A 55870-nucleotide genomic window follows, 5' to 3' on the forward strand; every position below is an offset into this window, starting at 1 on the left:
GACGCGGCTGGGGCGGCGCCGGCCGCCGACCTCGGCGCTGCCTTCGATCTGCACCAGCATCGAGACGTCGCCGGCGCGGCGCACGACGCGGTGCGGCGAGCCGCCGATCTCCAGCAGCCGCAGCGTGCCGCGTTCGAGTTCCAGTTCGGCGTGGCGTTCGGGCCCGTCCGGTGCCGGTGCTGGGCGCTCATCACAAGTCGGCGACAAACGTTCAGCGTGCATCTGGCGGCCCTGATCTCGGTATGGTTTTGCCGCAATCTATGAACGCACGCTTAACGAATACATACGGACGGGCCCTATCGGGCCCAACCCGGATGGCGCCGCCGCCGCGGCTGGGTCAGTCCGCCGGCTTCAGCAGGATCAGCAGCTCCTTGGCCTGCACACGCTCGCCCGGTTTGACGTGCACCGCCTCGACGACGGCGTCGCGGTCGGCGGCGACGTGGGTCTCCATCTTCATCGCCTCCAGCGCCAGCAGCGTGTCGCCGGCGGCCACGCGCTGGCCCGGCGCGACGGCGACGCTGACGATGGCGCCGGGCATCGGTGCCGCCACCTGCCAGGGGTTGCCCGGCTCGGCCATCGGCCGCGCGGCGGCAGCCTGAACGCCGGCGCGCGGCACACGCACCGTGCGCGCCTGGCCGTTGAGTTCGAACTGAACCTTGTGCGCGGTGTCGCCGTCGGCGGCGACGCTCTGCAGCATCACCAGCAGCGACTTGCCCGGGTCGATCTCGACGGCGATCTCCTGCTGCGGCTGAGGGCCGTAGAAGAACACCGGCGTCGGCAGCATCGAGACGTCGCCGTAGCGCCGCAGATGCTCGTGGTACTCGCGCGCCACCTTCGGGTACATCAGCCAGGAGGCCAGGCCGCGATCGTCGAGCTTGACGCCGCAGTCGCGCTCGGCCTTCTCGCGCGCCGCGTCCAGGTCCACCGGCGGAATGCGGTCGCCGGGGCGGTAGGGCGCCGGCGGCGCGGCCTCGGGCGCCAGCTTCAGCACCTTGCGCGACAGCGCCTCGGGGAAACCGTCGGGCGGGAAGCCGAGCTCGCCGCGGAACAACGAGACCACCGACTCGGGGAAGGCGATGTCGCGCGCCGGGTCGGCGACGTCGGCCGGCGTCAGGTCCTGGGCGACCATCATCAGCGCCATGTCGCCGACGACCTTGGAGGTCGGCGTCACCTTGACGATGTCGCCAAAGAGCCGGTTGACGTCGGCATAGGCGCGCGAGACCTCGGTCCAGCGGTGCGCCAGGCCCAGCGCACGCGCCTGCTCGCGCAGGTTGGTGTACTGGCCGCCGGGCATCTCGTGGCGATAGACGTCGGCGGTGCCGGAGCGGATCTCCGACTCGAAGGGCGAATAGAAGCGGCGCACGCCCTCCCAGTACATCGACGCCGCGTGCAGCGCGTCCTGCGGCAGGCCGGGGTCGCGGTCGGTGCCGGCCAGCGCCGCGGCGATCGAGGACAGGTTGGGCTGCGAGGTCAGCCCGCTCATCGCGTCGAGCGCGCCGTCCACCGCGTCGCAGCCGGCCTCGATCGCCGCCAGCACCGAGGCCGCGGCGGCGCCGCTGGTGTCGTGGGTGTGGAAGTGCACCGGCAGCCCGGTTTCTTCCTTGATCGCCTTGACCAGCGCCGCGGCGGCACGCGGCCGGCAGATGCCGGCCATGTCCTTGATGCCCAGCACGTGCACGCCGGCCTGCTGCAGCGCACGCGCGGTCTTCACGTAGTAGCCGAGGTCGTACTTGGCGCGCGCCGGGTCGAAGGGATCGCCGGTGACGCAGATCGCGCCTTCGCAGAGCGCGCCGCTGTCGAGCACGGCGTCGATCGCGACGCGCATGTTCTCGACCCAGTTCAGCGAGTCGAAGACGCGGAACAGGTCGATGCCTTCCCTGGCCGCGGTGCGCACGAACTGCTGCACGACGTTGTCGGCGTAGTTCGTGTAGCCGACGGCGTTGGAGCCGCGCAGCAGCATCTGGAACAACACGTTGGGCACGCGCGTGCGCAGCGCCGCCAGGCGCTCCCACGGGTCTTCCTTCAGGAAGCGCATCGCGACGTCGAAGGTCGCGCCGCCCCAGCACTCCAGCGAGAACAGGCCCGACAGTTCGCGGGCGTAGTACGGCGCGATCGGCAGCATGTCGGCGGTGCGCATGCGCGTGGCCAGCAGCGACTGGTGCGCGTCGCGCATCGTCGTGTCGGTCATCAGCACACGTTTCTGCGCCAGCATCCAGTCGGCGAAGCCCTTGGCGCCCAGTTGCTGCAGCAACTGGCGCGTGCCGGGCGGCGGCGGCGTTTCGTCGTCGACCCGCGGCAGCACCGGCTTGGGCAGAGGCAGTTCGGGCAGCGCGCGGCCGCGCACCTCGGGGTTGCCGTCGACCGTGACCTCGCCGAGGAAACGCAGCAGCTTGGTCGCGCGGTCGCGGCGCGCGGCGAAAGCCAGCAGCTCGGGCGTCTGCTCGATGAAGCGCGTCGTCACGTCCCCGGCGGCGAACTTCGGGTGGTTGATGACGTTCTCGAGGAACTGCAGATTGGTCGCCAGCCCGCGCACGCGGAACTCGCGCAGCGCGCGGTCCATGCGCTGGATCGTTTCGCCGGCGGTCGGCGCCCAGGCGGTCACCTTGACCAGCAGCGAGTCGTAATAGGGCGTGATGACGGCGCCGCCGTAGGCCGTGCCGGCGTCCAGCCGGATGCCGAAACCGGCGGCGCTGCGGTAGGCGGCGATGGCGCCGTAGTCGGGCAGGAAGCCGTTCTCGGGGTCCTCGGTCGTCACGCGGCACTGCAGCGCGTGGCCGTTGAGCGGGATCTGCGCCTGCGGCGGCACGCCGGCCGACGGGCGCGCCGGGTCGTCGTCGCCGACGCCGATCCAGGCGCCTTCGGTGACCCGGATCTGGGCCTTGACGATGTCGACGCCAGTGATCATCTCGGTCACCGTGTGCTCGACCTGGATGCGCGGGTTGACCTCGATGAACCAGCAGCGGCCGGTGTCGGCGTCCATCAGGAACTCGACCGTGCCGGCGTGCGTGTAGCCGACCGAACGCATCAGCCGCAGCGCGCTGTCGCAGAGCTCGGCGCGAGCCGCGCCGTCGAGATAGGGCGCCGGGGCGCGCTCGACGACCTTCTGGTTGCGGCGCTGCACGGTGCAGTCGCGCTCGTGCAGGTGCACCAGGTTGCCGTGCCGGTCGCCGAGGATCTGGACCTCGACGTGGCGCGCGCGGCGGATCAGCTTCTCGAAATAGACCTCGTCGTTGCCGAAGGCGGCCAGCGCCTCGCGCCGCGCCGACTCCAGCGCCGCCGGCAGCTCGGCCGCGCTTTCGACGACGCGCATGCCGCGGCCACCGCCGCCCCAGCTGGCCTTCAGCATCACCGGGAAGCCGATCTGCTCGGCCAGGCGGCGGCATTCGTCGACCTCGCGCGGCAGCGGCGGCGTCGCCGGCATCACCGGCACGCCGGCGGCCACCGCGGCGTGGCGCGCGGCGACCTTGTTGCCCAGCACGCGCATCACCTCGGGCGAAGGCCCGATCCAGCGCAGGCCGGCGGCGATCACGCGTTCGGCGAACTCGGGGTTCTCCGACAGGAAGCCGTAGCCGGGGTGGATGGCGTCGACGCCGGCGCGGCGCGCGATGCGCAGGATGTCGTCGCCGTCGAGGTAGGCCTCCAGCGGCTTCTTGCCTTCGCCGACGAGATAGCTCTCGTCGGCCTTGAAGCGGTGCAGCGCCTGGCGGTCCTGCTGCGAATAGATCGCCACCGTGCGCATGCGCATCTCGCTGGCCGCGCGCATCACGCGGATCGCGATCTCGGACCGGTTGGCGATCAGGATGGACCGGATCGGACGAAACTCCATCGAGGCTCCCGCGCGGGCGGTCGACGAAGTCCTGGCGCGCCGCCGCCCGTCCGCCGGCGCGCCTGAAGGCAGGTCAGAAGCCGATCGCGAACAGCAGCGCCGCGCAGACCAGGCTGCCCACGGTGGCGAAGCCGTAGAAGAACACCGCCGCGCCGTGCCCGGCGTGCACGCCGAGATCGTGCAGGCTGTGCAGCATGCGGTGGCAGCCGTGGAACAGGAACAGCGCGATCACCGCCAGCACCGCCAGCTTGCCCAGCGGGTGCAGCACGAAGGCGTGCACGTGGGCGTAGCTCAGCGCGTCGGGCGACAGCACGATGGCCAGCGGCGCCAGCACGCCGGTGATCAGGATCAGCGCCGGGCCGATCAGCGCCGACAGCATGCCGCCGGCGCCGAAGAGCGACCAGAAGATCGGTTCGTGCGAACGTTTCATCGCGTCACCCCCGCGACGACGGCGACGAGGCCGATCGAGACGACGAGCGCGGCGATCCAGCCGCCGACCGTCACCAGCCGCGGCGGGAAGGGCAGCTTGGGCGCGGTCTTCGGCATGACGCCGAACCAGGTGAAGCTGTGATAAGCCACCAGCGCCGCGGCGACGAGATGGAAGACGATCGCCAGCGGCGAGGCCAGCGCCGCGCGCCAGGCCTCGTACTCGGCCTCGCCCTGCGCCAGCCGCGCCAGGCCGACGAGCAGCACCAGCGCGTAGGCCGCGAGCAGCACCGCGCTGCCTTCGCGGATCATGTAGAGCACGTAGAACGGGTTCTTCGTCCACCAGCCGGCCATCGGGCGCTGGTAGGTCTTCAGCGTCGGCTTGTAGCGGCTCATCGCGCGCCTCCCTTGGGCGCGAGCAGCTTGCGCACGCCGAAGTAGTCCATCGTGCTGTTCACCTTGTTCTGGTTGATCGCGTGCGCCGGGTCCACGCCCTTGGGGCAGACCTCGGAGCAGTAGCCCACCAGCGTGCAGCCCCAGACACCTTCCTCGGCGTTGGCGACGTCGGCACGCGCCTCCCAGCCGCGGTCGCGCGAGTCGGCGTTGTAGCGGTGCATCAGCGCCAGCGCGGCCGGGCCGATGAACTCGGGCTTGAGCCCCACCTGCGGGCAGGCGGCGTAACACAGCAGGCAGTTGATGCACTGCGAGAACTGGTAGTACTGGTCCAGCTGCGCCGGCGTCTGCCGGCTCGGGCCGTCGGCGACGCTGCGGTTCTCGCAGGGCTGGATCCAGGGCTTGACCGACTCCAGCTTGTCGAGAAACTCGTTCTGGTCGACGACCAGATCGCGCACGATGGCGAAGTTGGCCAGCGGCTCGACACGCACCTTGTTCGGCCAGTAGTCGCGCAGGAAGGCGTGGCAGGACAGCTGCGGCACGCCGTTGATCATCTTGCCGCAGCTGCCGCAGATCGCCATGCGGCAGGACCAGCGGAAGGTCAGGCTGCCGTCGAAGTGGTCCTTGATGTACTGCAGGCCCTGCAGCACCGAGGTGTCGTCGTCGAACGGCACCTGCCAGCTCTGGAAGCGCGGTGCGCTGTCCGTTTCGGGATTGAAGCGCAGGCATTCGATCTCGATCGTGCGCCCGGTCGCGGGCGTCGGGGTCGTGTCCGTCATGGGGCTCAGGTCAGGATGGCCTTGGTGCCGGCGCCGCCGTAGCTGCGTGCGCGCGGCGCCGAGGTGGTGATGACGACGGGGCGGTGCGAGATCGCCGGAGCCTCGTCGCCGCGGCGTTCGGCCAGCGTGTGCACGAGGAAACGTTCGTCGTCGCGTTCGGTGTAGCCGTCCAGGCGCTGGTGGGCGCCGCGCGACTCCTTGCGCTCGCGCGCCGAGTGCGCCATCGCCTCGGCCACTTCGAGCATCGAGCCGAGCTCGATCGCCGACAGCCACTCGGTGTTGAAGGCGCGGCTGCGGTCGTCGAGCTTGACGCCGGCACGCCAGCGCGCGCGCAGCTCGGCCAGCGTCGAGCAGGCTTCGGCCAGGCCGGACTCCTCGCGGTAGATGCCGACGTTCTTCTCCATGCACTCGCCCAGCGCCTCGCGCAGCACGGCGACACGTTCGCCGCGCTCGTGCTGGTGCAGCGCCTCCAGGCGCGTGACCGCGGCCTGGGCCTGGCGCTCCAGCGACGCCGCAGACGTCGCGCCGGCCGAGCGCACGTACTGCGCCGCCGCTTCGCCGGCGACGCGGCCGAAGACGACGATCTCCGACAGCGAGTTCGAGCCCAGCCGGTTGGCGCCGTGGATGCCGACGCTGGAGCACTCGCCGGCGGCGTAGAGGCCGGGCAGCGAGGTCTCGGTGCGGCCGTTGGTGGCGATGCCGCCCATCGTGTAGTGCACCGCCGGGCGCACCGGGATCGGGTCGTGCACCGGGTCGATGCCGGCGAAGGTCTTGGCGACCTCGGTGATCAGCGGCAGGCGCTCGTGGATCTTCTTCGCGCCGAGGTGGCGCAGGTCGAGGTTGACGGCGCTGCCGTGGCGAGTCGTCAGCGTGTTGCCCTTGCGTTCCTCGTGCCAGAAGGCCTGCGACAGGCGGTCGCGCGGCCCCAGCTCCATCGCCTTCGGGCGCGGCCACGGGTCCAGCGGCCCGAGTCCGTAGTCCTGCAGGTAGCGGTGGCCGTCCTTGTTGGTCAGGATCGCGCCTTCGCCGCGGCAGCCTTCGGTGATCAGGATGCCGCTGCCGGGCAGGGCGGTCGGGTGGTACTGCACGAACTCCATGTCGCGCAGCGCGACGCCGTGGCGGTAGGCCAGGCCCATGCCGTCGCCGGTGACGATGCCGGCGTTGGTGTTCTGGCTGTAGACGCGCCCGGCGCCGCCGGTGGCCAGGATCACGGCCTTGGCGCGCAGCAGGAAGAACTTGCCGGTGGCGATCTCGATCGCCAGCACGCCTTGCACGCGGCCGTCCTCGACCAGCAGCTCGGCGACGAAGAACTCGTCGAAACGCTGGATTCCCGGGTACTTCAGCGAGGTCTGGAACAGCGTGTGCAACATGTGGAAGCCGGTCTTGTCGGCGGCGAACCACGTGCGCTGCACCTTCATGCCGCCGAAGAAGCGCACGTTGATGCTGCCGTCGTCCTTGCGGCTCCAGGGGCATCCCCAGTGCTCCAGGCGGACCATCTCCTCGGTGCAGCGCTCGACGAAGAAGCGCACGACGTCCTGGTCGCAGAGCCAGTCGCCGCCGGAGACGGTGTCGTCGAAATGGTTGTCCAGCGAGTCGTCGTCACGGATGACGCCGGCCGAGCCGCCTTCGGCGGCCACCGTGTGGCTGCGCATCGGCACCACCTTGGACACCAGGGCGACCTTGAGTTTCGGATCCGCCTCCTGGGCGGCGATCGCCGCGCGCAGGCCGGCTCCGCCGCCGCCGACGATCACGATGTCGCTGTCGATTGTTTCCATCCAAACTCCGATATCCTCCGCCCGCGCCGCAGAACGCGGCCCGCGCGCCGGTCGCCCTTATACCGGGATTGGCTTTCGCGTACCCCCGGTTTCCGCACATGGTCGGTGCATAGCCGACCACGTCACCCCGCCTCGGGCGTTGCAGGGTCGGCTACAAGCACTATGCTTGCCCGCTGCGCGTCGGAGCGGTTTCCCGTCGCGTTTTTTCGCATGCCCTCGATCCCACCTGCCGCCCCCCCGCTGGAAGAGCTCCAGGGAACCGTTCTCTACATCGAGGACGTGGAGATGAACTACGCCGTCGTCGAGGGCATCCTCGCACGCCATCCGGGCATCCGGCTGATGCGTGCGGCGACCGGCCTCGACGGCGTGCGCATGGTGCAGGAATGCCGGCCCGACTTCGTGCTGCTGGACATGCACCTGCCCGACATCTCCGGGCTGGAGGTCGTGCGCCGGCTCAGCGAGGAGATCGCCGAGCGGCGGCTGCGCATCACCATCCTCACCGCCGACACGCTGACGATGGACGTGCTGAAGGCGATGAGCCTGGGCGCCTTCGAGTACCTGGTGAAGCCGGTCGAGGTGCGCACCATCGAGGACTGCGTGCGCCGCGCGCTGCTGGCCAAGCGCCAGCAGGCCGGAAACCGCTGATCCCGGGGCGCGAACAGCGCCCGCTTCGCCCGCCTGTTGCCCGTTTCGGCCGTCCGGCCGCTGCCTAGCATCGTGGGCGTCGGCTCCACTCCCGCGGGCCGGGACGGAGCACCCGATGAAGGCAGTGGCGGCATGGGCCTGCGCGCTGGTGATGGGCGCGGCGGCTGCCGCCGAGACGCCGCGATCGGCAGCCGAGGCGCTGGTGGGGCACGTGCGTGCGACGCAGGACGCCGGCGGCCGGCCCTGGGCCGTGGTCGACAAGGGCGCGGCCAAGCTCAGCGTCTTCGATGCCGAGGGCCGGCTCGTCGCCGAGGCGCCGGTGCTGCTCGGGCTGGCGCGTGGCGACGATTCCGTGCCCGGTGTCGGCGAACGTGCCGCGCATCTGCCGCCGGGCGAACGCACGACGCCGGCCGGGCGTTTCGAGGCCGAACCCGGCCGCAACCTGCGCGGCGAGACGGTGGTGTGGGTCGATTACGACACGGCCTTCGCCATCCACCGCCTGCGCCCGGCACCGGCGTCCGAACGGCGGCCGCAGCGCCTGGCGTCGCCGACGCCCGCGGACAACCGCATCTCGGCCGGCTGCGTCGTCGTCGAGCCGGGCTTCTTCGAGAAGGTGGTGCTGGCGCAGCTCGGCCGCGGCCACTCGGTGGTCTACGTGCTGCCCGAGACGCGCGACTGGCGCACGCTGTTCGCCGATCCGGGCTGACTCACAGCAGCCCGGGCACGAAACGCTTCGTGCGTGCACGGTAGGCGGCGTAACCGGGGTGCCGCTCGGACATCCAGCGCTCTTCCAGCGAGGACTTGGCCCACAGCACCGCGGCCAGCGCCGCGGCCGAGACCAGCGTCGGCAGCGTCGGCGCGACGGCGATCGCCGCCAGCGCGAGCAGCAGCAGCGCGCTGTACATCGGATGCCGGATCCAGGCGTAGATGCCGTGTTCGACGAGGCGGCCGCCGGCGCGCGGTTCAGGGTGGATGTTGAAGTTGCCGGGCCGGTTGGCCTTCACCGCGGCCAGGCCGACGGCGAGGGCCAGCGTCGCCAGTGCGATCGCCAGCGCCGGGACGGCGGCACGGTTCCAGTGCGGGAGCGCCGAGCCGGCCAGTGCGGCCAGCAGCAGGAACTGCAGCGCGACCAGCCACGCGCCGGCGCGGCGCCCGGAGGCGTCGCTCACGCCGCCTCGCGGCGCAGCAGCCGGACCAGCAGCGGGCGTTCGAAGGCCGCGCCGTCCGCGCCGCAGTGCGGCATGAAGGCCGCACGCACACGCTCGACGAGCGCGTCGTTCAGCGTGTAGGTGGCGAAGCTCGACTGCATCATGCGCCGCTGGAACTCGGCGAAGTCGGCGAAGCGCACCGGCTGCGCGAAGCGGTGGCGCACGATCTCGGTCCAGGGGCCGTTCGCCAGCGCCGCGTCCAGCGCCGCCTGCGCCGCCGCGCGCACCGTGCCCTCGTCGTTGTACAGGCGCACGATGTCGTTCAGGCCCCCGTCGTAGACCGGCTCGGAGACATAGAGCAGGCCGCCGGGCACGAGCACGCGTGCGGCTTCGGCCAGCGCCTGGCCCATCGCCGCGATCGGCACGTGGTGCAGCGACTTCAGCATCAGCGCCAGGTCGAAGCTGGCGTCGGGCGCCGGCACGGCCTCGGCGCCCCCGGCGACGAACGTCAGCCCGGGTGTCGGCGGCGCCGCCAGGTTCTTGGCGTGCTGCACCGCGTCGACCTCGAGCGCGGTGACCCGGCAGTCGGGATGGCGGGCGAGCACGGCGCGCACCAGGCGGGCATCGCCGCAGCCGAGTTCGACGATGCGCCGGCCGGCCAGCGGCACCACGGCCGACAACACCTCGTATTCGTCGTGGCAGAGCGTCGGCGCGTTCATGGCGTGTCGGGGTGAGCTTGAATACCGGCAATGGTATCGGGCGCGTCGCCGCAGGCGCTGCGCAGGAACTCGACGATGTGCCCGGCGTGCGGCGCCAGCGCCTCGCGCAGGTCGTGGTCGCCGTCGACCGCGAGCAGCCGGGTGCCGGGCGCCGCGGCGGCCTGCAGCCGCAGTGCGTCGTCGAAGGGCGCCGTCGTGTCGTGGCGGCCGTGCACCAGCAGCACCGGGCAGCGCGCGCGGCGCACGGTGGCCAGCGGCGCGATGTCGTCGAAACGTGCGCCGATGACCTGCTGCACGTGGCGGATCACGTACCAGCCCAGCGGCCGGTAGGGCACACGCTTTTCGGCCAGGAAACGCCGCATCACCTCGTCCGGGTGGGCGAAGGCCGAGAGGCTGACGACGCCGCGCACACCGCCCGTGCGTGCCGCGTGCAGCAGCGAGGCGGCGGCGCCGACCGAGTGGCCGACCAGCGCCAGGCGGTCGGCCTGCACCTCGGGGCGTGTGCCCAGCCAGGCCAGGCCGGCGGCGATGTCCTCGGCGAAACGCGGCATCGAGGTGAAGGCCTCGTCGTCGCTGCCGCCGTGGCAGCGTGCGTCCAGCAGCAGCACGGCGAAGCCGGCGGCCACCAGCGGCGGCGCCACCGGCCACATCGTCGTCGCGTTGGCACCCCAGCCGTGCATCGCCAGCACCGCGGGCGCCGGTGTTTGTTCAGGCAGCACCAGCCAGCCGAAGAGCTTTCGGCCGCGCGGGCCGGGGATGCGCACCTCGTGCACACGCGAGGCGTCGAGCGCATGGCGCACGTGCGTGCCGTCGTGTGCCATGCGCGGCGCACGCAGCCCGCGCAGGATGGCGTGGTGCGCCAGCGTGCGCAGCGCGACGGCGCCGGCGGCGACGCCTGCGGTCTCGGCCAGCATCGGTTCAGTCCCAGGGCCGGCCGGCGGCGCGCCAGGCGTCGATGCGCGGCTTCAAGGCGCGGCGGCGCTCCAGGCTCTCGGGGCGCCAGACCTCGGCGGCGTCGTAGTACTCGGCCACGGCGCGCGTGCCCTCGGGCAACGCCAGCCAGGGCTGTTTCGTCGACGTGAAGATGTGGATGTCCGGCGGCAGGCGGTCGGGGTCGTCGAGCGTGCCGACACGCACGAAGGCGACCAGCGGCCCGCTGCCGGCGTAATGGCTCCAGACGGCGATGCGGCAGTGCGGGCAGCGTGCGATGCGCTGGCCCTGGCCGCTGGCCGAGGGCGTGAGCACGATCTCCGGCGATTCGCCGGTGCTTTCCAGCCGGTCGCGCTCGATCATCGCGTTCAGCGCGAAGGCCGTTCCGGTCTCGCGCTGGCACCAGCGGCAGTGGCAGGCGTGCACCACGAGCGGCGCGCCGTGCAGGCGGTAACGCACGCGGCCGCAGTCGCAGCCGCCTTCGAGAATCGTCGGGTCGCTCATGGCCGCGCCGGCGCCCGATGAGTGGGCGCCCGGCGTGCCGATGCTAGCCCTTCAGGCGTTGAGGGCCGGCGCCGGGCGGCGGGTGCGTACGCGCACGATGACGTCGACTTCGCTCAGCTCCAGGCCGTCGCCGAGTTCGGGCAGGCCCAGCACCTGGATCGCCGGGCCGGTCAGATCGGCGACCTCGCCGGTGTCGACGTTGTAGACGTGGTGGTGCGGCGTCACGGTCGAGTCGTAGACCGTCGCCGAGCCTTCGATCGGCAGCGCTTTGAGCAGGCGCTGGCGCACGAAGAGCTGCAGCACCGCGTAGACCGTGGCACGCGACAGCCCGGGCAGGTGTTCGCGCGCGGCGCGCAGCACCTGCTCGGCCGTCATGTGCACCGGTGCCGAGAACAGCACCGTGCCGACGGCCACGCGTTGCAGCGTCGGCAGGATGCCGGCGTCGCGCAGCTTCTGCTGGATGGAGGCGGAGCGGGTGAGGTCCATGGGTGTTCGGCGTGTCCGAGAGCTGGACGCAGTCCAGATGTTGGAGCGATTTCAATCCCGTCCGTGGGTCGCCGTCCTGCGCTGGGTCAAGCCGGGGCCGGGAAAGCGTCACGCTGCGGCGCTTGTTCTGCCGGGGCGCGCCGACTATGATTGCTGCATTAAAAATACAGCTTTAAGCCGGCGATGAAACTGACCAGCTTCACCGACTACAGCCTGCGGGTGCTGATCTACCTGGCCACGCGCCCGGGCCGGCGCGCGACGATCGGCGAGATCGCGGCCAAGTTCTCGGCCTCCGAGAACCACCTGACCAAGGTCGTGCACTTCCTGGCCACCGAAGGCGTGCTGGCGACGGTGCGCGGCAAGGGCGGCGGTCTGGGGCTGGCGCGGCCGCCGCAGGACATCGTCGTCGGCGACATCGTGCGTCGCACCGAGGGCCAGGCGATGCCGGCCGAGTGTTTCGGCAGCGGCGGCGCCTGCGCGATCGCGCCGTGCTGCCGGCTGCGCGGCGTGCTCGGCGAGGCCGTCGACGCCTTCTACGCGGTGCTCGACCGCTACACGCTGGAAGACCTGGTCGCCAACCGCGACCAGCTCGACGGCATCCTGCGCATCGGCGAGATGCCGGTGGCCGCCCCGATGGAGCTGCGGGCATGACGACGATCCCGCTGCATTTCACGCCGCGCGAACCGGTGCGCGGCTTCGGCTTCTGGCGCCTGGGTTTCCGTCCGTTCTACCTGCTGGCCGCCGGTTTCGCCGCGCTGTCGATCGCCTTGTGGGCGCTGCAGTTCGGCGGCCTGCTGGGCGCCGCCTATCTCGCCGGGCCGCTGTGGCACGCGCACGAGATGCTGTTCGGCTTCACGCTGGCGGTCGTCGTCGGCTTTCTGTTCACCGCCGGGCGCAACTGGTCGGGCCAGCCGACGCCGACCGGCGGCGCGCTGGCGGCGCTGGCCGGGCTCTGGCTCGCCGGCCGGCTGCTGCTGCTGACGCCCTGGGGCCTGGCGGCCGCGGTGGTCAACATCGCCTTCCCGCTGCTGGCCGCCGTCGGCCTGGGGCGTGCGCTGTACGCCGGGCGCAACCAGCGCAACTACTTCTTCGTCGCGCTGCTGGTGGCGATGGCCGGCGCGCAGGCGCTGTTCCACCTGACGCTGCTCGGCGTGCTCGACCTGCCGCTGCGCGCGGGCATCCAGATCGGGCTGGACGTCGTGCTCTTCGTGATGGCCGTCGTCGCCGGCCGCGTGGTGCCGATGTTCACCAACAACGGTGTGCCGGGCACCGGCGCCGAACGCCGGCCGCGTGTCGAACAGGTGGCGCTGGGCAGCGTGCTGGCGCTGCTGGCCGCCGACGTGCTGGGCCTGCCGGGCGTGGCCGTCGCCGCGCTTGCCGCTGTCGCCGCGCTGGCGCACGGCCTGCGGCTGGCGCTGTGGCGGCCGCAGCGCACGCGGCCCAACCCGCTGGTCTGGATCCTGCACGCCGCCTACGCCTGGATCCCGCTGCACCTCGCGCTGCGCGCCGCGGCCGAGCTCGGCTGGGCCCAGGCCTCGCTGGCGACGCACGCGCTGACCGCCGGCGCGATCGGCGCGCTGACGCTGGGCATGATGACGCGCACCGCGCGCGGCCACACCGGCCGGCCGCTGCGCGCCGACCGCTGGGACATCGCCGCCTACGTGCTGGTGCTGGCCGGCGGAGTGGTGCGCGTGCTGGGGCCGCTGCTGCTGCCGGGCTTGATGCAGGCCGAGATCGTCGTCTCGGGCGCCTGCTGGGCCGCGGCCTTCGCGGTCTACGCCTGGCGCTACGCGCCTTCGCTGTGGCGCGTGCGCGCCGACGGCCAGCCCGGCTGACACCCGCGTGACGGCCGGGGCCGGCCGCCAGCGGGCAAGATCGGCCGCATGAGCGCTCTGCATCCTTCGGCGTCGGTCGACGCCTTCAACGCCCGCGGCGTCGGCCACCTGCCGGGCCATCTGGGCATCGTCGTCACCGCCGTCGCGGCGCGCGAGCTGCGCGCCGAACTCGCGGTGCAGCCCTGGCTGATGGCGCCCAACGGCTACCTGCACGCCGGCAGCGTCGTCACGCTGGCCGACACCGCCTGCGGCTACGGCTGCGTCGCCCACCTGCCCGAAGGCGCCAGCGGCTTCACGACCGTCGAGCTGAAGTCCAACCACCTCGGCACCGCACGCGACGGCGTGCTCGACGTCGTCGCGACGCTGGCCCACGGCGGCCGCACGACGCAGGTCTGGGACGCCGTCGTCACGCACCGCGACAGCGGCCGCACGCTGGCGCTGTTCCGCTGCACGCAGATGCTGCTGTACCCGCGCTAGGGGCGCTGGACGACGACCGGCTGCTCCGCCGCAGCGCGGGCGCGCAGCTGGCCGCAGCCGCCAGCGACGTCCTGGCCGGCCGAGCGCCGCAGCCGCGTCAGCACGCCGCGCCGGCCGAGCGCGCGCGCCATCTCGGCGGCGCGTTCCCAGGGCGGGCGGCGGAAGGCGTCGCCCTCGGTCTCGTTGTACGGGATCAGGTTCATCATCGCGTAGCGCCCGGCCAGCAGGCGCGCGATCGCGTCGACCTCGTCGTCGCCGTCGTTGATGCCGTCGAGCAGCGTCCACTGGTACTGGATCGGGTAGCCGGTGGCGCGGGCGTAGCGTTCGCCGGCCTCGACGATCTCCTCGGGCGCGATCTTCGGTGCACGCGGCAGCAGGCGTTCGCGCAGCTCGGCCTTGGTGGTGTGCAGCGACAGCGCCAGCGCCGGCTTCACGCGGCCCAAGGGCAGGCGCTCGAAGGCGCGCGGGTCGCCGACGGTCGAGAACACCAGGTTCTTGTGGCCGATGCCGCCGGCGGTGCCGAGCAGGTCGATCGCTTCGAGCACCGCGTCGAGGTTGTGCGAAGGCTCGCCCATGCCCATGAACACGACCTTGGAGACGCTGCGCCGCTGCCGCGCCAGCACGACCTGGGCGACGATCTCGGCGCTGCCGAGCTGGCGCAGCAGGCCGTCGCGCCCGGTCATGCAGAAGACGCAGCCGACGGCGCAGCCGACCTGGGTCGAGACGCAGAGCCCGTCGCGCGGCAGCAGCACGCTCTCGACGGTCTGGCCGTCGCCCAGGCCGACGAGCAGGCGCTCGGCGCCGTCTTCGGCCGGGTGCGCCGACTGCAGCGTCGCCAGCGCGCCCAGCGAGTCGAACAGCGCCGGCAGCGCCTCGAACAGCGGGCGCGGGTAGAAGTGCTCGGCCTGGCCGCGGCCGGCGGTCGGCGCGCGGCACTGCACCCAGTTGCGCAGCAGGCGTTCCTCGTGGCCGGGGCCGGCACCCAGCGCGCGCAGGCGCTGGCGCAGTTCGGCGATGCCGCGCGGCGCGCCGGCGGCGTGGGCGGGGCTCATCGGCTCTCTCCTTCGGCGGCGTCGAGTTCACGCAGCCGCCGGTACAGCGTGCGTTCGCTGATGCCCAGTTCACGCGCCAGGTCGGCGCGGCGGCCGCCGTGCGCGGCCAGGCGTTCTCGCAGCGCCTGGCGCGAGATCTCGCGCAGCGACGGGGCCGGCACCTCGGCCGCGGGCGCCGGGCGCGCCAGCGGCAGCCCGGCGGCCAGCGCACGTTCGACGTGCACGGGCTCGATGACCGGGCCGTCGCAGAACAGCGCCGCACGTTCGAGCACGTTGCGCAGCTCGCGCACGTTGCCCGGGAAGCGGTGGCGCGCCAGCCGTGTCAGCGCCGCCGGTGCCAGCGCCAGGCGGCGGCGCGGCGCGACACGCTCGAGCAGCGCCTCGGCCAGCAGCGCCAGGTCGCCTTCGCGCTCGCGCAACGGCGGTAGCCGGATCGGGAAGGTCGCCAGGCGGTAGTACAGGTCTTCGCGGAAACGCCCGTCGGCGACCATCGCGCCCAGGTCGCGGTGCGTGGCCGCGACGACACGCACGTCGGTACGCCGCAGCTCGCTGCTGCCGACGCGGCGGAAGGTGCCGCTTTCCAGCAGCCGCAGCAGCTTGACCTGCATCGCCAGCGGGATGTCGCCGACCTCGTCGAGGAACAGCGTGCCGCCGTTGGCGGTCTCGGCGAGGCCGGTGCGCATGCTGGTGGCGCCGGTGAAGGCGCCGCGTTCGTGGCCGAAGACCTCGGCCTCGAACAGCGTCTCGGGCAGGCTGGCGCAGTCGACGACGACCAGCGCCTGCGCCGCACGCGCGCTGGCTTCGTGCACCGCGCGCGCGACCAGCTCCTTGCCGGTGCCCGACTCGCCGAGCAGCAGCACGCTGGCTTCGGACGGCGCGACACGGGCCACCTGCTCGAGCATCTCGCGGAACGCAGGCGAGCGCCCGATCAGCCCTTGCTGCGCCGGCTGGCCCTGCGCGCTGCGCAGTGGCGCCATGCGCTCGACGAAGAGCACGGCCTCGCCGGCGGCGTCGGCCAGCGGCGTCAGCTCGATGTCGATGTAGGCCTCGCCCTGCGGCGTGTGGTGCAGGTGCAGCACGCGTTCGCGCTGGCCCGACTCGCGCGACCGGGCGTAGGGGCAGGACTCGCCGGCCAGGTCGCAGGGCACGTCGAAGCGGTGCGAGACCTCGTAGCAGGTGCGCCCGAGCACCGACGCCTCCGGGCTGTACTGGCGGCGGTAGGCAGCGTTGGCGGCGACGATGCGGTAGCGCCGGTCGAAGACGATGTGCGGCTCGGCCAGGCCTTCGAGATAACTCGCGAGCTCGGGCGGCGCCTGGGGCCGCTCGGCGGCCCGGGTCTTGGGGGACATGCGGGCAGTGTAGCGTGCCGGCCTGCCGTCGGTGTCAGTTCTGGCTGTCACGGATGGCAGTCATGCGACCTTGCGGGCTTCAGGGTCTTGCAGATAAGTCCCTGTCGGGAAACGAGTTTCCGGCTTTCTGGCGGTTGGCACGCGGCTTGATTGGAAATGCCTGACACGCAACCCGCGAAGAAGGACTGACTCGATGGACATGACGCTGCCCGCACCGGGATCGCCCGCCAATGCCGAACGCCGCACCTGGATCATGGTGACCAGCGCGGCCGGGGGCGCAGCCGCGGTCGCCACGGCGATCCCGTTCGTCTCGACGCTCGCCCCGAGCGAGCGTGCCAAGGCCGCCGGCGCGCCGGTGGAGGTCGACATCTCCTCGCTCGCTCCGGGCGAGCTGAGAACCGTGGAATGGCGCGGCAAGCCGGTGTGGATCGTTCGCCGCACCCCGGAGATGCTGGCGTCGCTGAACGGCCACGACGACCAGCTCGTCGACCCGAAGTCCGAGCGCAAGCAGCAGCCCGACTACGCGCAGAACGCCACGCGTTCGATCAACCCCGAGGTCTTCGTCGCGGTCGGCATCTGCACCCACCTCGGCTGCTCGCCGAGCAAGGTCAACAAGGGCAGCGGCAACCCCAGCGTGCCGGCCGACTGGCCGGGCGGCTTCTTCTGCCCCTGCCACGGCTCGACCTTCGACGGCGCCGGCCGCGTCTTCAAGAACAAACCCGCGCCGACGAACCTGGAGATCCCGCCGCACGTCTACGTCGCCGAGAACCGGCTGCTGATCGGCGAGGACAAGAGCGCCGCGGCCTGAGTTCGGCCTGACGGCCGCCGGCGCCTGCCGCGGGTCACCCCGCCTCGGATGCCGGACGCCTGCAGGCCACCTTGTCACGCCCGGCCGCCGCCGGGCGTTTTTTCGTCACTGGTCGGCGAACGCGCGCTCGATGACGAAGTCGCCCGGCGTCGTCGTGTTGCCTTCCTTGAAGCGCATGCCTTCGAGCATGTGCTTCAGGTCGCGCAGCATCGCCGGGCTGCCGCAGATCATCACCCGGTCGTGGATCGGGTCGAGCATCGGCAGGTCCAGGTCGTCGAACATCTTGCCCGACTGGATCAGCTCGGTGATGCGGCCGCGGTTGCGGTAGTTCTCGCGCGTCACCGTCGGGTAGTACAGCAGCTGGCTCTGGATCATCTCGCCCAGGAACTCGTGCTCGGGCAGGTTCTTCGTGAGCAGGTCGTGATAGGCCAGCTCGTCGACCTGGCGCACGCCGTGCACGAGGATGACCTTCTCGAACTTCTCGTAGGTCTCCGGGTCGCGGATGATCGACATGAACGGGGCCAGCCCGGTGCCGGTCGAGAACAGGTACAGGCGCTTGCCGGGCAGCAGGTAGTCGATCAGCAGCGTGCCGGTGGGCTTGCGGCCGACGATGATGCTGTCGCCCACCTGGATGTGCTGCAGCCGCGAGGTCAGCGGGCCATTGGGCACCTTGATGCTGAGGAACTCGAGGTGCTCCTCGTAGTTGGGGCTGACGATGCTGTAGGCGCGCAGCAGCGGCTTGCCCTCCACACGCAGCCCGATCATCGTGAAGTGACCGTTGGAGAAACGCAGCGACTGGTCGCGCGTCGTCGTGAACGTGAACAGGCGGTCAGTCCAGTGATGGACGCTCAGGACACGCTCTTCGTTGAATGCACTCATAACCGGGCGAGGTTGAACCAGATCAAATGCTACACATTCGCGAATACCCTGATGCGCTCCCCCTTGCCGGCGACGTGGCGAATTCCCGCCATCCGGGTGTGGCCGGCGGCGGCTACAGTCTCGGCCGATGGATGAATTGAAGGGCGCCGCGGGCGCCGACGAAGTCTGTGTCGCGGTGCTCTGCGCCGCCTGGTGCCGCACCTGCGACGCCTATGCACCGGTGCTGGATGCGGTGGCCGCCGAGTTTCCCGGCCTGGCGCGGCGCTGGATCGACATCGAGGACGAGGCCGACCTGGTCGGCGACCTGGACGTCGAGACCTTCCCGACGGTGCTCGTCTTCGACCGCGCCGCGGTGCGTTTCTGCGGCCCGCTGACGCCGCAGCCCGAGACCTTGCGCCGCGTGCTGCGCGCTGCGCTGGACGACCCACGGCCGGCGCGGGCGCTGGCGCCCGAGGTCGCCGAACTGGCCGGGCGGCTGCGCGACGAGGTCTTCGCGTGAGTTCGTACCGCGTGCCGCCGGACGCACGCGCCGCAGCCTCGCTGCTGCTCGTTCGCGACGGCGCCGCGGGGCCCGAACTGCTGCTGATGCGCCGTGCCGAACGCGCCGGCGACTACCGCAGTGGCCTGTGCGTCTTCCCGGGTGGCGTGCTCGACGCCCGCGACCGCGACGCGCAGGCCTGGGTCGTCGGCGACGACGACGCCGTCTGGTCGGCGCGCTTGGGCCTGGCCCAAGGCGGGCAGGACTACGCCGTCGCCGCGCTGCGCGAGTGTTTCGAGGAGGTCGGCCTGCTGCTCGCCGACCGGCCCTTCGACGCCGTCGCCGCGGCCGTGTGGCGGCGCCGGCTGCACGCCGGCGAGGTCGGCATCGCCGAGGTCTGCGCCGCGCTGGGCGTGAAGCTGGACCTGCGCGCTCTGAGCTACCACAGCCACTGGCTGACGCCGCCCGGCGTGCCCAAGCGTTTCGACACGCGTTTCTTCGCCGTGGCGGCGCCTGTCGGCCAGCATGCCGAGGTCGACGGCGCCGAGGCGGTCGAGCTGATGTGGCTGACGCCGCAGGCCGCGCTGGACCCGGCGCGCGGCCTGAAGCTGCTGCCGGTGACCGAGCGCACGCTGGAGGAGCTGCTGCGTTTCGCCGATGCCGCCTCGGCGCTGGCCGACTCGGCGGCGCGGCGCGACATCCGCCTGACGATGCCGCGCGCCGCGCGCCAGGCCGACGGCCGGCGCACGGTGCTGATGCCCGAACACCACGCCTGGGCCGAGGTCGGCCGGCTCGACCCCGAGGGCCGCGGCGACGCGCTCGGCGAGCTGGTCGCCGGCCGCGCCGTGCGGTTGTCGCCGCGCATCGTGCGTGTCACCGCGCCCAACCCCGGGCTGATGACCGGCCCGGGCACCAACAGCTACTTCGTCGGCAGCGGCGACGCCTGGACCGTCATCGACCCCGGCCCGGCCGATGAGCGCCATCTGCAGGCGCTGCTGGCCGCGGCACCCGGGCGCATCGAACGCATCCTCGTCACCCACACCCACCGCGACCATTCGCCCGGCGCGGCGGCGCTGGCCGCGGCCACCGGCGCGCCGGTGATGGGGCGCCGGCCGGAGTTCCACGACGGCCAGGACACGAGCTTCCGGCCCGAGCACGAACCCGCCGACGGGGAGCGCCTGGACTGCGGCGGCTCCGTGCTGCGTGTGATCGCGACGCCGGGCCACGCCTCCAACCACCTGTGTTTCCTGCTCGAGGACGAGGACCTGCTGTTCACCGGCGACCACGTGATGCAGGGCTCGACCGTCGTCATCAACCCGCCCGACGGCGACATGGTGGCCTACCTGGCGTCGCTGGAGCGGCTGCGCGCGGCGCCGCCGGTCTGGCTGGCGCCGGGGCACGGCTTCCTCGTCGCCGAGCCGCGCGCGGTGTTCGACGCGCTGATCCGCCACCGGCTGCGGCGCGAGGAGCGGGTCGTGCGCGCCTTGGCGCGGCTCGGCGAAGGCGACCTGGACATGCTGCTGCCCGAGGTCTATGCCGACGTGCCGGCGCTGCTGCACGCGCCGGCGCGGCGTTCGCTGCTGGCGCATCTGCTGAAACTCGCCGCCGACGGCGTGGCCGCCAGCGACGACGGCGTGGCCTGGCGCTACGTCGGCCCGGGTTCGCGCCAGTCGCCGTCGACCAGCAGCTCGTAGGGCCGGAACAGGCTCTTGTAGGCCATCTTCGTGCTCTCGGCGATCCAGTAGCCCAGGTACAGGTGCGGCAGCCCGAGCTGGCGCGTCTGCTCGACCTGCCAGAGCACGCTGTAGGTGCCGTAGCTGGCGCGTTCGTCGGGCTCGTAGAAGGTGTAGACGGCCGAGATGCCGTCGTTGAGCACGTCGACGATGGACACCATCTTCAACTCGCCCTCGGGGCTGCGGAACTCGACGAGGCGCGAGTTGACGCGGCTTTGCAGCAGGAACTGCGTGTACTGGTCGACGCTGTCGTGGTCCATGCCGCCGCCGGCGTGGCGCCCCGACTGGTAGCGCAGGTAGAGCTGGTAGTGCTCGGGCACGAAACATAGGCGCAGCACGCGCGCCTTCAGCGCCTCGTGCTGCTTCCAGGCCCGGCGCTGGCTGCGCGAGGGCACGAAGCGGTCCACCGGCACGCGCAGCGGCACGCAGGCGCGGCAGCCGTCGCAATAGGGCCGGTAGGTGAACATGCCGCTGCGGCGAAAGCCGGCGGCGACCAGCGCCGAGTAGGCGTCGGCGTGGATCAGGTGGCTGGGCGTGGCGACCTGAGACCGCGCCTGCACGCCCGGCAGGTAGCTGCACGGGTAGGGCGCGGTCGCGTAGAACTGCAGCGACGAGAGGGGAAGCTCCTTCGGATGCGTCACGGGGGTGTCGTTCCGGCGCCGGGGGCGACTACGGCGCGAGCCGCTCCCACAGCGAAGCATCATAGGACCAACGGCCAATGTCCTCCGCGGCGCAGGCGATCGCAAGGTGGCGCTCGAAGGCCTCGCGCCCGATCTCGTGCGCGCCCAGCGAGGCCAGGTGGCGCGTGTTCTGCTGGCAGTCGATGAGGTCTATGCCGTTCTCGCGTGCGAACGTGACCAGCGCCGCCAGCGCGATCTTCGAGGCGTCGGTGCGCTGCGCGAACATCGACTCGCCGAAGAACATGCGGCCGATGCCGACGCCGTACAGGCCGCCGACCAGCTCGCCGTCCATCCAGGTCTCGAAGCTGTGCACGCGCCCAAGGCGATGCCACTCGCGGTAGGCGTTCATCACCTGCGGCACGATCCAGGTGCCGTCCTGGCCTTCGCGCGGCGTGCCGGCGCAGGCCGCGATGACGCGGTCGAAGGCCTGGTCGACGCGGATCTCGCAGCCCGGCGTGCGCACGAAGCGTCGCAGCGTCTTGCGCAGCGAGTGCGAGACGCGGAACTCCGCCGTCGGCAGCACCATGCGCGGGTCCGGGCTCCACCAGAGCACCGGCTGGCCCGGGCCGTACCAGGGGAAGATGCCTTTGCGATAGGCCTCCTCCAGCCGCCCCGGCGTCACCCGGCCGCCGGCGGCGACGAGGCCCGGCGCGTCGGACTCGGGCCCCAGCGCGTGCCGCGCCGGCGGCAGCGGCGTGTCCTCGTCGATCCAGGCGATCGGCAGCATCGTGACCGGCGTCAGCGGCCCAGCTGCAGCTGCAGGAAGGCGTATTCGAGCGCCGTCATCTGCGCGCGCTGGCCGTTGTCGGCCGCGCCGCCGTGGCCGCCCTCGATGTTCTCCCAGTACAGCACGTCGTGGCCCTGGCGGCGCATGCGCTCTGCCATGCGGCGCGCGTGGCCCGGGTGCACGCGGTCGTCGCGGGTCGAGGTGACGAACAGCACGCGCGGCATCTTCACGCCGGCACGCACGTTCTGGAACGGGCTGTAGCGCGAGATGAAGCTCCACTGCGCCGGGTCGTCCGGGTCGCCGTACTCGGCCATCCACGAGGCCCCGGCCAGCAGCTTGGTGTAGCGCTTCATGTCCAGCAGCGGCACCTGGCAGACGACGGCGTTGAACAGCTCGGGGCGCTGCACCATCACCGCGCCGACCAGCAGGCCGCCGTTGCTGCCGCCTTCGATGCCGAGGTGGCGCGGGCTCGTGACGCGCGTGGCGATCAGGTCTTCGGCGACGGCGGCGAAGTCGTCGTAGGCCTTCTGGCGGTTGGCGCCGACGGCGGCCTGGTGCCAGGCCGGGCCGAACTCGCCGCCGCCTCGGATGTTGGCGAGCACGAAGACGCCGCCGCGCTGCAGCCAGCTCGAGCCGACGATGCCCGAGTAGTAGGGCTGCATCGAGACCTCGAAGCCGCCGTAGCCGTAGAGCAGCGTCGGGTTGGCGCCGTCGGCCTTCGCATCGCGCGGCCAGATGACGAAGTAGGGCACGCGCGTGCCGTCGCGGCTGGTGGCGAAACGCTGCTCGACGCGCATGCCGGCGGCGTCGTAGAACGAGGGCCGCGACTTCAGCACCTCGCGCTCGTCGCGGCCGACGTGGCCCAGCGACAGCGTGTCCGGCGTCAGGAAGTCGGTGTACTGCAGCAGGTAGGCGTCGGCCAGCGGGTCGTCGGCGAGTTCCGGGTCGTGCAAGGCCACCGCCGACAAGGTGCCGGGGAAGGGCGCGGCGACCTCGCGGCGCTGCCAGCGGCCGTCGACCGGACGCCACTCCTCCAGGCGGCCGGCGACCTTGTCCAGGATCTCGACGATCAGCGTGTCGCGCGTCGCCGTCATGCCGGCCAGCGAGCGTGTCGCCGTCGGTTCGAACAGCGCGTCGAAGGCGCGTTCGCCGCGCAGGTAGGCCTCGGCGTCGGCGACCAGCAGCGAGCCGCTCTTCCAGGTACGCCCGGCCACCGTCCAGTCGCTGCGCAGCGTGATCAGCACGCGGCTCTTCCAGAAGCCGAAGCCGGCGTCGTCGGGCTTGTCGATGCGCAGCAGGCGCTCGCCCTGCTGCAGGAACATCTCGCTGCGGTAGAAGTCCACCGAGCGCTGGAACACCGTGCGTTCGTAGCCCGGCGTGTGGTCGATCGACACGCCCGCAGCGACGTCGGTCTTCTGACCCTCGAACAGCGTCGTCGCCGCGGCCAGCGGCGTGCCGCGGCGCCAGCGCTTGACGACGCGCGGGTAGCCCGAGTCGGTCAGCGAGCCGGGGCCGAAGTCGGTGCCGACGGCGATCTCGTCGGCGCTGATCCAGTCGACTTCGCTCTTGGCCTCGGGCAGCACGAAGCCGCCGTCGACGAAACGCTTGGCCACCGTGTCGAACTCGCGCACGACGTGGGCGTCGGCACCGCCGCGCGAGAGCTTGACGAGCACGCGGCGGTACTCGGGGCCGAGCGCCACCGCGCCGCCCCAGGTCCAGTTCTCGCCTTCGGCGCGGCCCAGCGCGTCGACGTCGAGCACCGTCTCCCAGGCCGGTTCGCGCTTGCGGTATTCGGCGAGCGTCGTGCGCCGCCACAGACCGCGCGGGTTGTGCTCGTCCTGCCAGAGGTTGTAGAGCCAGGGGCCGCGGCGCACGACGGCGGGGATGCGGTCGCGCGAGTCGAGGATGGCGCGGATGCGCGCACGGGTGGCCTCGAAGCCCGGCTGCTTCTGCAGCAGGGCCTCGCTCTCGGCGTTGCGCGCGCGTACCCAGGCGAGCGCACGCTCGCCCTGCACGTCCTCGAGCCACAGCAGCTCGTCGTCGGGAAGGTTGTCGGCAAGAGTCATCGTCGGCAGGGCGGCTGCCAGCGGCAGCGCGAAACTGAAGTCACGGCGGGAGATCATCGGGGAACAGGTCCTTCAATCGGCAGGCCAGAGGCGCACGGGAGCGATCTCGACACTCGACTCGGCATTGCCGACCCAGACGTGTCCGTCCTGCACCGTGACCTGAAGTTGCATCGAGCGCTGGGCGAGCCGGGCCAGTTCCTGCGTCTGTGGCGCCGGCAACTGCCAGACCCGGAGATTGCGCAGCCGCGTGATCTTGCCCTGCAGACCGCTCCACCAGACCGGCACCGACTGGCCGTAGGCGTAGAGCGTCACCAGGTCGGCACGGCCGCAGGCCTTGGTGAGCCGGCGTTCGTCGGTCTGGCCGATCTCGATCCAGTGGCGCAGGCGGCCGTCGAGGTCGCGCTGCCAGAGCGCGGGTTCGTCGGCGTCGGACAGGCCGCGCGTGAACTGCAGGTTGTCGGCCGCGTCGCCGGTGTCGGCCTGCAGCGCGAAGGCCAGCACGCGCACCATCAGGCGTTCCTCCGTCTCCGAAGGATGCAGGGCGAGGGTCAGGGAATGGTCCGCGTACAGCGGCCGGTCCATGTCGGCCACCGCGACGGCAGCCTTGTAGATCGTCGATTTGAGCGCCATGAAGGCCCGGGGGAGGCGGCAACGGCGCCGCGCCGCGCACTGTGCCACAGCGGCGACGAACGGCCCGCCGCCCGGGCCCGTCCCGACGACGGGGGGCGTCGCGGATGGCATCATCCCGGGTTCGGCCGGCGGTCGCCGGCCACCCCATATCGCAAGGATCGTTCATGAACCGCAACGTTGCACCGCGCCTGGCCGCGGCCCTGCTGATCGTCTGCGGCGGCACGCTGGCCGTCGCCCCGGGCGCCATTGCCCAGAACAAGACCGAAGGTCGCACGCTGACGCTGGGCGGCAGCGGCGGTGCCGGCGGCCCGATCCTGACGCGCAAGGAACTGCGCGACTGCCTCGAACGCCAGGAGGCGGTGACCAAGGCCCGCGCCGAGATCGACGCCGAGCGCACGGCGCTGGACAAGGACCGCACGACGATCGCCCAGGAACAGGAGGCGCTCAAGACCGCCCGTGCCGGCATCGATTCTTCGCGCGAGGCCGTCGCCAGCCTGAACCAGCGTTATCGCGAGCTCGGCGAGCGCGTCGAAGCCTGGAACGATCGCTCAAAGGCGGCGCAGGAGCGTTCCGGCGCGACGGCCGAGCGCGAGCGCCGCCAGCTCGAGCGCGAGCGCCAGGAGATCCAGAAGACCCAGACCGCGCTGGACGCCGAGCGCGAGAAGCTGGCCAGCGGCAACGAGCAGTCCGTCAACGACTACAACGATCGTGCCGCCAAGGTCGACGGGCGCGTCAAGGACTGGAACGCGCGCAACAACGCGCTGTTCGAGCGCGCCGAGAAGGTCAACGCCGACCGCGACCTCTGGGCCGGCGAATGCGCCAACCGCCGCTACCGCGAGGACGACGAGATCCTGCTGAAGAAGGGCGCCAAGTGAGCGCCGCGGTGTCGACCCCCGGCGGGGCGAACCCGCTGCTGCAGGACTGGACCGCGCCGTTCGGCCTGCCGCCTTTCGATGCCCTGGACCCGGCGCACTTCCGCCCCGCGTTCGAGGCCGCGATGCAGGCCCACCGCGACGAGCTCGCGGCGATCGGCGCCAGCGCCGAGGCGCCGAGCTTCGAGAACACCGTCGCGGCCTTCGACCGCAGCGGCCGGCTGCTGGCGCGCATCGACGCCGTCTTCTACAACCTGACGGCCTCGCACACCTCGGCCGCGCTGCAGGCGGTGCAGCGCGAGATGGCCGGCCCGCTGGCCGCGCACGACAACGCGGTCTACATGGACGCGGCGCTGTTCGCGCGCCTGGACACCCTGCACGCGCGCCGCGCCGAGCTGGGCCTGGAGCCCGAGCAGCTGCGCCTGCTCGAACGCATCCACCTGGACTTCGTGCGCGCCGGCGCGCGCCTGCAGGGCGCGGCGCAGAAGCGTTACGCCGAGGTGATGGAGGAGCTCGCCGCGCTGACGACGCGTTTCGCGCAGAACGTGCTGCACGACGAGGCCTCGTTCCGCCTGGAGCTGAAGACCGAGGACGACCTCGCCGGCCTGCCCGGCTTCGTGCGCGCCGCCGCGCGCCAGGCCGCGGCCGACCGCGGGCTCGACGGTCACGTCGTGACGCTGTCGCGCTCGCTGGTCGTGCCCTTCCTGACCTACTCCGAACGCCGCGACCTGCGCGAAGCCGCCTGGCGCGCCTGGGTCTCGCGCGGCGAGCACGCCGGCGAGCACGACAACCGCGAGGTCGCGCGCGACATCCTGCGCCTGCGCCGCGAGCAGGCCTCGCTGCACGGCCAGGCCTGCTACGCCGACTACGCGCTGGCCGACACGATGGCCGGCCGCCAGGCGGCGGTGCAGCAGCTGCTGGGCGAGGTCTGGCCGCGGGCGCTGGACGCCGTGGCGCGCGAGCGCGCCGCGCTGGAAGAGGTCAAGGCCGCCGCCGGCGTGCCGGGCACGATCGAGGCCTGGGACTGGCGCTACTGGGCCGAGAAGGTGCGCCAGCAGCGCTACGCCGTCGACGACGCCGAGGTCAAGCCGTACTTCGCGCTGGAGAACGTGGTCGCCGCGGCCTTCGACTGCGCCGGCCGGCTCTTCGGCCTGCAGTTCGTGCGCCGCGCCGACCTGCCGGTCTACCACCCCGACGTGCACGCCTACGAGGTGCGCGACGCCGCGGGCACGGCGATCGGCGTGTTCCTGCAAGACAACTTCGCGCGCCCGAGCAAACGCAGCGGCGCCTGGATGAGCCCGCTGCGCTGGCAGAGCCGCAACGCGCCCGACGGCGGCGCCGAGCTGGCGGTCATCCTGAACAACAACAACTTCGCCAAGGGCGAGCCCGGCCGGCCGACGCTGCTGTCGATGGACGACGTGCGCACGCTGTTCCACGAGTTCGGCCACGGTCTGCATGGCCTGCTGTCCAGCGTGCGCTACGCGCGCCTGTCGGGCACTCAGGTGCTGCGCGACTTCGTCGAGCTGCCCTCGCAGCTCTTCGAGCACTGGGCCACCGTGCCCGAGGTGCTGGCGCGCCATGCCCGCCACGTCGACACCGGCGCGCCGATCCCCGAGGACCTGGTGCGCCGGCTCGAAGCCGCACGCCGCTTCAACCAGGGCTACGAGACCGTGCGCTACTGCGCCAGCGCGATCGTCGACATGGCGGTGCACGCGCTGCCCGACGCCGAGCCGCCGGCCGACCTGTGCGCCTTCGAGGCCGAGCTGATGGCCGCGCAGGGGCTGCCGGCCGCGGTGGGCATGAACCACCGTCTGGTGCACTTCCAGCACCTGTTCTCGAGCTCGGGCTACGCCGCCGGCTACTACGTCTACCTCTGGGCCGAGGTGCTGGACGCCGACGGCTACGACGCCTTCGTCGAGGCCGGCAGCCCGTTCGACACCCAGGTCGCCGCGGCGCTCAAGCGCCACATCTACTCGGCCGGCAACAGCCAGGAGCCGGGTGCGGCCTACGCCGCGTTCCGCGGCCGTGCGCCGACGGTGCGGCCGCTGCTGGAGAAACGCGGCCTGCTCGCCGCCGAGCCGGCCTGAAGCCGGCGGCCGCTTCCGGCGTTCAGCCCGGGGGCGGCCCGAACATCGCGGCGATCGAGGCCATGAAGGCGCGGAAGTCCAGCGGCTTGGTCCAGTAGTCGATCATGCCGGCGGACAGCGCGCGCTGGATCTCCTCGGGCATAGCGTTGGCCGACAGTGCGACCACCGGCGTCGTCGCCGTCGCCGGCTGCGCGCGCAGCCGGCGCATCACCTCGTGGCCGTCGATGTCGGGCAGCTGCATGTCCAGCAGGATCAGGTCGGGCTGCAGCTCGGCGGCGCGGCGCACGCCGGTGACACCGTCCTCGGCGACGATCAGCGTCAGGTCGGGCCGGCGCGCGATCAGCTCCGAGATGATCAGCGCGTTGACCGGGTTGTCCTCGACGTAGAGCACGGTGGCCTGCGGCTGCCGTGGCCCGGCCGGCGACAGCGGCCACAGCGCGCGCGTGTCGTTCGGCTCCGGTGCCGGCAGCGGTGCGTCGGTGCCGTCGGCCAGCGTCAGCTCGACGACCGTGCCGACGCCGGGCGTGCTGCGTACCGCGATCGAGCCGCCCATGCGCTCGATCAGCGACTTCACGATGACCAGCCCGATGCCGGTGCCGGGAATGCCTTCGCGTTCCAGCCCCAGCCGGTTGAAGGGCTCGAAGAGGTGGCGCAGCTGCTGCTCGTTCATGCCGCGGCCGGTGTCGGCCACGCTGAGCAGCACCTTGCCTTCGCGGCGGCGGCTCTGCAGCTCGACGCTGCCACCGTCGCGGTTGTACTTGATGGCGTTGGTCAGCAGGTTCTGCAGCACCTGGCGCAGGCGCACGCCGTCGGCGAGCACCGTGCCGTCCAGCGCCCCGGTCGACAGGGTGATGCCGCGGCCGGCCCGCAGCGGCTCGACGATCTCCAGCGTCTGCTCGACCAGCGCGCGTAGCGGCACGCGTTCGGCGGCGACGCGCATCTCGCCGCCTTCCAGGCTGGCGAGGTCGAGCACGTCGTCGACCAGCGCCAGCAGCTGCTGCCCGGCACCGCGCACCGCCTGCAGGTGGCGGCGGCGCTGCGCGTCCTCGGGGCCGGGGGCGCAGTTGGCCAGCAGCAGCTCGGTGAAGCCCAGCACCGCGTTCAGCGGCGTGCGCAGCTCGTGGCTCATGCGCGAGAGGAAACGCGACTTGGCCTGGCTCTCGCGCAGCGCGATCGCGCGCTCCTGGCGCGCGGCCTCGGCCGCGCGGCGGTCGGTGATGTCCCACTCGACGCCGATGCGCCGGCGCGGCCGGCCCTCGGCGTCGGGCAGCACCGTCGAGCGCTCGGCGATCCAGCGCACCGTGCCGTCGGGCCAGACGACGCGGAACTCCAGGTCGGGCTCGGAGTCGGGGTGCAGCGGCTCCAGCAGGTGCAGCCGCATCGTGTCGCGGTCGGCCTCGTGCACGAAGGCCAGGCGCTCGTCGATCGTCGGCGGCGCCGCACGCGGCGGCAGGCCGCGCAGGCGCCACATCTGCTCGTCCCAGATCGCGCTGCCGTCGCGCACGTCGAGCTCCCAGGTGCCGACGCCGGCGCCGCGTGCGGCGAGCATCGCGCGTTCGCTGGCCTGGTGCAGCGCGGTCTCGGCGCGGCGGCGGTCGGTGAGGTCGAGCACGATGCCGAACATCGTGTCGCCGGCCGGGCCGTCGAAGCCGGCGCGCACGCTCAGCTCGCGCACCTCGCCATCGGTGCGCACGATGCGCACCAGCACGTCGCTCTGGCGGTGTCCGCTGCGGCGCCACTGCTCGAAGCGGCGGTCGATGCGTTCGCGGTCGCCGGGGTGCACGAAACGCTGCAGCCACTCGGCCCAGCTCGGCGCCGGATCCTGCGGCCCCAGGCCGTGGATGGCCCGCAGCTGCTCGTTCCAGGTGACCAGCGGCGGCTCGACGCTCCAGTAGCCGATGCCGGCGGTGCGCGTGACGAGCTCGAAGCGCCGGCCCAGTTCGGCGACGCGGCGCGACTCGTCGACGCGTTCGGTGACGTCCATCGCCACGCCGATGAAGGCCACCGGCCGGCCCTGGCCGTCGCGCTCGACGGCGCGGCGCACGAGCATGCTGCGCCAGGCCTCGCCGTCGGGACGGCGGTAGCGCAGCTCGGTGTCCACCGGTTCGTCGCTGGCCAGCACGGCCTGGCGCTGCGCGTCCAGGCGCGGCAGGTCCTGCGGGTGCACGAGCTCGCGCAGCTGGGCGGCGGGCAGGCCGCGGGGCTCCAGCGGCAGGCCCAGCACCTGGGCGGCGCGCGGGTTGTAGTGCACGCGGTCGTCGCCCAGGTCGTGGCGCCACAGCGCGATGCCGGTCATGTCGGCGGCCATCGCGATCTGCGACATCGTCGAGTCGTGCGAATGGGCCAGCGACCAGGCCAGCGTGTCGTCGACGAGAAAGCCGACGGCGCGCGAGGCGCGGCCCTGCTCGTCGGGCAGCACGACGCACTCGCACAGCAGCGAGCGCAGCTGGCCCGCCGGCGTGCGCGCGTGGTAGCGGTAGCGGTGGTGCCCGAGGCGCTGCAGCGTCTGGCGGATCGAGCCGACGAAGCCTTCGTGGTCGGCGGCGACGATGGCGCGTTCGGCCTCCTCCATCGGCGGCGCCTCGCCTTCGCCGTCCAGGCCGCGCATCGCGAACACGCGCCGGTCCCAGAAGCCGCGGCCGGTCCGCAGGTCGCGCTCCCAGCGGCCCAGACGGCCGACCGAGACGGCCACGTCCTGCAGCGCGCGCAGCTCGTCGCGCTCGGCTTCGACGGCACGTTCGGCGTCGCGCGAGACCAGCGACAGCAGCAGGCTGCCGTCGGCCAGGCGGGCCGGCGTGACGGCGATCCAGCGCGCGCCGGCCGGCGCGTGGCGGCGCAGCTCGAAGCTCCGGCGCTCGTCCCAGCCCTGTGCCAGGCGGGCCGCGGCCTCGGCGTCCAGGCCGAGCAGCTCGGCGGCCGGCGTGCCGGGGGCGGCGCCCTCGCGGCCCAGCAGCGTGCGGGCCGCGGCGTTCAGCCGCTGCAGGCGGCCGTCGGCGTCCAGCGCCAGCGTCGCCGCGGGAAGGGCTTCGAACCAGTCGACGGGGGCGAGATCCGCTGCCGTGGGCGCGGGCGGGGGCGTCGATTCACGGCGCGGCATTCGGGACGGCTGGCGAGTTCTGATCGATCGGGCCGCCAGTATGACGCCGTCACATCGGTTTGGAGTGCCGCGGCGGCGACGCTGCGGCGCCCGCGCGACTGCCGTTCACATCGGCTTGAAGCGCCAGGCGTAGGCCTGGCTGACCGCCAGGCGCTCGGCGTGATCACGCAGATGCAGCGTGATGCGGCCCAGCTCGTCGCGGTGCGCGCGTGCGATGGCGCTGGCACGCACGATGCAGCCGCGGTGGACCTGCCAGAAGAGCTCGCCGTCCAGCCCTTCGGCGATCTCCTTGAGCGGTTTGCGCACGTGCGCTTCGTCGTTCGACGTGACGACGCGCGTGTACTTTTCGTCGCTTTGGAAGAACAGCACCTCGTCGATGCCGAACATCTTGATCGTGTCGCCGACGCTGGCGCTGATCCAGCGCAGCCGCGTCGCCGCGTCGCGCTGCGCGAACTGGCTGCCCAGGCGCTGCAGCAGCGCGTCCAGCTCGGGCGCCTGGGCGCGCGCGGCCAGGCGCTCGCGCAGCCGGGCCACGGTCTGCGCCAGGCGGTCGGCGGCGATGGGCTTGAGCAGGTAGTCCACCGCGCCGGCGTCGAAAGCCTCGATCGCGTAGCTGTCGTAGGCGGTCGTGAACACCGCGTGGCAGCGGCCGCTGGCCGCGCGCGCGACGTCCAGGCCGCTGAGCCCCGGCATGCGGATGTCGAGGAAGGCGACGTCGGGCTGGCAGCGCTCGATGGCCTCGACGGCCGCCGGCCCGTGTTCGCACTCGGCGACGATGCGCAGCTCGGGCCAGGCGGCGGCGAGCATGCGGCGCAGCTCGGCGCGCGGCAGGTCCTCGTCGTCGGCCAGCAGGGCGGTGGGTTCGTTCATCGTCGGGTCCTTCAGGCTTCGGCTTCTTCCAGCGGCACGGTGATCGTCGCCGAGACGCCGCCGCCGGGGCGCGCCTTCAGCGTCAGCGCGGCACGATCGCCGTAGAGCTGCGCCAGGCGCTCGCGGATGTTGGCCAGCCCCAGCCCGGTGCCGGCGGCCGAGGCGCCGAAGCCGGCGCCGTCGTCCTCGACGACCAGGGCGAGGCGGCCGTCCTCGCTGCGTTCGGCGCGTACATCGACACGCGCCGGGCCGATCTTCGGCTCGACGCCGTGCTTGACGGCGTTCTCGGCCAGCGAGATCAGCATCAGCGGCGGGAAACGGTGGCGCAGCAGCGGCTCCTCGGCCTGCACCGACCAGCCGAGCCGCGGCATGCGCGCGGCCATCAGCCCGAGGTAGGCGCGCACGATCTCGAACTGGCCGCCGACGGTGGCCTGGGCCGAGCCGTCGCTGCGCAGGCGCGGGATCGCGGCGCGCAGGTATTCGACGAGGCGGTCGATCATCTCGGCGGCGCGTGCCGGGTCGGTGGCGATCGCGCTGCGTACGCCGGCCAGCGTGTTGAACAGGAAATGCGGCTCGACCTGCGCGGCCAGCACCGACAGCCGCAGCTCGGCTTCGCGCCGCTGTGCCTGGGCCTCGGCGAGCGCGCGTTCGCGCGCCAGCGCCGCCAGGCCTTCGCGCTCGCGGCGCAGGCCGCGCAGCCCCAAGCCGCCGGCGAGCAGGAAGGCGACGCCGGCGCGCGTGACGAAGTTGGAGATCTGGCTGGCCGGGTCGTCCGGGTCGCTGCCGCGGGTTCCCGAGTGCGGTTCGGCCTCGTCGTCGGGCGAGCGGATCGTCATGCCGATCAGCATCACGATCCGGCGGCGCTTGCCGTGTTCGTCGACGTTGCCGGTGCGTTCGGCGATGAACTGCTTCAGCGGCTCGGCACCCCAGGCGTGGAAGGCCTGCGTCGCGGCGACGACGGCCAGGATGGCCAGCACCAGTGCCCACCATTCGCGGCGATCGTCCCAGCGCTGCCGGCGCACCCAGACGCCCAGCGCCGGGCCGAGCAGCGCCGGGCCCGTCAGCGTCAGCACCAGCTCGGCGATGCCCGGCCACGGCCGGTCGGCCGGGTTGTCGTTGGTCAGCACCGTCAGCACCAGCACGACGAAGACGCTGCCCAGGATCAGCGCCATGCGCCACAGCCGGCCACGCGCCCAGGCCGGGCTGAACACCGGCCAGCGGCGGTAGCGTGTGAACCAGCCGTGGTCGCGGCCGGTGAGTTCGGCCGGCAGCGGCTGGTCCAGCGCGGTCACGGGAATCGTCATGGGGCGAGAGCGTAGCGCCTGGCCGGGCGCGCCACGGCGCACGCGACGAACGCCGCGCCGGAGCCGACGAAGGCCGTCAATCGGCGATCGTGTCGGCGCCCACCGCCGAGGCCGGCTTCGGCGCCGCGCCCTTCAAGTTGAGCCAGGCGCTGGCCGCGCCGCAGGCGGCGATGACCGCCATGCCGACCCAGGCCCAGCCGTCGGGCAGGTGGCGGAAGACGATCCAGCCGACCAGCGCCGCGGCGCCGATCTGGGCGTAGACGAAGGGCATCAGCGTCGAGGTCGGCGCCATGCCCATTGCCAGGATCAGCATCAGGTGGCCGCCGGTGCCCAGCAGGCCGATCAGCATCATCCAGCCCCATTGCGCCGGCGTCGCCGCGGCCAGCGCGCCGAGCGCGTCCACGGGGCCGGCGAACAGCAGCGGCAGCAGGATCGCGGTGCCGGTGAAGCCGGTCCAGAAGTGCGTCGTGTACGGGTTCTCCAGCGCCGCCATGCGGCTGGTCAGCACCTGGAACGAGGCGTAGGTGAAGGCGCCGCCCAGCGGGAACAGCACCGCCCAGCCGAAGACGCCGCTGCCCGGGCGGATGACGATCAGCGCGCCGACGAAGGCGCCGATGACCAGCAGCCAGCGCAGCCGCGAGACGCGTTCGCCGAGGAACCAGCCGGCCAGCAGCGTCACCAGCACCGGCGTCAGCATGTTGATCGCGGTGAACTCGGGCACCGGCATGGCCTGCACGCCGAAGAAGCTGAAGCCGCTGGTGGCCAGCAGCAGCGCGCCGCGCAGCGCCTGGAATCGCGGGTGCGCGCTGCGGAAACCGTGTTTCGGGTCGAGAGCCAGCCAGACCGTCATCGCCAGTGCCTGGAAGGCGTAGCGCACGGTCAGCAGCACCAGCACCGGCAGCGCCGCGCCCAGCCAGCGCACGCTGTTGTCCATCGTGCCGAAGCACGCGGCCATCGCCAGCACCAGTGCGATGCCGAGCCCGGGGCGGCGCCCGGTCATGGCGTGGCCATCGGCCTGGCGGCCGGTCCCGCCGGGCGGGAACGAGCCCCGGGGCTCATGCGCGCTGGATGCGCCCGGCCAGCGCCTGCCAGACCGGCGTCAGCCGTCCGGGCAGGTCGGGCAGGGCACCGAGGTCGACGCGGCTCTCGTCGGGCGAATGGAAGTCGCTGCCGCGCGAGGCGAGCAGCTCGAACTCGAGCGCGGTGTCGGCGTACTGCAGCTGCTCGGCCACGGTGTGGCTGCCGGTGACGACCTCGACGGCCTGCCCGCCGTGGGCGACGAACTCGCTGAACAGCGCGTACTCGGCGGTCGGCGAGAAGCGGTAGCGCGCCGGGTGCGCGATGACGGCCACGCCGCCGGCGCCGGTGATCCAGCGCACCGCGTCGCCCAGCCCCGCCCAGTGGTGCGGCACGTGGCCGGGCTTGCCGGCGGCCAGGTAGTGGCGGAAGACCTCGTGCGTCTCGGCGAAGTAACCGGCTTCGACCAGCCAGCGCGCGAAGTGGGTGCGCGAGATCAGCTCGGGGTTGCCGACGTAGCGCAGCGCGCCCTCGAAGGCGCCGCGGATGCCGACCGCGGCCAGCGCCTGGCTCATGCGTTCGGCACGTTCGCGCCGTCCCGAGCGGATGGCCTGCAGCCCGGCGACGAGCGCCTCGTCCTCGGGGTCGACGCCCAGGCCGACGATGTGCACCGACTCGCCGGCGAAGGTCACCGAGATCTCGCAGCCGGCGAGAAAGCCCATGCCGAGATCCAGCGCCGCTTCGCGGGCGCGGGCGACGCCGCCCAGTTCGTCGTGGTCGGTCAGCGCCCAGAGTTCGACGCCTTGCGCGTGGGCGCGCGTGGCGAGGGCTTCGGGACTCAGCGTGCCGTCGGAGACGTCGGAATGCGAGTGGAGGTCGGCGTTGATCAGCTGCACCGCCCGGGATTCTAGGAAGCGGGGCGCGGGTTCACCGCGCCAGGGTCATCGTGCGCCCGCAGCGTGCCGCCAGCGACTCGTCGTGGGTGACGACGACGAAGGCCGTGCCCTGCTCGCGCGACAGGCCCAGCATCAGATCGAAGACGGCGCCGGCGGTGCCGCGGTCGAGGTTGCCGGTGGGCTCGTCGGCGAGCACGCAGGCCGGGCGCGTGACCAGCGCCCGCGCGATCGCGACGCGCTGGCGCTCGCCGCCGGACAGCTGCGCCGGGTGGTGCGCCACGCGTGCGGCCAGGCCGACGGCGGCCAGCATGCGCTCGGCGGCCTCGCGCGCGGCCTCGGGGCTCTCGCGGCGGATGCGCAGCGGCATCGCCACGTTGTCCAGCGCGCTGAACTCGGGCAGCAGGTGGTGGAACTGGTAGACGAAGCCCAGGTGCCGGTTGCGCCAGCGGCCCTGTTCGGCGGCGTCCATCGTCGCGAAGTCGCGGCCCATCAGCGTCACGCGGCCGGACGTCGGCCGGTCCAGTCCGCCCAGCAGGTGCAGCAGCGTGCTCTTGCCCGAGCCCGAGGCGCCGACGACGGCCAGCGTCTCGCCGCGGCGCACGTGCAGGCTGACGCCGCGCAGCACCGTGACGTCGAGATCGCCTTCCTGGAAACGCTTGTGCAGCTCGACCGCGTCGAGCACGCGGTCCGGATCGTGTTCACTCATAACGCAGCGCCTCGGCCGGGTTCACGCGGCTGGCACGCCAGCTCGGGTACAGCGTGGCGACGAAGGACAGCAGCAGCGAGACGACGGCGATCGGCACGATGTCGGCCATCATCGGTTCGCTGGGCATGCGGCTGATCAGGTAGATGCTGCCGGGCAGGAAGGCCACGCCCAGCAGGCGTTCGAGCGCCGGCACGATGACGTCGATGTTGAAGGCCACCAGCAGGCCCAGCGCGACGCCGCTCAAGGTGCCGATGATCCCGGCCGTCGCGCCCTGGACGATGAAGATGCCCATGATCGAGCGCGGGCTGGCGCCCAGCGTGCGCAGGATGGCGATGTCGGCGCGTTTGTCGGTCACCGTCATCACCAGCGTCGACACGAGGTTGAACGCGGCGACGGCGACGATCAGCGTCAGGATGATGGCCATCATGCGCTTCTCGACCTGCACCGCATCGAACCAGTTGCGGTTGGTCTGCGTCCAGTCGCGCACGATCACCGACGGGCCCAGCGCCTGAGCCAGTTCGTCGCCGACGCGGCGCGCCTGGTGCACGTCGGCCAGCTTCAGCTGCACGCCGGTCGGGCCGCCGGTCTGGAACAGGCGCGCGGCGTCGTCCATCGCGATCAGCACCAGGCCGCTGTCGTACTCGTAGTGCCCGGCCTGGAAGGTGCCGGTGACGGTGAACTGCTTGAGCCGCGGCACGACGCCGGCCGGCGTGAACTGGCCACCCGGCGCGGCGATCGTGATCGTGTCGCCGACTCGCACGCCCAGCAGCCGCGCGAGCTCGGCGCCGATCACCGCGTGCCACTGGCCGGGCTGCAGCGCCGCCAGTTCGCGGTCGCGCAGCTGGTGCGCCAGGTCGGTGACCTCGGCTTCGGCCGCCGGATCGATGCCGCGCACGACCGCGCCTCGCAGCACGTCGCCGCGGCCGACCAGGGTCTGCGCGGCGACGAAGGGCGCGGCGCCGACGACCTGCGGGTTGGTGCGTGCCGCCGCCACCGTGGCCTGCCAGTCGGGCAGGGCGCCGCCGCCGGCGTCGTGGATCTCGACGGCCGAGATCACGCTCAGCATGCGGTCGCGCACTTCCTTCTGGAAACCGTTCATCACGCTGAGCACGATGATCAGCGCGGCCACGCCGAGCGTGATGCCGAGCACCGAGATCGCGGAGATGAACGAGATGAAGCCGTTGCGTCGGCCGGCCCGTCCGGCGCGCGTGTAGCGCCAGCCGACGTGCCACTCGTAAGGCAGGTTCATGGGGCCGGGATGCTAACCCGCCGGCCGCGGCCGACCCCGCGCGGCGCCGGATAATGCGCGCCGTGCACCTGATCGTTCCTTTCGCGGCGCCGCTGTCGGACGCCGGTCGCGCCGCGTTGCGCAGCCTGGAGCTGCCGCGGCTGCGCGAACTGCTCGCCCGCCTGCCGGCGCGCGTGCACGACGACGGCGTGGAGACCAGTTTCAGCCCGCCGCACGAACGTGCGCTGGCGCTCGCGCTCGGCTTCGCCGGCGGCGACGGCCAGTTGCCCTGGGCCGCCTGGCATGCCGCGCAGGACGGCGCCACCGACCTCGGCGACCTCGCCTGGGGCGAGCTGACGCCGGCCCACTGGCGCCTGGGCACCGAGCAGGTCAGCTTCCTCGACCCCGAGTCGCTGGCGCTCGACGAGGCCGGCTCGCGCGCCTTCTTCGAGCTCGTCGCGCCGCTGTTCACCAGCGAAGGCTGTCTGCTGCGCTGGGCGGCACCGCTGCGCTGGTACCTGGCCCACGAGAGCCTGGCCGAGCTGCGCACGGCGTCGCCGGACCGCGTCATCGGCCGCCACGTCGACCCCTGGCTCACCGACCAGCCGGCGGTGCGCCTGGTGCGGCGGCTGCAGAACGAGGTCCAGATGCTGCTGTACACGCACCCGCTGAACGACAAACGCGAGGCGCGCGGCCTGCCGACCGTCAACTCCTTCTGGCTCAGCGGCTGCGGCCCGGCGCAGCCGGTGCGCGGCCGTGTGCCGACGGTCGACTACCGGCTGCGCAGCCCGGCGCTGAACGAAGACTGGGCCGGCTGGTGCCAGGCCTGGCGAACGCTGGACGCCGGCCCGATCACCGAGCTGCTGGCGGCCCGCGTGCGCGGCCAGGCGGTCAAGCTGACGCTGTGCGGCGAACGGTCCTCGGTGGCCTGCGAAGCCGGCGGCGCCTGGCAGTCGCTGCGCGCGCGCCTGGCGCGCCCGGCGCCGAACGAACTGCTGGAGACGCTGTGATCCTCCAGTCCCGCGACGTGCCGCCGCGTGCGGCCTTCGCGCTCGAACAGGCCGGCGTGCACCCGCTGCTGGCGCGGCTGCTGGCCGCACGCGGCGTGCGCGCCGCCGACGAGCTCGACACCCACCCGGCGCGCCTGCTGCGCCCCGACGCGCTGCGTGGCGCCGCCGAGGCCGGCCGGCTGCTGGCCGACACCATCGCCGGCGGCGGCCGCATCTGCGTCGTCGCCGATTACGACTGCGACGGCGCCACCGCCTGCGCCGTCGCGCTGCGCGGCCTGGCGATGCTGGGCGCGCGCCGCGAACACCTGCACTACGTCGTGCCCGACCGTGCGGTGCACGGCTATGGCCTGACGCCGGCCATCGTCGAGCTGGCGCGCGAAAAGCGCCCGGATCTGCTGGTCACCGTCGACAACGGCATCGCCAGCCTCGAAGGCGTGGCGCACGCGCGGGCGCTGGGCCTGGCAGTGCTGGTCACCGACCACCACCTGCCGGCGATGGACGCCTCGGGCGTCGTGCTGCCGGCGGCCGACGTCATCGTCAACCCGAACCAGCCCGGCTGCGGCTTCGACAGCAAGGCGCTGGCCGGCGTCGGCGTCGTCTTCTACGTGCTGCTGGCCGCGCGTGCCGAGCTGCGCGCGCGCGGGCGCTTCGACGCCGCGACGCAGCCGCGGCTGGAGTCGCTGCTCGACCTGGTGGCGCTGGGCACGGTGGCCGACGTCGTGCGCCTGGACGCCAACAACCGCCGCCTCGTCGGCCTGGGCCTGGCGCGCGTGCGTGCCGGGCGCATGCAGCCGGGCGTCGCGGCGCTGTTCGCCGTCGCCCGCCGGGCGCCCGAGCGGGCCGCGTCCTTCGACTTCGGCTTCGCGCTCGGGCCGCGCATCAACGCCGCCGGCCGCCTGGCCGACATGACGCTGGGCATCGAGTGCCTGCTGACCGACGACACGATGCGCGCCGCCGAACTGGCGGCGCAGCTCGACGCGATCAACCGCGAGCGCCGCGAGGTCGAGGCCGGCATGCGCGAGGCCGCCGAAGCGACGGTGCAGCGCTACGGCGACACCGACACGCCGCCGGCCGTCGCGCTCTTCGACCCCGGCTTCCACGAAGGCGTGGTCGGCATCGTCGCCGGCCGGCTCAAGGACCGGCTGCACCGGCCGACCTTCGCTTTCGCCTGCGGTGCCGACGGCGCGCTGAAGGGCTCCGGGCGATCCATTCCCGGCTTCCACCTGCGCGACGCGCTGGACCTGGTCGCCAAGCGCCACCCCGGGCTGCTGCTGCGTTTCGGCGGCCACGCGATGGCCGCCGGCTGCACGCTGGCCGCGGGTGGCTTCGAAACCTTCGAGCAGGCGCTGCGTGCCGTCGCCGGCGAATGGCTGGACGCGGCGACGCTGGAGCGCCGGCTGGCCGTCGACGGCCCGCTGGAGCCGCAGTGGTTCGACGCGCCGACGGTGGCGCTGCTCGACGCCCAGGTCTGGGGCCAGGGTTTCGAGGCGCCGGTGTTCTGCGACGAGGTGCAGGTCGTGCAGCAGCGCCTGGTCGGCGAGAAGCACACCAAGCTGCGCCTGCGCCACGGCAGCGCCGTGCGCGAGGCGATCTGGTTCGGCCACGCCGACCCGGTGCCCGAACGCCTGCGCCTGGCCTACCGCTTGTCGCTGGACGAGTGGAACGGCCAGCAGCGTGTGCAGATGGTGGTCGAAGCGGGGCTCGAAGCCACGGCCTGAGCGCCGCCGACGCAGCAGGGGATTGCGCCGGCCGCTGCGCGGCGAACAATGCCTTCCTTCCCCGGAAGGAGGCGACCATGCCCGCTGCGCTGCGCGACATGCCCGACGAAGGGCTGGAACTGGTGAAGAGCTTCGAGGGCATTCCCGACGGGGACCCGAGCACGGTCAACATCGACCCCTATCTCGACCCGGTCGGCATCTGGACCATCGGCTGGGGCCATGCCATCGCCGACAGCGCCGGGCGCTGGCTGCGCGGGCCGGCGGCGCGCGACCAGGCGCTGGCCGCCTATCCGGGCGGCATCACCCGGGCCCAGGCCGAGACCCTGCTGCGCGCCGACCTGCTCGACGCCTGCCGCGACGTGCAGCGCCTGGTGACGGTGCCCCTGACCGACGCGCAGTTCGGCGCGCTCGTCAGCTTCGCCTTCAACCTCGGTGCCGGCAGCCTGATGAAGTCCACGCTGCTCAAGCAGCTCAACGCCGGCGACGCCGCCGGCGCGGCCGAGCAGTTCCTGGTCTGGGACAAGGGCCGCGTCGACGGCGTGCTCAAGCCGCTGCCGGGGCTGACGCGCCGCCGTCGCGCCGAGCGTGCGCTGTTCCTCGGCGAGGACTGGCGCGCGGCCGGTGGCGTGCGCACCGTGCGCGGCGCGGTCGTGCTGCCGCTGGCCTCGCGTTCGATCGCGCGCCGTGCCGAAGCCGAGGAGCAAGCCCCGCCGGCGCGCAAACGCCCCGCGCGCGGCGCCGTGCTGGCGACGCAGGACCCGCTGCAGCTGCGCCTGCCGGCCGGCAAACCGCGGCGTGCCGCGGCCAAGCGGGCGAAGAAACGTTCGGAGCCGGCGCCGGCCTGAAGTCGCGGGGCGCGTCAGGCGACGCGCCCGAACCACCACAGCGACAGCCCCGAGGCCAGCAGCGCCAGCAGCGCGCCGACGCCGGCGAACAGCGCCGTGATCTCGGTCTCCTTGCGCTCGACGACCATGCGCGAGCCCAGGCTCTGGTAGACCTTCTTCAGGTCCTCGGCGGTGCCGGCGTAGAAGTACTCGCCCATCGTCATCTGGGCGATCTGCTTGAGCGTGTCCTCGTCCAGGCGCACGCGCATCGACCAGCCCTCGAAGCCGATGATCTCGCCCTTGGTCGTGCCGATGCCCACCGTGTAGACGCGGATGCCGCGGTCGGCGGCCATCTTCGCGGCGTCGATCGGGTCGGGGCCGGTGGTGCGCTGGCCGTCGGTCAGCAGGATCATCGCCGCCGAGCCGTAGGAGCCCACAGGCACCGGCGTGAAGTCGGTCTTCTTTTCCGGGTCGCCCAGCATGCGCGGCATCGCACGCTGGCCGGTCACCTGCTGGATGTCGATGCCGGCATTGGGGAAGATCGTCGCCAGCGACAGCACGATGCCGCTGCCGATCGCCGTGCCGCGCTGCAGCTGGAAGCGCTCGATGGCGGCCAGCACGTCGTCGCGGCTGGTCGTCGGCGCCTGCACGACGGCGGCGGTGCCGGCAAAGGACACGACGCCGACGCGCACCTCGCGCGGCAGCGACTCGACGAAGGCGCGCGCCGCCTCCTGCGCCGCGACCAGCCGGTTGGGCTTGACGTCCTCGGCGCGCATGCTGCCCGAGACGTCCATCGCCAGGATGATCGTGCGCTCGGCCATCGGCAGCGTCAGCGTCGCCGTCGGCCGCGCCAGCGCGAGCAGCAGCGCGGCCAGCGCCAGCGCCATCAGCGCCGGCGGCACATGGCGGCGCCAGCCCGGGCCGCGGCCCAGCGCCTGCTTGACGATCGCGACGCTGGCCAGGCGCACTGTCGCGCGGCGGCGCCGGCGCAGGATCCACAGGTACAGCAGCACCAGCACCGGCAGCAGGGCCAGCGCCGGCAGCATCTGCGGCCACAAAAAGCTCATCCCCCGGCCCCCAACGGTTCGGCACGTTCGCGCAGATGCGCCGGCAGCCGCGGCGAGGCCTTCAGCCGCGCGCGCTGGCGGCGCAGGTCGGCAAACCGCAGCAGCGCGTCGAGCAGGTCCTCGTCGGTGGCGAGTTCCAGCACGTCGACTCCCGACTCGGAGAGCGCGCCGCGCAGCTTCTCTTCCTCGGCGGCGGCGAGCGCGTCGTGGCGGGCGCGGAAATCGGGGTCGGCGGCGTCGACCAGCAGCTGCTCGCCGGTCTCGGCGTCCTCGACGGTCACCAGGCCGACGTCGGGCAGCGCCATCTCGGCCGGGTCGAGCACGCGCACCGCGACGACCTCATGACGCCGCGCCAGCCGGCCCAGCGCCGGCCCCCAGCCGGGCGTGCTGATGAAGTCGGAGACGACGAAGACCACCGAACGCCGGCGCAGGATGCCGCCGGCCGTGTCCAGCAGCTCGGCCAGCGTCGTCGGCGAGTTCCCGGGCACTGGTTTGTCGGACGCCTGCATGCGGCGCAGCAGCTCCAGCACGTGGCGGCGCGTCGCCGAAGGCGGCAGCACGTGTTCGACCTTGCGGCCGTAGAGCACCGCGCCGACGCGGTTGCCGTGGCGCGTGAAGACGCGCGCCAGCGCACCGACGAAGCCTTGCGAGACCTCGCGCTTGCTTCGCCCACGCGAGCCGAAGTCGACGCTGGGCGACAGGTCGAGCAGGAACCAGGCGGACAGGTCGCGGTCCTCGACGAACTGGCGCACGTAGGGCTGCTGCAGCCGCGCGGTGACGTTCCAGTCGATGTGGCGCACGTCGTCGAAGAGCTGGTATTCGCGCAGGTCGGCGAGGTCGACGCCGGTGCCGCGCAGCAGCGTGCGCCAGTCGCCCTGCAGCACGCCGTCCAGGCGGCGCAGCACCGTCCACTCCAGGCGGCGCAGCAGGTCCTCGGCCGACTCAGGCACCGACGCTCCCGTCGAAACGCCCCCCGGCCAGCGGCTTGTCGGGCGGGGCGATCTTCTTCATCACGCGCTGCACGATGGCGTCGGCGCTCACGCCCTCGGCCAGCGCCTCGTAGCTCAGCACCAGGCGGTGGCGCATCACGTCGGCCACCATGCCGGCCACGTCCTCGGGCAGGGCGTAGCGCCGGCCGGCCAGCAGCGCCAGCGCGCGGGCGCCTTCGATCATGCCGATCGTCGCGCGCGGGCTGGCGCCGTAGGTGATCAGCCGGCCGAGGTCGGCGAGGTCGTGGCGCGCCGGCGTGCGCGTCGCCGAGACCAGCTTCACCGCGTACTGGATCAGCGCCGGGTCGACGTAGACCTCGCGGCACTGGCGCTGCAGCGCGGCCAGCGCGAAGGTGTCGGCCACCGGGTCGATCTCGACGGCCGGGCCGGTGACGCGCTGGGCGATGACGAATTCCTCTTCCTCGCTCGGGTAGTCGACCAGCACCTTCATCATGAAGCGGTCGACCTGGGCCTCGGGCAGCGGGTAGGTGCCTTCGGTCTCGATCGGGTTCTGCGTCGCCATCACGACGAAGGGCTCGGGCACGCGGTGGGTCTCGCCGGCGATCGTCACCTGGCGTTCCTGCATCACCTCCAGCAGCGCGCTCTGCACCTTGGCCGGCGCGCGGTTGATCTCGTCGGCCAAGAGCAGGTTGGCGAACACCGGGCCCAGCGAGGTCGAGAACTCGCCGGTCTTCTGGTTGTAGATGCGCGTGCCGACGAGGTCCGAGGGCACGAGGTCGGGCGTGAACTGGATGCGCTTGAAGCTGCCGCGGATCGCACGCGCCAGCGTCTTGACGGTCAGCGTCTTGGCCAGGCCGGGCACGCCTTCGACGAGCAGGTGACCCTGCGCGAGCAGGGCCACGAGCACCCGCTCGAGGAAACGGTCCTGGCCGACGACGACCCGCTTGACCTCGTAGAGCAGGCGCTCCATCAGCGCCGGGGTGGTATCGCTCTCGGGTGGTGTCACTGGGCTCTCCGTGGATCGCCGCTCAGAACGGCGGCATGCCGGCGGCGGCCGCGGCATTCTCGATCGGCACGGCAAAGCCGATGCCGACGAAGGTGCGCTCCTCCGACGGGTTCAGGATGGCGGTGACGATGCCGACGACCTGGCCGTCCATCGTCACCAAGGGGCCGCCCGAGTTGCCGGGGTTGGCGGCGGCGTCGAACTGGATCAGGTTGGTCAGCGTGCGTTTGCCCGTCTCGGAGCGGAACTCGCGGTTGAGCCCCGAGACGATGCCGTAGCTCACCGACGGGCCGATGCCGAACGGGTGGCCGACGGCGATGACGTGGTCGCCCGGGCGCAGGTCGGCCGTGCTGCGCATCGTGGCGGCGACCAGGTCGTCGGGAATTCGGTCGGCACGCAGCACGGCCAAGTCGTTCTCGGTCTGCACGCCGACCAGGCGCGCCGGCGACTCGGTGCCGTCGGCGAAGGTCACGCGCAGCTTGTTCGCGCCCCAGACGACGTGCAGATTGGTCAGGATGGTGCCGTTGTCGATGACGACGACGCCGGTGCCCAGGCTGCGCTGCATCGCGCGTTCGGCGTCGTCGGCCGGGTCGTGGCCTTCGGCGTGGCCTTCAGCGTGGCCGTCACCCAGGGCGACGACACGCACCACCGACGGCGCGATCGCCTCGTAGGCCTTGGCCGCGGCCGAGGGCAGGGGTTCCTTCTCCAGCGAGGCGCGCACCGCGGCGTCGATGTCGTCCTGGGTCAGCACGCGGGCGCCGTGGCCCAGCGGGCCGGCGGCCAGCAGCACCGCGACGGCGACGGCAGCGCCACCGGCGGCCCACCAGGCCTCGGCCGGCACACGGCGGCGGCGCGCACGCGCAGCGGGCGCCGCGGGAGCGGCGTCGACGGGGGGCGGCGCGGGCGGGGTGGCCTCGGCAGGCCGGCGCGAACGGCTGTAAAGCGGTGCCTTCTTCATCGTCGATGGCTCCTGCACCGGGAACCGCCGGAGACGGTAACACGTTCGGCCGACCGGCCGCATCCGCGCTTGGCGGCATCATCGCGCCATGTGGGTGGACACGCATTGCCATCTCGACGCCGCGGAATTCGCCGCCGACCGCGACGCGGTCGTCGCTCGGGCGCGCGCCGCGGGCGTCGTGCTGCAGGTGATTCCGGCGGTCGAGGCGGCCAACTTCGATGCCGTGCGCGAACTCGCGCAGCGCCACGGCCTGGCCTATGCGCTGGGCATCCATCCGCTGTACGTCGGCCGCGCCGCCGACGAGGATCTGGAGCGCCTGGCCGACGAACTGCGCCGCCGCCGCGACGACCCGCGCCTGGTGGCCGTCGGCGAGATCGGCCTGGACCTTTTCGTCGCCGGCCTGGACCTGGAACGCCAGCGCCGCTTCTACCTCGCCCAGCTGGCGCTGGCGCGCGACGCCGGGCTGCCGGTGATCCTGCACGTGCGGCGTTCGGCCGACCTGCTGCTGCACGGGTTGCGCCGCGTCGACGTGCCGGGCGGCATCGCGCACGCCTTCAACGGCAGCGACGCCCAGGCGGCGCAGTTCGCCGCGCTCGGGCTGCGCCTGGGCTTCGGCGGCGCGATGAGCTTCGAGCGTGCGCTGCAGATCCGCCGCCTGGCCGCGGTGCTGCCCGAGCACGTGCCGGTGCTGGAGACCGATGCCCCGGACATCCCGCCGCAATGGCTGTACCGCAGCGCCGCCGAGCGTGCCGCCGGCGCCCGGCCGGGGCGCAACGAACCGGCCGAGTTGCCGCGCATCGCCGGCACCCTGGCCGGGCTCCGGGGCTGGACGCCCGAGCACACCGCCGCGGTGACCACCGCCAACGCCTTCGCCGCGCTGCCGCGCCTGGCGGCGCTGAAGGCCGGCCCGTCGTCATGAGCGAGCGCCTCGTCGGCCTGGCGCCGGTGGCCGACGCCCGCACCCGCCTCGTCGTGCTCGGCAGCTTTCCCAGCGTCGCCTCGCTGGGCGCCGGGCAGTACTACGCCCATCCGCGCAACCAGTTCTGGCCCATCCTGTCGGCGCTCTGGGGACTGGACCTGCGCGCCATGCCGTACCCCGAGCGGCTGCAGGAGGTGCTGCGCCACGGCCTGGGCATCTGGGACGTCTACGCCGCCTGCCGCCGCGAAGGCAGCCTGGACACGGCGATCGAGGACGCCGAGCTCAACGACTTCGCCGCGCTGCGCCGCCTGGCGCCGGCGCTGCACGCGGTGGCGCACAACGGCGGCGAGTCGGCGCGCGCGATGAAGCGTTTGCGTGCGCTGGGCTTCGAGACGCTGCGCCTGCCGTCGACCAGCCCGGCCAACGCCAGCTGGAGCTTCGAGCGCAAGCTCGCCGCCTGGCGCGAGGTGTTCGTGGCCCACGGCCTGGCTTGACCGCATCGGCGGGGCCTGCGGCGCCGCACGGTCACAATGCGGCGGCACGAGCAAGAGCAGGGGGATCGCGGGAGATGTCACGAGGGTGGACGCGCTGGTGGGCAGCGCTGACGGCGGGCCTGCTGGCCGCCGGGGCGGTCGCGGCAGCGCCGAAGACCGCCGGCTACGAGATCGGCCGCGAGCCGGCCTGGGTGCAACCGATGTCGGCCAACGGCCTGGACGCCGGGCTGCCGGCGGCGCCGCTGCAAGTCCTGCTGGTCGACGAGCAGACGCGGCTGCCGGCCGGGCGCGGGCCCAGCGAACGCTACCGCCACGTCGTGCGCCTGGTGCGCGACGGCAGCGGGCTGGAGCCCGCCTCGCAGATCAGCATCGACTTCGACCCGAGCTACGAGCGCCTGACGCTGCACCGGCTCGAAGTGCGCCGCGGCAGCACGCGCATCAACAAGCTCGACGCGCGCCGCGTGCGCCTGCTCGAACGCGAGACCGGGCTCGAGCAGCAGCGCCTGGACGGCCGGCGCACGGCCTCGATCGTGCTCGACGACGTGCGTGTCGGCGACCGCATCGAGTTCGCCTACACGCTGGTCGGCGACAACCCGGTGTTCGACGGCCGCTTCGTGCAGGTCGGATGGACGCGCCACGGCCTGGGGCCGACCGGGCTGTTCCGCTACCGCCTGCTGGTGCCGGCGCAGCGCAGCATCCAGCACCGTGCCGGCGCTGCCGAGGTCGCCGACGGAGGCCGCAGTGCCGACGGCCTGAAGATCACCGAGTTCCGCCGCCGTGCGGTGCCCAAGTTCGTCGAAGACCCGTACGCGCCGGCCGAGAGCTGGCTGGGCGACATGCTGCAGCTCAGCGAGTTCGCCGACTGGGGCGAGGTCGCGCGCTGGGCCGAGACCTTGTTCGAGCCCGCGCTGCGGCCTTCGGCCGAGGTCACGGCGCAGGCCGAGGCGCTGCGTGGCGCCGGCCGCGACGCCCAGCTGCTGGCGCTGCTGGACTTCGTGCAGACCCAGGTGCGCTACTTCGGCACCGAGATCGGCGCCAGCTCGCACCGCCCGGCCGCCGCCGCGCAGACGCTGGCGCAGCGCTATGGCGACTGCAAGGACAAGGTGGCGCTGCTCGGCGCGCTGGCGCGTGCCGCTGGCGTGCGCGCGACGCCGGTGCTGGTGTCGAACTCGATGCGCCGCGACGTCGTCGGCATGCTGCCCAGCCCGCTGGCCTTCGACCACGTCGTCGCCGAGCTGCAGCCCGAAGGCCGCAGCCTGCTCGTCGACCCGACGCGGTCGATGCAGACCGGGCCGCTGGACGAACGCATCGCGCGCGGCCTGGGCTGGGGTCTGCCGGCGCGCGCCGACGCCACGGCGCTGGTCGAGCTGCCCGGCCACGCGGGCCAGCTGCAGGCCGAGGGCCAGGACGTGCTGCGTTTCGGCTCGCTGGCGAAGCCGGCGGCCTTCGAGTCGGTGCAGACCTTCTACGGCGACATCGCCGAGGCGCTGCGCGCCCAGCGTGCGGCGCGCGGCGCCGACGAGTTCGAGCGCGACCTGCGTGCCGACCACCTGCGCCAGTACCCGGGCCTGACGGCCGACGGCGCGCTGGAGATGGCCGACGTGCCGGGCCGCAACGCGGTGCGCCTGGTGCAGCGCTACACGCTGGCGCCGCCCTGGCGCTTCCCCGAACAGCGTGTCTTCGTCGCCGATTACGGCCTGCCGCTCTTGATGTCGGTGCTGCGCCTGCCCGACGGCTCGGACCGCGCGCGCGGGCTGCGCCTGGCCAACCCCGGGCGCTACCGCCAGAGCGTCGAGTTCCACTTCGACGAACCGACCTTCGGCCGCACGAGCAGCTCGCGCGCCGAGGAGTCGGCCGCCGCCTTCCGCCTGCAGCTGCGCGCCGAGATGTCGCCGCAGGCGCAGCGCCTGGAAGCCGAGCTGGAGATGCTGCATGACCGCGTCGCCGCGGCCGACTTCGCGGCCTATCGCGAGCGTCTGCCACGCGTCTTCGCGCGCCTGTCGGGCGTGGTGCAGGTGCCGGCGGTGACGCCGGCGCAGGCCGAGACCATGCGCCAGCGCTACTCCGCGCTGGACGCCGACGTGCGCTCGGGCCGGCTGCGCATCGTCACCGAGATGCAGCGCGAGGCGCTCGGCCGCCGCGTGCTGCTGGACACCGTGCTCGGCGGCGACCGCCTCGCGCCGGCGCTGCGCGCGCAGACGCTGACCGAACGCGCGATGCTGCTCGACCACCTGGGCGAGGTCGACGCCGCGCGCGCCGATCTGCAGGCCTCGCTGGCGCTGGATCCCGAGTCGGCCGCCACGCACACCGCCGCGGCGGTCAACGCGCTGATCCGTGGTGCCTACGACGAGGTCGAGCAGCAGGCCGGCGAAGCGCTGCGCCGCGCGCCGTCGGACATGGAGGCGCTGCTGACGCGTGCGCGTGGCGCCTATCTGCGCGGCGACGGCGACGCGGCGCGCGCCGGCTTCGAGGCCGCGCTGAAGGACCGCTCGGTGCGCGACGAAGGCTACGCGCCGATCTGGCTGTACCTCGCGGTGCGCCGCACCGGCGGCGACGGCGGCGCCGCGCTGCGCCAGGTGGCGCCGGCCGGGCAGCGCGCCTGGCCGCACCCGGTGGCACGCTGGCTGGCCGGCGAGGCCAGCTTCGACGACGCGCTGGCCGCCACGCGCGACAGCGGCCGCGCCGACCCGGGGCGCGAATGCGAGCTGCAGTTCTTCGCCGGCCAGAAGGCGCTGCTCGACGGCGACCGCGCCGCCGCGCGCCGCCATTTCCGCCGCAGCGTCGACACCGGCGTGACCGAATTCATCGAGTACGGGATGTCCCGACTCGAACTCCAGCGCCTGGACGGCGCACGCTGATCCCCGATGTCCGAACACGATTTCTCATCCCTGCCCGAAGCCACGCTCAGCGAATCCGACGGCGTGCGTTACCTGCACCTGGGCTCGATCTGGGTGCAGGGCGCGATGCGCATCCGCAAGCCCCAGGTCGTCGAGCTGGAGTACGTGCAGCGCATGCTCGCCAGCCTGCTGTGGCTGCCCAGCGAGGCCGTCGGCCAGGGCCGCGCGCTGCAGCTCGGGCTGGGCGCGGCGGCGATCACGCGCTTCACGCACAAGGCGCTGCGCATGCCGACGACGGTGGTCGAGCTCAACCCGCAGGTCGTCGCCGTCTGCCGCAACTGGTTCCACCTGCCGGCCGAGGCCGACGTCGTCGTCGCCGATGCCGGGCGCTGGCTGCGCGAGCAGGCCGAGCCGCAGAGCGTGCAGCTGCTGCACGTCGATCTCTACGACCACGAGGCCGCTGCGCCGGTGCTCGACGACGAAGACTTCTACGCCGGCTGCCGCGCGGTGCTGGAGGACGGCGGGCTGATGAGCGTGAACCTCTTCGGCCGCGACGCCAGCTTCGAGCGCAGCATCGCGCGCATCGCCGCGGTCTTCGGCGCCGACCAGGTCTGGAGCCTCAGGCCGACGAAGGAGGGCAACACCGTCGTCGTCGCCGGCCGTCACGTCGAGATGCCGGCGCGCAACGTGCTCAACGAACGCGCCGCTACGATCGAAGCCCGCTTCGGCGCCTACGGGCTGCCGGCGCGCAAGTGGCTGCGCATGCTCCGGCCTTATGCCGGGCCGCAACCCGCACGAGAGGCATGATGAACCGCAAGACCGCGCGTGGACGGCTCGACTGGCGAGAACTGCTCGACTGGCTGCGCGAGGACGGCTGGATCGCCCCGGCCGACGCCGAACGTGTGGTGCGGCGCTTCGGCGCCGGCGCTTCGAGCCTGCACGCGCTGGTGCGCCTGGGCGGCGCCGGCCTGGTGCGCGCGGGCAGCGGCGAGGCGCTGGACACCGAGGCGCTGACCGCCTGGCTGGCCGGCCGCGCCGGCATGCCCTATCTGCGCATCGACCCGCTGCGCGTGGACGTCGGCCGCGTCGCCGAGGTGATGAGCGTGCACTACGCCGAGAGCCGGCGTGCGCTGCCGGTGGCGGTCTCGCCGACCGAGGTGACGGTGGCCACCGCCGAGCCCTTCGACGTCGCCTGGGTACCCGAGATCGAGGCCCACACCCGGCGCACGCTGCGGCTGGTGGTCGCCAACCCCGAGGACGTGCGCCGCTACACGACCGAGTTCTACGCCCTGGCCAAGTCGGTGAGGGCGGCGCAGAAGAGCGGCGAGGTCTCGGCCGTGGCCAGCTTCGAGCAGCTGGTCGAGCTCGGCCGCGCCAAGGGCACGCTGGACGCCAACGACCAGGGCGTGGTGCAGGTCGTCGACTGGCTCTGGCAGTACGCCTTCGATCAGCGCGCCAGCGACATCCACCTCGAGCCGCGGCGCGACATGGGCGCGATCCGCTTTCGCATCGACGGCGTGCTGCACACCGTCTACCAGGTGCCGCTGACGGTGATGAGCGCGATGGTCGCGCGCATCAAGCTGCTCGGCCGCATGGACGTCGTCGAGCGCCGCCGGCCGCTGGACGGGCGCATCAAGACCGTGCGCCCCGACGCCGGCGGCGAGGTCGAGATGCGGCTGTCGACGATGCCCACGGCTTTCGGCGAGAAGCTGGTGATGCGCATCTTCGACCCCGAGACCGTGGTCAAGGGCGTCGAGGCGCTGGGTTTCGGCGCTGCCGAGGCCAAGGCCTGGCAGGCGCTGACCGGGCGTGCGCACGGCATCATCCTCGTCACCGGCCCCACCGGCAGCGGCAAGACGACGACGCTGTACGCGACGCTCAAGTCGCTGGCCAACGAAGAAGTCAACGTCTGCACGATCGAGGACCCGATCGAGATGATCGAGCCGGCCTTCAACCAGACCCAGGTGCAGCCGGCGCTGGACATGGGCTTCGCCGAAGGCCTGCGCGCGCTGATGCGCCAGGACCCGGACATCATCATGGTCGGCGAGATCCGCGACCTGCAGACCGCCGAGATGGCGATCCAGGCGGCGCTGACCGGCCACCTCGTCTTCAGCACGCTGCACACCAACGACTCGGCCAGCGCGATCACGCGCCTGGCCGACCTGGGCGTGCCGCCGTACCTGATCTCGGCCACCGTCATCGGCGTGCTCGCCCAGCGCCTGACGCGCACGCTGTGCCCGGCCTGCAAGCAGCCCGACGAGGCGACGACGCGCGAGACGCTGGAGGCGATGGTCAAGCCCTGGCGGCTGTCGGGCGGCATCCGCGCCTACAAGCCGGTGGGCTGCCTGGAGTGCCGCCACACCGGCTACCGCGGCCGCGCCGGGCTCTACGAGCTGCTGACGATGGACGAGGCCGCGCGCTCGCACGTGCACCCGACGCTGGACGCCGACGCGCTGCGCCGCCAGGGCATCAAGGGCGGCATGCGCCCGCTGCGCCTGGCCGGCGCGATGAAGGTCGCCGAAGGGCTGACGACGATCGAGGAAGTGCTGCGCAGCACGCCCTCGCTGAGCTGAGCCCCGGCCGGCGGCGCCGGCTTACGTGATATCCACATCGGCGCGCCGAAGGCCGGCTGCCAGAATCCGCCACGCTTTGGCTGGAGGAGACAAGTCTTGAAAATCAAGAGCCAGAAAGATTTCTGGTCGGGCCTGATGTTCGTTGCCGTCGGGGCCGGTTTCGCCTGGGGCGCGCAGGAGTACAGCTTCGGCTCGGCGGCACGCCCCGGCCCGGGCTACTTCCCCTTCGGCCTGGGCATCCTGCTCGCGATCCTGGGCGCGATGGTGCTGTTCAAGTCGCTGACGCTGGCCACCGAGGACGGCGACCCGATCGGCCCCTGGGCCTTCAAGCCGCTGACGATCATCGTCGGCTCGGTCGTCGTCTTCGGCCTGGCCTTGCCGCACCTGGGCCTGTTCATCGCGCTGCCGCTGCTGGTCTTCATCGCGGCGGCGGCCGGCGACGAGTTCCACTGGAAGGACGCGCTGATCAACGCCATCGTGCTGACCGCCGGCAGCTGGGCCATCTTCATCAAGGGCCTCAGTCTGACCATCCCTCTGCTGCCTTCGTTCATCGGTTGAGGGGCACGACGACATGGACCTGCTGAACAACCTGGCGCTCGGCTTCGGCGTCGCCTTCACCTTCCAGAACCTGGCCTACGCCTTCGGCGGGGCGATCCTCGGCACGCTGATCGGCGTGCTGCCGGGCCTGGGCCCGGTGGCGACGATCGCGATGCTGCTGCCCAGCATCTACGCGCTGGACGCGACCCCGGCGCTGATCATGCTGGCCGGCATCTACTACGGCGCCCAGTACGGCGGCTCGACGACCGCGATCCTGATCAACGTGCCGGGCGAATCGAGTTCGGTCGTGACCGCGATCGACGGCTACCAGATGGCACGCCGCGGCCGCGCCGGCGCGGCGCTGGCCGCCGCCGGCCTGGGCTCGTTCTTCGCCGGCTGCGTCGGCACGGTGATCATCGCCGCGTTCGCGCCGCCGCTGACCGAGCTGGCCTTCAAGTTCGGCCCGGCCGAGTACTTCAGCCTGATGGTGCTGGGCCTGATCGGCGCCGTCGTGCTGGCCTCGGGCTCGCTGGTCAAGGCGATCGCGATGATCGTGCTGGGCCTGCTGCTCGGCCAGATCAACACCGACGTCATCTCCGGCGTGCCGCGCTACAGCTTCGACATCCCCGAGCTGACCGACGGCATCGGCTTCGTCGCGATCGCGATGGGCGTCTTCGGCTTCGGCGAGATCATCGCCAACCTCGGCCAGCCCTCGGAGAAGCGCGAGGTCTTCACCAAGGACGTCAAGGGCCTGTGGCCGACGCGCCAGGATTTCAAGAACGCCTGGCCGGCGGTGTTGCGCGGCACCTCGCTGGGCTCGATCCTCGGCGTGCTGCCCGGCGGCGGCGCGCTGCTGGCCTCGTTCGCGGCCTACACGGTCGAGAAGAAGATGGGCATGAAGCCGGGCGAAGTGCCGTTCGGCAAGGGCAACATCCGCGGCGTCGCCGGCCCGGAGAGCGCCAACAACGCCGGCGCGCAGACCTCGTTCATCCCGATGCTGACGCTGGGCATCCCGCCCAACGCGGTGATGGCGCTGATGGTCGGCGCGATGACGATCAAGGGCATCCAGCCCGGCCCGCAGGTGATGGCCAGCGACCCGCAGCTGTTCTGGGGCCTGATCGCGTCGATGTGGGTCGGCAACCTGATGCTGGTGATCCTGAACCTGCCGCTGATCGGCATCTGGATCAAGCTGCTGACGGTGCCTTACCGCTTCCTGTTCCCGGCGATCATGGCCTTCTGCTGCATCGGCCTGTACACGCTGAACAACAACAACTTCGACGTCTTCATGGGCGCGGCCTTCGCCGTCGTCGGCTACGCCTTCTACAAGCTGGGCTGCGAGCCGGCGCCGCTGCTGCTGGGCTTCATCCTCGGACCGATGATGGAAGAGAACCTGCGCCGCGCGCTGCTGCTGTCGCGCGGCGACTGGGGCACCTTCTTCACGCGCCCGCTTTCGGCCGGCCTGCTGGTCGCGGCGGCGCTGATGGTGGTCGTCGTGATGCTGCCGTCGATCAAGTCCAAGCGGGAAGAGGCGTTTCAGGACGCGGATTGAGGACGTGAAAGGGTCCCTGCGGACCCTTTCTCGCCTCGATCCGGGGGCGAGCTCTGCGAGCCCGCGGCCTGCAAGGCGATTGAGGACGTGAAAGGGTCCCTGCGGACCCTTTCTCGCCTCGATCCGGGGGCGAGCTCCGCGAGCCCGCGGCCTGCAAGGCGACTAGTTCGGGCGCTCACCCGATCTAGCAACGAGGCCCCGCGGGGCCTCGTTCTCTTTCGGCGTGCCGCGCATCCCTGCACGCGCCTCGGAAAGGCGAGGGCCGTTAACCTCGGCGCCTCGCTGCCGTCGCCCGACTCTTGAAACTCCCTGCTGCACTCGCCCCGCTGGAAGGCCCGGTCTTCCGCGGGCTGTGGTTCGCCTGGCTGGCGGCCAACATGACGATGTGGATGAACGACGTCGCGGCCGCCTGGCTGATGACGACGCTCACCGCCAGCCCGGTGATGGTGGCGCTGGTGCAGACCGCCTCGACGCTGCCGGTCTTCCTGCTCGGCCTGCCCAGCGGCGCGCTGGCCGACATCGTCGACCGGCGGCTGTACTTCGCCGCGACGCAGCTCTGGGTGTCGCTGGTGGCGCTGCTGATCGCCACGCTGGCGGTGGCCGGGATGCTGACGCCGTCGCTGCTGCTGCTGCTCACCTTCCTCAATGGCATCGGCCTGGCGATGCGCTGGCCGGTGTTCTCGGCCATCGTGCCCGAGGTCGTCGAGCGCGACCGCCTGCCGGCGGCGATGGCGCTCAACGGCATCTCGATGAACATGTCGCGCGTGCTGGGGCCGGTGGCCGCCGGCGCGCTGCTGGCCAGCCTGGGCACGGCCTCGGTCTTCGTGCTCAACGCGCTGCTGGCCGGCGTCGCCTTCGTGCTGATCCTGCGCTGGCGCTCGATGGCACGCACCAGCGCGCTGCCGGGCGAACGTTTCGTCGGCGCGATGCGCGTCGGCCTGCAGCACGTGCGCCAGTCGCCGCGCATGCGCGCCGTCATCGTGCGCGTCTTCCTGTTCTTCCTGCAGTCGAGCGCGCTGCTGGCGCTGCTGCCGCTGGTCGCCTTGCGCCTGCACGGCGGTGGCGCCGGCACCTTCACGCTGCTGATGGCCAGCCTGGGCGCCGGGGCGATCTTCGCCGCGCTGATGTTCCCGCGCTGGCGGCAGCGCTTCAACCGCGACCAGTTCGTCACCACCGGCGCGCTGATCCAGGCCATCGCCGCAGCGCTCGCCGCCTCGGTGACCGAGGTCTGGCTGGCGGTGCCCGCGGTCTTCGTCGCCGGCATGGCCTGGATCTCGACGGCCAACACGCTGTCGGTCTCGGCCCAGCTGGCGCTGCCGAACTGGGTGCGTGCGCGCGGCATGGCGATCTACCAGATGGCGCTGATGGCCGGCACGGCCTTCGGCGCGATGGCTTTCGGCAAGCTCGCCGGCATGTTTGGCGTCGCCGAGGCCATCGCCGCGGCCTCGGTGTTCGGCGTGCTCGTGCTGGCCTGGTCGCGGCGCTGGTCGGTCGAAGGCGCCGACGTCGACTACTCGCCCGCCGTGCCGCGGGCCGCAGCCGAGCCGGCGATCCCGATCGAGCCCGGCGACGGCCCGGTGATGGTCACCGTCGAGTACCAGGTCGACGAAGCCGACGTGCCCGAGTTCACGGCGCTGATGCAGCTGACACGCGCGGCGCGGCTGCGCCAGGGCGCGCTGTCGTGGGCGCTGTTCCGCGACACCGCGCAGCCCGGGCGCTGGGTCGAGCACTTCGTGGACGAGAACTGGATCGAGCACCAGCGCCGGCTCGAGCGTTTCACCGCCGAGGACGCCGAACTGCGCGCGCGCCGCACGGCGCTGCACCGCGGCAGCGAGCCGCCGCCGCTGCGCCGCTTCGTCGCCAACCGCGAAGCCCCGCCGCATCGCGGCTGACTTGACGACTGGCGAAGCCCCCGACCCACGCCGCCGCGCCACGCTGGAGACAATCGCCCGATGGACTTCGCCTCGCCCGACTTCTTCGACTGGAGTGCCGGCTACGCCAGTCGCCGTCTGCCGGTGTTCGCGCGCAACCTGGTCGCCACCTCGCACCCGCTGGCCGCACAGGCCGGGCTGCGCATCATGGCCGCCGGCGGCAACGCGGTCGACGCCGCGGTGGCCACCGCCGCGGTGATGACCGTCGTCGAGCCCTGCAGCAACGGCCTGGGCTCCGACGCCTTCTGCATCCTCTGGGACGGCGAGCGCCTGCACGGTCTCAACGCCTCGGGCCGCGCGCCGGCGGCCTGGACGCCCGAGTACTTCCGCCGCCGCCACGGCGACGGCGCTCGCACGCCGCCGGCGCGCGGCTGGGACGCGGTCACGGTGCCCGGCGCGGTGTCGGCCTGGGTCGCGCTGGCCGAACGTTTCGGCCGCCTGCCGCTGGCGCAACTGCTGGAGCCCGCCGCGGAGATCGCCGAACGCGGCTACGCGGTGCCGGTCGTCGTCGGCGACAAATGGGTCGCGGCGGCGCAGCTGCCGTCGCTGACCTCGCAGCCGGGTTTTGCCGAGACCTTCCTGCCGCGCGGCCGTGCACCGCGCATCGGCGAACGCTTCTGCATGCCCGGCGCCGCGCGTGCGCTGCGCGCGATCGGCGCGACGCGCGGCGAGGCCTTCTACGGCGGCGAGATCGCCGCCGCGCTGGTGCGCCAGTCGCAGGCCCAGGGCGGGGCGCACACGCTGGCCGACTTCGCCGGCTACGCGCCCGAATGGGTCGAGCCGATCGCCATGGACTATCACGGCGTCACGCTGCACGAGATCCCGCCCAACGGCCAGGGCATCGCGGCGCTGATCGCGCTGGGCATCCTGCGCCACGTCGACCTGACCGAACACGACGCTGACAGCGTCGAGGCGCGCCACCTGCAGATCGAGGCGATGAAGCTCGCCTTCGCCGACGTCTACCACCACGTCGCCGAGCCCTCGGCGATGGCGCTGTCGGCCGCCGAGCTGCTGTCGCCCGGCTATCTGGCCGAACGCGCGAAGCTGATAGACCCGAAGCGCGCCCAGGACTTCCGCG

51 protein-coding genes (2 of these 51 only partly in view) are annotated in these 55870 nt (G+C 72.6%); 22 read left to right on the forward strand and 29 right to left on the reverse strand.

The genetic code is table 11. From position 1 onward, the window contains the following. The 6 genes from RGE_RS24905 to frdA form a co-directional block, all read right to left on the reverse strand. Window positions 1-222, reverse strand: partial view of a helix-turn-helix domain-containing protein gene (locus tag RGE_RS24905; protein ID WP_014428327.1) — the beginning only. The gene continues 606 nt to the left of window position 1, outside the view; the window shows 222 of its 828 coding nt (coding positions 1-222); its start codon is at window positions 220-222; the stop codon falls past the left edge of the window. Between the two features lie 115 nt (window positions 223-337). Beyond that, window positions 338-3826, reverse strand: a complete 3489-nt coding sequence (locus tag RGE_RS10360) for a pyruvate carboxylase (protein WP_014428328.1) — start codon at window positions 3824-3826, stop codon at window positions 338-340. Between the two features lie 73 nt (window positions 3827-3899). Then, complete coding sequence (frdD, locus tag RGE_RS10365) at window positions 3900-4256, reverse strand: fumarate reductase subunit FrdD (RefSeq protein WP_014428329.1); 357 nt, start codon at window positions 4254-4256, stop codon at window positions 3900-3902. Continuing rightward, window positions 4253-4648, reverse strand: coding sequence for a hypothetical protein (locus RGE_RS10370; protein WP_014428330.1), 396 nt, complete (start codon window positions 4646-4648; stop codon window positions 4253-4255). Before RGE_RS10370 ends, frdD begins: the two co-directional genes overlap by 4 nt. After that, on the reverse strand, window positions 4645-5424 hold the full coding sequence (locus tag RGE_RS10375) for a succinate dehydrogenase/fumarate reductase iron-sulfur subunit (protein ID WP_014428331.1): 780 nt from the start codon (window positions 5422-5424) through the stop codon (window positions 4645-4647). The genes RGE_RS10370 and RGE_RS10375 overlap by 4 nt, the downstream gene beginning before the upstream one ends. Before the next feature lie 5 nt (window positions 5425-5429). Beyond that, on the reverse strand, window positions 5430-7199 hold the full coding sequence (frdA, locus tag RGE_RS10380; protein WP_014428332.1) for a fumarate reductase (quinol) flavoprotein subunit: 1770 nt from the start codon (window positions 7197-7199) through the stop codon (window positions 5430-5432). Window positions 7200-7409: 210 nt separating this feature from the next. Here frdA and RGE_RS10385 point away from each other — a divergent pair, with 210 nt between their 5' ends. Together RGE_RS10385 and RGE_RS10390 are read left to right on the forward strand one after the other, a co-directional pair. Further along, entirely contained in the window at window positions 7410-7844 is a 435-nt protein-coding gene (locus RGE_RS10385) for a response regulator (RefSeq protein ID WP_081487536.1), read from the forward strand. Window positions 7845-7959: 115 nt separating this feature from the next. After that, window positions 7960-8550: a L,D-transpeptidase gene (locus tag RGE_RS10390; protein WP_014428334.1), complete on the forward strand. Its 591-nt coding sequence runs from the start codon at window positions 7960-7962 to the stop codon at window positions 8548-8550. A 1-nt stretch (window position 8551) separates the two neighbouring features. Here the strand turns inward: RGE_RS10390 and RGE_RS10395 are convergent, their stop codons facing one another. From RGE_RS10395 to RGE_RS10415, 5 genes are read right to left on the reverse strand one after another with little or no spacing between them, the layout of a single operon-like run. Beyond that, entirely contained in the window at window positions 8552-9013 is a 462-nt protein-coding gene (locus tag RGE_RS10395) for a methyltransferase family protein (protein ID WP_014428335.1), read from the reverse strand. Then, window positions 9010-9711: a class I SAM-dependent methyltransferase gene (locus tag RGE_RS10400; RefSeq protein ID WP_014428336.1), complete on the reverse strand. Its 702-nt coding sequence runs from the start codon at window positions 9709-9711 to the stop codon at window positions 9010-9012. Before RGE_RS10400 ends, RGE_RS10395 begins: the two co-directional genes overlap by 4 nt. Then, a complete protein-coding gene (locus tag RGE_RS10405; RefSeq protein ID WP_014428337.1) occupies window positions 9708-10625 on the reverse strand; it encodes an alpha/beta hydrolase in 918 nt (305 codons plus the stop codon). The genes RGE_RS10400 and RGE_RS10405 overlap by 4 nt, the downstream gene beginning before the upstream one ends. Before the next feature lie 4 nt (window positions 10626-10629). After that, the gene (locus RGE_RS10410; RefSeq protein WP_014428338.1) at window positions 10630-11145 is read right to left on the reverse strand and encodes a GFA family protein; all 516 of its coding nucleotides are present in this window, start codon (window positions 11143-11145) and stop codon (window positions 10630-10632) included. 51 nt (window positions 11146-11196) lie between these two features. Continuing rightward, window positions 11197-11631: a Fur family transcriptional regulator gene (locus RGE_RS10415; RefSeq protein WP_014428339.1), complete on the reverse strand. Its 435-nt coding sequence runs from the start codon at window positions 11629-11631 to the stop codon at window positions 11197-11199. A 183-nt stretch (window positions 11632-11814) separates the two neighbouring features. On the opposite strand from RGE_RS10415, the gene RGE_RS10420 reads away from it, so the two are divergent. Genes RGE_RS10420 through RGE_RS10430 form a run of 3 tightly spaced genes read left to right on the forward strand, consistent with a single transcriptional unit; the run spans window position 11815 to window position 13943 of the window. Next, window positions 11815-12282: an RrF2 family transcriptional regulator gene (locus tag RGE_RS10420; protein ID WP_014428340.1), complete on the forward strand. Its 468-nt coding sequence runs from the start codon at window positions 11815-11817 to the stop codon at window positions 12280-12282. Beyond that, entirely contained in the window at window positions 12279-13466 is a 1188-nt protein-coding gene (locus RGE_RS10425; RefSeq protein ID WP_014428341.1) for an NnrS family protein, read from the forward strand. The genes RGE_RS10420 and RGE_RS10425 overlap by 4 nt, the downstream gene beginning before the upstream one ends. 48 nt (window positions 13467-13514) lie before the next feature. Continuing rightward, entirely contained in the window at window positions 13515-13943 is a 429-nt protein-coding gene (locus tag RGE_RS10430; RefSeq protein ID WP_014428342.1) for a PaaI family thioesterase, read from the forward strand. On the opposite strand, the gene RGE_RS10435 is transcribed toward RGE_RS10430, so the two are convergent. After that, window positions 13940-14995 (reverse strand): RNA methyltransferase, encoded by a 1056-nt coding sequence (locus tag RGE_RS10435; RefSeq protein WP_014428343.1) that lies wholly within the window; start codon window positions 14993-14995, stop codon window positions 13940-13942. The genes RGE_RS10430 and RGE_RS10435 overlap by 4 nt on opposite strands. Beyond that, the gene (locus RGE_RS10440) at window positions 14992-16344 is read right to left on the reverse strand and encodes a sigma-54 interaction domain-containing protein (protein ID WP_014428344.1); all 1353 of its coding nucleotides are present in this window, start codon (window positions 16342-16344) and stop codon (window positions 14992-14994) included. Before RGE_RS10440 ends, RGE_RS10435 begins: the two co-directional genes overlap by 4 nt. 193 nt (window positions 16345-16537) lie before the next feature. Here RGE_RS10440 and petA point away from each other — a divergent pair, with 193 nt between their 5' ends. Next, complete coding sequence (gene petA / locus RGE_RS10445) at window positions 16538-17152, forward strand: ubiquinol-cytochrome c reductase iron-sulfur subunit (protein WP_014428345.1); 615 nt, start codon at window positions 16538-16540, stop codon at window positions 17150-17152. 105 nt (window positions 17153-17257) lie between these two features. Here petA and RGE_RS10450 read toward each other — a convergent pair whose 3' ends face one another. After that, complete coding sequence (locus tag RGE_RS10450) at window positions 17258-18031, reverse strand: ferredoxin--NADP reductase (protein WP_014428346.1); 774 nt, start codon at window positions 18029-18031, stop codon at window positions 17258-17260. A gap of 127 nt (window positions 18032-18158) precedes the next feature. Here RGE_RS10450 and RGE_RS10455 point away from each other — a divergent pair, with 127 nt between their 5' ends. Both RGE_RS10455 and RGE_RS10460 read left to right on the forward strand, forming a co-directional pair. Next, complete coding sequence (locus RGE_RS10455) at window positions 18159-18530, forward strand: thioredoxin family protein (protein WP_014428347.1); 372 nt, start codon at window positions 18159-18161, stop codon at window positions 18528-18530. Continuing rightward, on the forward strand, window positions 18527-20203 hold the full coding sequence (locus RGE_RS10460; protein WP_014428348.1) for an MBL fold metallo-hydrolase: 1677 nt from the start codon (window positions 18527-18529) through the stop codon (window positions 20201-20203). The genes RGE_RS10455 and RGE_RS10460 overlap by 4 nt, the downstream gene beginning before the upstream one ends. On the opposite strand, the gene RGE_RS10465 is transcribed toward RGE_RS10460, so the two are convergent. From RGE_RS10465 to RGE_RS10480, 4 genes are read right to left on the reverse strand one after another with little or no spacing between them, the layout of a single operon-like run. Further along, a complete protein-coding gene (locus RGE_RS10465; protein ID WP_014428349.1) occupies window positions 20155-20883 on the reverse strand; it encodes an arginyltransferase in 729 nt (242 codons plus the stop codon). The genes RGE_RS10460 and RGE_RS10465 overlap by 49 nt on opposite strands. A gap of 28 nt (window positions 20884-20911) precedes the next feature. After that, window positions 20912-21649 carry a leucyl/phenylalanyl-tRNA--protein transferase gene (gene aat, locus RGE_RS10470; RefSeq protein WP_014428350.1) on the reverse strand — a complete coding sequence of 246 codons (738 nt, stop codon included), beginning with the start codon at window positions 21647-21649 and terminating at the stop codon, window positions 20912-20914. 11 nt (window positions 21650-21660) lie between these two features. Then, window positions 21661-23772 carry a prolyl oligopeptidase family serine peptidase gene (locus RGE_RS10475; RefSeq protein ID WP_014428351.1) on the reverse strand — a complete coding sequence of 704 codons (2112 nt, stop codon included), beginning with the start codon at window positions 23770-23772 and terminating at the stop codon, window positions 21661-21663. Between the two features lie 15 nt (window positions 23773-23787). After that, on the reverse strand, window positions 23788-24345 hold the full coding sequence (locus tag RGE_RS10480) for a YaeQ family protein (protein ID WP_043783987.1): 558 nt from the start codon (window positions 24343-24345) through the stop codon (window positions 23788-23790). Between the two features lie 164 nt (window positions 24346-24509). Between RGE_RS10480 and RGE_RS10485 the strand changes: the two genes are divergently transcribed. Continuing rightward, window positions 24510-25220, forward strand: a complete 711-nt coding sequence (locus RGE_RS10485; protein ID WP_014428353.1) for a hypothetical protein — start codon at window positions 24510-24512, stop codon at window positions 25218-25220. Continuing rightward, complete coding sequence (locus tag RGE_RS10490) at window positions 25217-27304, forward strand: M3 family metallopeptidase (protein WP_014428354.1); 2088 nt, start codon at window positions 25217-25219, stop codon at window positions 27302-27304. Before RGE_RS10485 ends, RGE_RS10490 begins: the two co-directional genes overlap by 4 nt. Before the next feature lie 22 nt (window positions 27305-27326). On the opposite strand, the gene RGE_RS10495 is transcribed toward RGE_RS10490, so the two are convergent. The 7 genes from RGE_RS10495 to RGE_RS10525 form a co-directional block, all read right to left on the reverse strand. Beyond that, window positions 27327-30401: a PAS domain-containing hybrid sensor histidine kinase/response regulator gene (locus tag RGE_RS10495; RefSeq protein ID WP_014428355.1), complete on the reverse strand. Its 3075-nt coding sequence runs from the start codon at window positions 30399-30401 to the stop codon at window positions 27327-27329. A gap of 105 nt (window positions 30402-30506) precedes the next feature. Continuing rightward, window positions 30507-31271, reverse strand: coding sequence for a LytR/AlgR family response regulator transcription factor (locus RGE_RS10500; RefSeq protein WP_014428356.1), 765 nt, complete (start codon window positions 31269-31271; stop codon window positions 30507-30509). An 11-nt stretch (window positions 31272-31282) separates the two neighbouring features. Continuing rightward, entirely contained in the window at window positions 31283-32575 is a 1293-nt protein-coding gene (locus RGE_RS10505; protein ID WP_043783989.1) for a sensor histidine kinase, read from the reverse strand. Between the two features lie 76 nt (window positions 32576-32651). After that, window positions 32652-33575, reverse strand: a complete 924-nt coding sequence (locus RGE_RS10510) for a DMT family transporter (protein ID WP_014428358.1) — start codon at window positions 33573-33575, stop codon at window positions 32652-32654. Between the two features lie 55 nt (window positions 33576-33630). Further along, complete coding sequence (locus RGE_RS10515) at window positions 33631-34488, reverse strand: 3',5'-nucleoside bisphosphate phosphatase (protein WP_014428359.1); 858 nt, start codon at window positions 34486-34488, stop codon at window positions 33631-33633. A gap of 31 nt (window positions 34489-34519) precedes the next feature. Then, on the reverse strand, window positions 34520-35194 hold the full coding sequence (locus RGE_RS10520; RefSeq protein WP_014428360.1) for an ABC transporter ATP-binding protein: 675 nt from the start codon (window positions 35192-35194) through the stop codon (window positions 34520-34522). Then, window positions 35187-36443, reverse strand: coding sequence for a lipoprotein-releasing ABC transporter permease subunit (locus tag RGE_RS10525; RefSeq protein ID WP_014428361.1), 1257 nt, complete (start codon window positions 36441-36443; stop codon window positions 35187-35189). The genes RGE_RS10520 and RGE_RS10525 overlap by 8 nt, the downstream gene beginning before the upstream one ends. 53 nt (window positions 36444-36496) lie before the next feature. Here RGE_RS10525 and RGE_RS10530 point away from each other — a divergent pair, with 53 nt between their 5' ends. The 3 genes from RGE_RS10530 to RGE_RS10540 all read left to right on the forward strand — a co-directional run bounded on the left by RGE_RS10530 (window position 36497) and on the right by RGE_RS10540 (window position 39995). Beyond that, on the forward strand, window positions 36497-37432 hold the full coding sequence (locus RGE_RS10530) for a hypothetical protein (protein ID WP_014428362.1): 936 nt from the start codon (window positions 36497-36499) through the stop codon (window positions 37430-37432). Further along, entirely contained in the window at window positions 37429-39150 is a 1722-nt protein-coding gene (recJ, locus tag RGE_RS10535) for a single-stranded-DNA-specific exonuclease RecJ (RefSeq protein ID WP_014428363.1), read from the forward strand. The genes RGE_RS10530 and recJ overlap by 4 nt, the downstream gene beginning before the upstream one ends. 77 nt (window positions 39151-39227) lie before the next feature. Beyond that, window positions 39228-39995 carry a lysozyme gene (locus tag RGE_RS10540; protein WP_014428364.1) on the forward strand — a complete coding sequence of 256 codons (768 nt, stop codon included), beginning with the start codon at window positions 39228-39230 and terminating at the stop codon, window positions 39993-39995. A gap of 14 nt (window positions 39996-40009) precedes the next feature. Here the strand turns inward: RGE_RS10540 and RGE_RS10545 are convergent, their stop codons facing one another. From RGE_RS10545 to RGE_RS10560, 4 genes are read right to left on the reverse strand one after another with little or no spacing between them, the layout of a single operon-like run. Further along, complete coding sequence (locus RGE_RS10545; RefSeq protein WP_043783992.1) at window positions 40010-41041, reverse strand: VWA domain-containing protein; 1032 nt, start codon at window positions 41039-41041, stop codon at window positions 40010-40012. Continuing rightward, window positions 41038-41991: a DUF58 domain-containing protein gene (locus RGE_RS10550; protein ID WP_014428366.1), complete on the reverse strand. Its 954-nt coding sequence runs from the start codon at window positions 41989-41991 to the stop codon at window positions 41038-41040. The genes RGE_RS10545 and RGE_RS10550 overlap by 4 nt, the downstream gene beginning before the upstream one ends. Continuing rightward, window positions 41984-42961: an AAA family ATPase gene (locus RGE_RS10555; RefSeq protein WP_148280321.1), complete on the reverse strand. Its 978-nt coding sequence runs from the start codon at window positions 42959-42961 to the stop codon at window positions 41984-41986. Before RGE_RS10555 ends, RGE_RS10550 begins: the two co-directional genes overlap by 8 nt. Before the next feature lie 58 nt (window positions 42962-43019). After that, window positions 43020-43952, reverse strand: coding sequence for a S1C family serine protease (locus RGE_RS10560; RefSeq protein WP_014428368.1), 933 nt, complete (start codon window positions 43950-43952; stop codon window positions 43020-43022). Window positions 43953-44040: 88 nt separating this feature from the next. Between RGE_RS10560 and RGE_RS10565 the strand changes: the two genes are divergently transcribed. The 9 genes from RGE_RS10565 to RGE_RS10605 all read left to right on the forward strand — a co-directional run. Next, window positions 44041-44871 (forward strand): TatD family hydrolase, encoded by an 831-nt coding sequence (locus tag RGE_RS10565; protein WP_014428369.1) that lies wholly within the window; start codon window positions 44041-44043, stop codon window positions 44869-44871. Further along, window positions 44868-45365: a DNA-deoxyinosine glycosylase gene (locus RGE_RS10570; RefSeq protein WP_014428370.1), complete on the forward strand. Its 498-nt coding sequence runs from the start codon at window positions 44868-44870 to the stop codon at window positions 45363-45365. Before RGE_RS10565 ends, RGE_RS10570 begins: the two co-directional genes overlap by 4 nt. Window positions 45366-45439: 74 nt before the next feature. Then, the gene (locus RGE_RS10575) at window positions 45440-48223 is read left to right on the forward strand and encodes a DUF3857 domain-containing protein (protein ID WP_014428371.1); all 2784 of its coding nucleotides are present in this window, start codon (window positions 45440-45442) and stop codon (window positions 48221-48223) included. A gap of 6 nt (window positions 48224-48229) precedes the next feature. Next, complete coding sequence (locus tag RGE_RS10580; protein ID WP_014428372.1) at window positions 48230-49009, forward strand: class I SAM-dependent methyltransferase; 780 nt, start codon at window positions 48230-48232, stop codon at window positions 49007-49009. Beyond that, window positions 49006-50775: a GspE/PulE family protein gene (locus RGE_RS10585; RefSeq protein ID WP_014428373.1), complete on the forward strand. Its 1770-nt coding sequence runs from the start codon at window positions 49006-49008 to the stop codon at window positions 50773-50775. Before RGE_RS10580 ends, RGE_RS10585 begins: the two co-directional genes overlap by 4 nt. Window positions 50776-50871: 96 nt before the next feature. Next, on the forward strand, window positions 50872-51333 hold the full coding sequence (locus tag RGE_RS10590) for a tripartite tricarboxylate transporter TctB family protein (protein ID WP_014428374.1): 462 nt from the start codon (window positions 50872-50874) through the stop codon (window positions 51331-51333). Window positions 51334-51346: 13 nt separating this feature from the next. Then, window positions 51347-52861 (forward strand): tripartite tricarboxylate transporter permease, encoded by a 1515-nt coding sequence (locus RGE_RS10595; RefSeq protein WP_014428375.1) that lies wholly within the window; start codon window positions 51347-51349, stop codon window positions 52859-52861. A gap of 299 nt (window positions 52862-53160) precedes the next feature. Next, the gene (locus RGE_RS10600) at window positions 53161-54753 is read left to right on the forward strand and encodes an MFS transporter (RefSeq protein ID WP_014428376.1); all 1593 of its coding nucleotides are present in this window, start codon (window positions 53161-53163) and stop codon (window positions 54751-54753) included. Window positions 54754-54813: 60 nt separating this feature from the next. Beyond that, a protein-coding gene (locus RGE_RS10605; RefSeq protein ID WP_014428377.1) for a gamma-glutamyltransferase family protein crosses the window boundary here: on the forward strand, window positions 54814-55870 show its 5' portion. 581 nt of this gene lie beyond the right edge of the window; 1057 of the gene's 1638 nt are visible here — the first part of the coding sequence; the start codon lies at window positions 54814-54816; its stop codon lies off the right edge, out of view.

The organism is Rubrivivax gelatinosus IL144 (assembly GCF_000284255.1).
Taxonomy (GTDB): Bacteria; Pseudomonadota; Gammaproteobacteria; order Burkholderiales; family Burkholderiaceae_C; genus Rubrivivax; species Rubrivivax gelatinosus_A.

Coding starts and splice junctions, on each gene's coding strand:
- RGE_RS10360 (WP_014428328.1), bottom strand. CDS start 3,826: ATGGAGTTTCGTCCGATCCGGTCCATCCTGATCGCCAACCGGTCCGAG.
- frdD (WP_014428329.1), bottom strand. CDS start 4,256: ATGAAACGTTCGCACGAACCGATCTTCTGGTCGCTCTTCGGCGCCGGC.
- RGE_RS10370 (WP_014428330.1), bottom strand. CDS start 4,648: ATGAGCCGCTACAAGCCGACGCTGAAGACCTACCAGCGCCCGATGGCC.
- RGE_RS10375 (WP_014428331.1), bottom strand. CDS start 5,424: ATGACGGACACGACCCCGACGCCCGCGACCGGGCGCACGATCGAGATC.
- frdA (WP_014428332.1), bottom strand. CDS start 7,199: ATGGAAACAATCGACAGCGACATCGTGATCGTCGGCGGCGGCGGAGCC.
- RGE_RS10385 (WP_081487536.1), top strand. CDS start 7,410: ATGCCCTCGATCCCACCTGCCGCCCCCCCGCTGGAAGAGCTCCAGGGA.
- RGE_RS10390 (WP_014428334.1), top strand. CDS start 7,960: ATGAAGGCAGTGGCGGCATGGGCCTGCGCGCTGGTGATGGGCGCGGCG.
- RGE_RS10400 (WP_014428336.1), bottom strand. CDS start 9,711: ATGAACGCGCCGACGCTCTGCCACGACGAATACGAGGTGTTGTCGGCC.
- RGE_RS10405 (WP_014428337.1), bottom strand. CDS start 10,625: ATGCTGGCCGAGACCGCAGGCGTCGCCGCCGGCGCCGTCGCGCTGCGC.
- RGE_RS10410 (WP_014428338.1), bottom strand. CDS start 11,145: ATGAGCGACCCGACGATTCTCGAAGGCGGCTGCGACTGCGGCCGCGTG.
- RGE_RS10415 (WP_014428339.1), bottom strand. CDS start 11,631: ATGGACCTCACCCGCTCCGCCTCCATCCAGCAGAAGCTGCGCGACGCC.
- RGE_RS10420 (WP_014428340.1), top strand. CDS start 11,815: ATGAAACTGACCAGCTTCACCGACTACAGCCTGCGGGTGCTGATCTAC.
- RGE_RS10425 (WP_014428341.1), top strand. CDS start 12,279: ATGACGACGATCCCGCTGCATTTCACGCCGCGCGAACCGGTGCGCGGC.
- RGE_RS10430 (WP_014428342.1), top strand. CDS start 13,515: ATGAGCGCTCTGCATCCTTCGGCGTCGGTCGACGCCTTCAACGCCCGC.
- RGE_RS10435 (WP_014428343.1), bottom strand. CDS start 14,995: ATGAGCCCCGCCCACGCCGCCGGCGCGCCGCGCGGCATCGCCGAACTG.
- RGE_RS10440 (WP_014428344.1), bottom strand. CDS start 16,344: ATGTCCCCCAAGACCCGGGCCGCCGAGCGGCCCCAGGCGCCGCCCGAG.
- petA (WP_014428345.1), top strand. CDS start 16,538: ATGGACATGACGCTGCCCGCACCGGGATCGCCCGCCAATGCCGAACGC.
- RGE_RS10450 (WP_014428346.1), bottom strand. CDS start 18,031: ATGAGTGCATTCAACGAAGAGCGTGTCCTGAGCGTCCATCACTGGACT.
- RGE_RS10455 (WP_014428347.1), top strand. CDS start 18,159: ATGGATGAATTGAAGGGCGCCGCGGGCGCCGACGAAGTCTGTGTCGCG.
- aat (WP_014428350.1), bottom strand. CDS start 21,649: ATGCTGCCGATCGCCTGGATCGACGAGGACACGCCGCTGCCGCCGGCG.
- RGE_RS10475 (WP_014428351.1), bottom strand. CDS start 23,772: ATGATCTCCCGCCGTGACTTCAGTTTCGCGCTGCCGCTGGCAGCCGCC.
- RGE_RS10480 (WP_043783987.1), bottom strand. CDS start 24,345: ATGGCGCTCAAATCGACGATCTACAAGGCTGCCGTCGCGGTGGCCGAC.
- RGE_RS10485 (WP_014428353.1), top strand. CDS start 24,510: ATGAACCGCAACGTTGCACCGCGCCTGGCCGCGGCCCTGCTGATCGTC.
- RGE_RS10495 (WP_014428355.1), bottom strand. CDS start 30,401: ATGCCGCGCCGTGAATCGACGCCCCCGCCCGCGCCCACGGCAGCGGAT.
- RGE_RS10500 (WP_014428356.1), bottom strand. CDS start 31,271: ATGAACGAACCCACCGCCCTGCTGGCCGACGACGAGGACCTGCCGCGC.
- RGE_RS10505 (WP_043783989.1), bottom strand. CDS start 32,575: ATGACGATTCCCGTGACCGCGCTGGACCAGCCGCTGCCGGCCGAACTC.
- RGE_RS10510 (WP_014428358.1), bottom strand. CDS start 33,575: ATGACCGGGCGCCGCCCCGGGCTCGGCATCGCACTGGTGCTGGCGATG.
- RGE_RS10520 (WP_014428360.1), bottom strand. CDS start 35,194: ATGAGTGAACACGATCCGGACCGCGTGCTCGACGCGGTCGAGCTGCAC.
- RGE_RS10525 (WP_014428361.1), bottom strand. CDS start 36,443: ATGAACCTGCCTTACGAGTGGCACGTCGGCTGGCGCTACACGCGCGCC.
- RGE_RS10530 (WP_014428362.1), top strand. CDS start 36,497: ATGCGCGCCGTGCACCTGATCGTTCCTTTCGCGGCGCCGCTGTCGGAC.
- RGE_RS10540 (WP_014428364.1), top strand. CDS start 39,228: ATGCCCGCTGCGCTGCGCGACATGCCCGACGAAGGGCTGGAACTGGTG.
- RGE_RS10545 (WP_043783992.1), bottom strand. CDS start 41,041: ATGAGCTTTTTGTGGCCGCAGATGCTGCCGGCGCTGGCCCTGCTGCCG.
- RGE_RS10555 (WP_148280321.1), bottom strand. CDS start 42,961: ATGGAGCGCCTGCTCTACGAGGTCAAGCGGGTCGTCGTCGGCCAGGAC.
- RGE_RS10560 (WP_014428368.1), bottom strand. CDS start 43,952: ATGAAGAAGGCACCGCTTTACAGCCGTTCGCGCCGGCCTGCCGAGGCC.
- RGE_RS10565 (WP_014428369.1), top strand. CDS start 44,041: ATGTGGGTGGACACGCATTGCCATCTCGACGCCGCGGAATTCGCCGCC.
- RGE_RS10570 (WP_014428370.1), top strand. CDS start 44,868: ATGAGCGAGCGCCTCGTCGGCCTGGCGCCGGTGGCCGACGCCCGCACC.
- RGE_RS10575 (WP_014428371.1), top strand. CDS start 45,440: ATGTCACGAGGGTGGACGCGCTGGTGGGCAGCGCTGACGGCGGGCCTG.
- RGE_RS10580 (WP_014428372.1), top strand. CDS start 48,230: ATGTCCGAACACGATTTCTCATCCCTGCCCGAAGCCACGCTCAGCGAA.
- RGE_RS10585 (WP_014428373.1), top strand. CDS start 49,006: ATGATGAACCGCAAGACCGCGCGTGGACGGCTCGACTGGCGAGAACTG.
- RGE_RS10595 (WP_014428375.1), top strand. CDS start 51,347: ATGGACCTGCTGAACAACCTGGCGCTCGGCTTCGGCGTCGCCTTCACC.